The sequence below is a fragment of the Celeribacter halophilus genome (genome assembly GCF_900114135.1).
GTDB lineage: Bacteria > Pseudomonadota > Alphaproteobacteria > Rhodobacterales > Rhodobacteraceae > Celeribacter > Celeribacter halophilus.
This window is the reverse complement of the sequence record NZ_FORY01000019.1, coordinates 1-52,766: the sequence shown is the minus strand read 5'-3', so window position 1 is coordinate 52,766 and position 52,766 is coordinate 1. Positions and strand designations below refer to the sequence as shown.

Annotated in this window: 46 protein-coding genes, 2 tRNA genes and 1 pseudogene; 19 read left to right on the top strand and 30 right to left on the bottom strand. The window is 58.1% G+C overall.

Annotated elements, in window-relative coordinates; genetic code table 11:
• The 6 genes from BM152_RS15740 to BM152_RS15715 form a co-directional block, all read left to right on the top strand.
• Positions 1-300 (top strand): transposase domain-containing protein (locus BM152_RS15740; protein WP_139222521.1); only part of this gene is annotated, 300 nt, incomplete at its 5' end.
• Positions 301-348: 48 nt separating this feature from the next.
• Positions 349-1,779: an aminotransferase class V-fold PLP-dependent enzyme gene (locus tag BM152_RS15735; RefSeq protein ID WP_066605184.1), complete on the top strand. Its 1,431-nt coding sequence runs from the start codon at positions 349-351 to the stop codon at positions 1,777-1,779.
• Positions 1,780-2,050: 271 nt separating this feature from the next.
• Positions 2,051-2,599, top strand: a complete 549-nt coding sequence (locus tag BM152_RS15730; protein ID WP_074914444.1) for a transposase — start codon at positions 2,051-2,053, stop codon at positions 2,597-2,599.
• A gap of 415 nt (positions 2,600-3,014) precedes the next feature.
• A complete protein-coding gene (locus tag BM152_RS15725) occupies positions 3,015-3,824 on the top strand; it encodes a PDDEXK family nuclease (RefSeq protein WP_197418786.1) in 810 nt (269 codons plus the stop codon).
• Positions 3,821-6,169, top strand: a complete 2,349-nt coding sequence (locus BM152_RS15720) for an integrase core domain-containing protein (protein ID WP_066605180.1) — start codon at positions 3,821-3,823, stop codon at positions 6,167-6,169. The genes BM152_RS15725 and BM152_RS15720 overlap by 4 nt, the downstream gene beginning before the upstream one ends.
• Positions 6,166-7,128, top strand: a complete 963-nt coding sequence (locus tag BM152_RS15715; protein WP_066605178.1) for an ATP-binding protein — start codon at positions 6,166-6,168, stop codon at positions 7,126-7,128. The genes BM152_RS15720 and BM152_RS15715 overlap by 4 nt, the downstream gene beginning before the upstream one ends.
• Positions 7,129-7,406: 278 nt before the next feature.
• On the opposite strand, the gene BM152_RS15710 is transcribed toward BM152_RS15715, so the two are convergent.
• Positions 7,407-8,771, bottom strand: coding sequence for an FAD-binding oxidoreductase (locus BM152_RS15710; RefSeq protein ID WP_066605176.1), 1,365 nt, complete (start codon positions 8,769-8,771; stop codon positions 7,407-7,409).
• Between the two features lie 100 nt (positions 8,772-8,871).
• Between BM152_RS15710 and BM152_RS15705 the strand changes: the two genes are divergently transcribed.
• Positions 8,872-10,557, top strand: a complete 1,686-nt coding sequence (locus BM152_RS15705) for a chloride channel protein (protein ID WP_066605174.1) — start codon at positions 8,872-8,874, stop codon at positions 10,555-10,557.
• Positions 10,558-10,662: 105 nt separating this feature from the next.
• Here the strand turns inward: BM152_RS15705 and BM152_RS15700 are convergent, their stop codons facing one another.
• The 3 genes from BM152_RS15700 to cobT all read right to left on the bottom strand — a co-directional run bounded on the left by BM152_RS15700 (position 10,663) and on the right by cobT (position 14,878).
• The gene (locus BM152_RS15700; RefSeq protein WP_066605172.1) at positions 10,663-11,004 is read right to left on the bottom strand and encodes a DUF427 domain-containing protein; all 342 of its coding nucleotides are present in this window, start codon (positions 11,002-11,004) and stop codon (positions 10,663-10,665) included.
• A 168-nt stretch (positions 11,005-11,172) separates the two neighbouring features.
• Entirely contained in the window at positions 11,173-12,954 is a 1,782-nt protein-coding gene (locus tag BM152_RS15695; protein ID WP_066605170.1) for an aminopeptidase P family protein, read from the bottom strand.
• Between the two features lie 49 nt (positions 12,955-13,003).
• Positions 13,004-14,878 carry a cobaltochelatase subunit CobT gene (gene cobT, locus BM152_RS15690; protein WP_066605167.1) on the bottom strand — a complete coding sequence of 625 codons (1,875 nt, stop codon included), beginning with the start codon at positions 14,876-14,878 and terminating at the stop codon, positions 13,004-13,006.
• Positions 14,879-15,090: 212 nt separating this feature from the next.
• Between cobT and BM152_RS15685 the strand changes: the two genes are divergently transcribed.
• Complete coding sequence (locus BM152_RS15685; RefSeq protein ID WP_066605162.1) at positions 15,091-15,678, top strand: NADPH-dependent FMN reductase; 588 nt, start codon at positions 15,091-15,093, stop codon at positions 15,676-15,678.
• Positions 15,679-15,780: 102 nt separating this feature from the next.
• Here BM152_RS15685 and BM152_RS15680 read toward each other — a convergent pair whose 3' ends face one another.
• On the bottom strand, positions 15,781-16,191 hold the full coding sequence (locus BM152_RS15680; RefSeq protein WP_066605160.1) for a hypothetical protein: 411 nt from the start codon (positions 16,189-16,191) through the stop codon (positions 15,781-15,783).
• Positions 16,192-16,498: 307 nt separating this feature from the next.
• A complete protein-coding gene (gene cobS, locus BM152_RS15675; protein ID WP_231730542.1) occupies positions 16,499-17,467 on the bottom strand; it encodes a cobaltochelatase subunit CobS in 969 nt (322 codons plus the stop codon).
• A gap of 235 nt (positions 17,468-17,702) precedes the next feature.
• Here cobS and BM152_RS15670 point away from each other — a divergent pair, with 235 nt between their 5' ends.
• Together BM152_RS15670 and BM152_RS15665 are read left to right on the top strand one after the other, a co-directional pair.
• Positions 17,703-18,263, top strand: coding sequence for a fasciclin domain-containing protein (locus BM152_RS15670; RefSeq protein WP_066605155.1), 561 nt, complete (start codon positions 17,703-17,705; stop codon positions 18,261-18,263).
• A 142-nt stretch (positions 18,264-18,405) separates the two neighbouring features.
• Positions 18,406-19,392, top strand: a complete 987-nt coding sequence (locus BM152_RS15665) for a DUF808 domain-containing protein (RefSeq protein WP_066605152.1) — start codon at positions 18,406-18,408, stop codon at positions 19,390-19,392.
• Positions 19,393-19,567: 175 nt separating this feature from the next.
• On the opposite strand, the gene BM152_RS15660 is transcribed toward BM152_RS15665, so the two are convergent.
• Positions 19,568-20,203 carry a J domain-containing protein gene (locus tag BM152_RS15660; protein ID WP_066605149.1) on the bottom strand — a complete coding sequence of 212 codons (636 nt, stop codon included), beginning with the start codon at positions 20,201-20,203 and terminating at the stop codon, positions 19,568-19,570.
• Positions 20,204-20,272: 69 nt separating this feature from the next.
• Between BM152_RS15660 and BM152_RS15655 the strand changes: the two genes are divergently transcribed.
• The gene (locus BM152_RS15655; protein ID WP_066605191.1) at positions 20,273-20,530 is read left to right on the top strand and encodes a BolA family protein; all 258 of its coding nucleotides are present in this window, start codon (positions 20,273-20,275) and stop codon (positions 20,528-20,530) included.
• A 3-nt stretch (positions 20,531-20,533) separates the two neighbouring features.
• On the opposite strand, the gene BM152_RS15650 is transcribed toward BM152_RS15655, so the two are convergent.
• The 3 genes from BM152_RS15650 to gatB all read right to left on the bottom strand — a co-directional run bounded on the left by BM152_RS15650 (position 20,534) and on the right by gatB (position 23,105).
• Entirely contained in the window at positions 20,534-20,953 is a 420-nt protein-coding gene (locus BM152_RS15650; RefSeq protein WP_066605145.1) for a DUF4177 domain-containing protein, read from the bottom strand.
• A 91-nt stretch (positions 20,954-21,044) separates the two neighbouring features.
• Positions 21,045-21,530, bottom strand: a complete 486-nt coding sequence (locus BM152_RS15645) for a thioesterase family protein (RefSeq protein WP_066605143.1) — start codon at positions 21,528-21,530, stop codon at positions 21,045-21,047.
• Positions 21,531-21,587: 57 nt separating this feature from the next.
• The gene (gene gatB, locus BM152_RS15640) at positions 21,588-23,105 is read right to left on the bottom strand and encodes an Asp-tRNA(Asn)/Glu-tRNA(Gln) amidotransferase subunit GatB (RefSeq protein ID WP_066605140.1); all 1,518 of its coding nucleotides are present in this window, start codon (positions 23,103-23,105) and stop codon (positions 21,588-21,590) included.
• Between the two features lie 132 nt (positions 23,106-23,237).
• On the opposite strand from gatB, the gene BM152_RS15635 reads away from it, so the two are divergent.
• Both BM152_RS15635 and BM152_RS15630 read left to right on the top strand, forming a co-directional pair.
• Positions 23,238-24,023 carry a transglycosylase SLT domain-containing protein gene (locus tag BM152_RS15635; protein ID WP_231730543.1) on the top strand — a complete coding sequence of 262 codons (786 nt, stop codon included), beginning with the start codon at positions 23,238-23,240 and terminating at the stop codon, positions 24,021-24,023.
• 189 nt (positions 24,024-24,212) lie between these two features.
• Positions 24,213-25,343, top strand: a complete 1,131-nt coding sequence (locus BM152_RS15630; protein WP_066605138.1) for an aminotransferase class V-fold PLP-dependent enzyme — start codon at positions 24,213-24,215, stop codon at positions 25,341-25,343.
• Between the two features lie 123 nt (positions 25,344-25,466).
• Here BM152_RS15630 and BM152_RS15625 read toward each other — a convergent pair whose 3' ends face one another.
• The 3 genes from BM152_RS15625 to BM152_RS15615 form a co-directional block, all read right to left on the bottom strand.
• Entirely contained in the window at positions 25,467-26,687 is a 1,221-nt protein-coding gene (locus BM152_RS15625) for an FAD-dependent monooxygenase (RefSeq protein ID WP_066605136.1), read from the bottom strand.
• A gap of 111 nt (positions 26,688-26,798) precedes the next feature.
• Positions 26,799-27,008, bottom strand: a complete 210-nt coding sequence (locus BM152_RS15620) for a hypothetical protein (RefSeq protein ID WP_066605134.1) — start codon at positions 27,006-27,008, stop codon at positions 26,799-26,801.
• Between the two features lie 128 nt (positions 27,009-27,136).
• Positions 27,137-27,787, bottom strand: a complete 651-nt coding sequence (locus tag BM152_RS15615; RefSeq protein WP_066605132.1) for a pyrimidine 5'-nucleotidase — start codon at positions 27,785-27,787, stop codon at positions 27,137-27,139.
• A 177-nt stretch (positions 27,788-27,964) separates the two neighbouring features.
• On the opposite strand from BM152_RS15615, the gene BM152_RS15610 reads away from it, so the two are divergent.
• Complete coding sequence (locus tag BM152_RS15610) at positions 27,965-28,609, top strand: GntR family transcriptional regulator (protein WP_066605129.1); 645 nt, start codon at positions 27,965-27,967, stop codon at positions 28,607-28,609.
• A gap of 31 nt (positions 28,610-28,640) precedes the next feature.
• Here the strand turns inward: BM152_RS15610 and BM152_RS15605 are convergent, their stop codons facing one another.
• Complete coding sequence (locus BM152_RS15605) at positions 28,641-30,818, bottom strand: glycosyltransferase family 2 protein (RefSeq protein ID WP_082715402.1); 2,178 nt, start codon at positions 30,816-30,818, stop codon at positions 28,641-28,643.
• A gap of 199 nt (positions 30,819-31,017) precedes the next feature.
• Entirely contained in the window at positions 31,018-32,181 is a 1,164-nt protein-coding gene (carA, locus tag BM152_RS15600) for a glutamine-hydrolyzing carbamoyl-phosphate synthase small subunit (RefSeq protein ID WP_066605127.1), read from the bottom strand.
• Between the two features lie 213 nt (positions 32,182-32,394).
• Here carA and BM152_RS15595 point away from each other — a divergent pair, with 213 nt between their 5' ends.
• A complete protein-coding gene (locus tag BM152_RS15595; protein WP_066605125.1) occupies positions 32,395-32,856 on the top strand; it encodes a GatB/YqeY domain-containing protein in 462 nt (153 codons plus the stop codon).
• Between the two features lie 73 nt (positions 32,857-32,929).
• On the opposite strand, the gene BM152_RS15590 is transcribed toward BM152_RS15595, so the two are convergent.
• The 5 genes and pseudogenes from BM152_RS15590 to lipB all read right to left on the bottom strand — a co-directional run.
• Entirely contained in the window at positions 32,930-33,478 is a 549-nt protein-coding gene (locus BM152_RS15590; protein WP_066605123.1) for a DUF2244 domain-containing protein, read from the bottom strand.
• 195 nt (positions 33,479-33,673) lie between these two features.
• A complete protein-coding gene (locus BM152_RS15585; RefSeq protein ID WP_066605122.1) occupies positions 33,674-34,126 on the bottom strand; it encodes a hypothetical protein in 453 nt (150 codons plus the stop codon).
• 163 nt (positions 34,127-34,289) lie between these two features.
• Complete coding sequence (locus tag BM152_RS15580) at positions 34,290-35,981, bottom strand: cytochrome c oxidase subunit I (protein WP_066605120.1); 1,692 nt, start codon at positions 35,979-35,981, stop codon at positions 34,290-34,292.
• A 275-nt stretch (positions 35,982-36,256) separates the two neighbouring features.
• The gene (locus BM152_RS15575) at positions 36,257-36,739 is read right to left on the bottom strand and encodes a c-type cytochrome (RefSeq protein ID WP_066605113.1); all 483 of its coding nucleotides are present in this window, start codon (positions 36,737-36,739) and stop codon (positions 36,257-36,259) included.
• Positions 36,740-36,869: 130 nt separating this feature from the next.
• Positions 36,870-37,526, bottom strand: a pseudogene (gene lipB / locus BM152_RS15570) (lipoyl(octanoyl) transferase LipB); the annotation flags it as partial.
• Positions 37,527-37,870: 344 nt separating this feature from the next.
• On the opposite strand from lipB, the gene BM152_RS15565 reads away from it, so the two are divergent.
• Positions 37,871-37,957, top strand: a tRNA-Leu gene (locus BM152_RS15565).
• Between the two features lie 228 nt (positions 37,958-38,185).
• Positions 38,186-38,596: an acyl-CoA thioesterase gene (locus BM152_RS15560; RefSeq protein WP_197418785.1), complete on the top strand. Its 411-nt coding sequence runs from the start codon at positions 38,186-38,188 to the stop codon at positions 38,594-38,596.
• 139 nt (positions 38,597-38,735) lie between these two features.
• On the opposite strand, the gene BM152_RS15555 is transcribed toward BM152_RS15560, so the two are convergent.
• From BM152_RS15555 to BM152_RS15520, 8 genes are all read right to left on the bottom strand, one after another.
• Positions 38,736-41,933 carry a Hint domain-containing protein gene (locus BM152_RS15555; protein ID WP_066605109.1) on the bottom strand — a complete coding sequence of 1,066 codons (3,198 nt, stop codon included), beginning with the start codon at positions 41,931-41,933 and terminating at the stop codon, positions 38,736-38,738.
• Positions 41,934-42,158: 225 nt separating this feature from the next.
• On the bottom strand, positions 42,159-43,097 hold the full coding sequence (locus BM152_RS15550) for an AEC family transporter (protein ID WP_066605107.1): 939 nt from the start codon (positions 43,095-43,097) through the stop codon (positions 42,159-42,161).
• A complete protein-coding gene (locus BM152_RS15545) occupies positions 43,097-43,897 on the bottom strand; it encodes an MBL fold metallo-hydrolase (protein WP_066605105.1) in 801 nt (266 codons plus the stop codon). Before BM152_RS15545 ends, BM152_RS15550 begins: the two co-directional genes overlap by 1 nt.
• A complete protein-coding gene (locus BM152_RS15540) occupies positions 43,894-44,685 on the bottom strand; it encodes a TatD family hydrolase (protein ID WP_066605104.1) in 792 nt (263 codons plus the stop codon). Before BM152_RS15540 ends, BM152_RS15545 begins: the two co-directional genes overlap by 4 nt.
• Positions 44,686-44,724: 39 nt before the next feature.
• Positions 44,725-45,867 (bottom strand): DNA polymerase III subunit delta', encoded by a 1,143-nt coding sequence (locus BM152_RS15535; RefSeq protein ID WP_231730541.1) that lies wholly within the window; start codon positions 45,865-45,867, stop codon positions 44,725-44,727.
• On the bottom strand, positions 45,864-46,475 hold the full coding sequence (gene tmk, locus BM152_RS15530) for a dTMP kinase (RefSeq protein WP_066605101.1): 612 nt from the start codon (positions 46,473-46,475) through the stop codon (positions 45,864-45,866). Before tmk ends, BM152_RS15535 begins: the two co-directional genes overlap by 4 nt.
• Before the next feature lie 23 nt (positions 46,476-46,498).
• Positions 46,499-47,668, bottom strand: coding sequence for a D-alanyl-D-alanine carboxypeptidase family protein (locus BM152_RS15525; RefSeq protein ID WP_066605098.1), 1,170 nt, complete (start codon positions 47,666-47,668; stop codon positions 46,499-46,501).
• Between the two features lie 67 nt (positions 47,669-47,735).
• Positions 47,736-48,590: an SPOR domain-containing protein gene (locus BM152_RS15520; protein ID WP_074914435.1), complete on the bottom strand. Its 855-nt coding sequence runs from the start codon at positions 48,588-48,590 to the stop codon at positions 47,736-47,738.
• Between the two features lie 309 nt (positions 48,591-48,899).
• On the opposite strand from BM152_RS15520, the gene BM152_RS15515 reads away from it, so the two are divergent.
• Together BM152_RS15515 and BM152_RS15510 are read left to right on the top strand one after the other, a co-directional pair.
• Positions 48,900-48,989 (top strand) — tRNA-Ser (locus BM152_RS15515).
• 147 nt (positions 48,990-49,136) lie between these two features.
• The gene (locus BM152_RS15510; protein WP_066605090.1) at positions 49,137-50,471 is read left to right on the top strand and encodes a DUF6538 domain-containing protein; all 1,335 of its coding nucleotides are present in this window, start codon (positions 49,137-49,139) and stop codon (positions 50,469-50,471) included.
• Between the two features lie 144 nt (positions 50,472-50,615).
• Here the strand turns inward: BM152_RS15510 and BM152_RS15505 are convergent, their stop codons facing one another.
• Positions 50,616-50,846, bottom strand: a complete 231-nt coding sequence (locus BM152_RS15505) for a hypothetical protein (RefSeq protein ID WP_066605087.1) — start codon at positions 50,844-50,846, stop codon at positions 50,616-50,618.
• 294 nt (positions 50,847-51,140) lie between these two features.
• Positions 51,141-52,766 (bottom strand): AAA family ATPase (locus BM152_RS15500; RefSeq protein ID WP_074914430.1); only part of this gene is annotated, 1,626 nt, incomplete at its 5' end.

The window sequence follows — 52,766 nt, the reverse complement described above, 5'->3', positions numbered from 1 at the left end:
ATCCATAATCACTGGGACGGGTTGCAGACCTTCCTGACCGATGGGCGCGTCGAGATCGACAATAACCGCGTCGAAAACCTGATCCGACCGATCGCTCTCAGTCGCAAGAATGCGCTCTTCGCGGGTCACGACGAAGGCGGCATCGCCTGGGGCCGTGTCGCTTCTCTGATCGAGACCTGCAAGATTAACGGCATAGAACCCTTTGCCTATCTCAAGGCCACCCTGACAGCGGTCGCCAATGGCCATCCGCAAAACAGCATAGACGATCTGCTGCCGTGGAACTTCAAGCTGTCAAGCTAAGCTGCATGTGATGTCCTGCGAACGCTTACTTATTTCTGGAGACGGATCATGAACACTCAGGCTTGCGCATCTCTTTTGAACGACTTCCGTATGACTGTGCCAAAGGGTACAGATCTTGCGGCAGACCTCATTGGGAAAGACGCTTCATTCGACGGGCCGTATGGCAAAAAAGAGATTGTCTATGCGGACTACGTCGCTTCTGGCCGGGCATTGATGTCTGTGGAGCGCTTTGTTTTGGAGAAAGTGCTTCCATATTACGCCAACAGTCATACGGAGGCCTCTTTTTGCGGAGGGTTTATGACCCGTCTTAGAAATCAGGCTCGTGCGGTTATTGCCGCTCATTGTGGCGCGGATGAGGGGCATGCCGTTATCTTCTCTGGATCGGGAGCCACAGCAGGGTTGAATCGTCTTGTACGATTGATGGGAGCAGATTGGGGCCGAGTTAAAATCATCATTGGGCCTTATGAGCATCACTCCAATATTCTGCCTTGGCGTGAAAGCGGGGCAGAGGTGATTGAGTTGCCCGAGAGTTCCACTGGTGGTCCGGACATGCATGCGTTGGAAACGGCTTTGAAAGATGTCGCATCTTATGATCGCGTGATCTGTTCTTTTTCTGCGGCGTCTAATGTGACTGGCATCATCGCAGATGTGAAAGGGATCACCCGGCGAGTGAAAGCTGCCGGTGCCAAGATTGTTTGGGATTATGCGGGAGGCGGTCCTTATTTGCCAATCTCTATGTCCCTGGCTGAGGGCGCGGAAATTGATGCGATGGTCTTCTCGCCGCATAAATTCATTGGGGGGCCGGGAGCTTCTGGTGTGCTCATTATACGTCGTGACGCGGTTGTTTCCGATCGTCCAACATGGGTTGGTGGCGGCACGGTCCGCTTCGTGTCTTCGCAGACCCACGACTACAGCCTGGACCTTGAGCATCGTGAGGAGGCCGGAACACCGAATGTCATAGGCGACATTCGCGCTGCACTTGCTGTGATCGTCAAAGAACAGATCGGGCAGGATGTTATGACACGCCGTAACAGAGAGCTGTCACAACGTGCGATGACAGTACTGCAGGATGCCCCGATGATTGATTTGCTCGGTTTGAAAGATGCTGATCGTCTTCCGATCCTGTCTTTCCGTGTGCGTCATCCGCAGGGAGGCTTTCTGCATCAACAGCTTGCAACCAAAATCTTAAGTGACCGATATGGAATTCAGGCGCGTGGCGGCTGTGCCTGCGCTGGCCCTTATGTGCTGCGACTTCTGGGCGTCGATAATATTGCCCAGAAGTTGCGCGAAGAAATACTCGATGGGAATGAGATGGAAAAACCTGGTTTCGTGCGGCTAAATTTGTCTGTTTTGATGACCGACGGTGAGGTGGATTTCATTTTGAGAAGCATTCTGAGCCTTTCGGAAGAGGCTGCCCGCTATGTCGGAGACTATCAAGTCGATTCCGCTCGCGCGATCTTCACGGCAAAGGCCGCTTAAGGCGATTAACTCTAATCGCAGATTTTACTTAAAGAAACTCCCCTTATACACATAGTCTAAGGGGAGTCCTGCCGAGGATCGAAGAAGAGTTCCAAAGCGCCGTTGCTTGGCCTCTGGAGCCCTCTGGGCTTCAGGTTAAATAATGAATCAGATGAAACGCTGTGTGCTCGAAATAGCTTTGTGTGACGTCGCAGTCGCCTCCGAGCGCTGTTGGGCTGATGCCGTAGACTTACAACTGGCCATCGCATCATCTGAGTGCCATTAATTTTAAATGGATGACTTCGCGACCGAAATTCACTGGAAATCACTGCTTCTGTCATTGCCGAAAAACGGCGTTGCCAGACATTTCCGCACCGAAGAAGACTGTTTGCGGCGCCTGTGCGAGGTGCAGTTTCCGAATGGTGTTACATGCTCGAAATGTGGTTCCTCTCAGCTATCTGATTTGGCTGATCGACACTTTTACCACTGCAAAGATTGCCGGTTCCAGTTTTCCGCCCGACAAGGAACGGTCTTTGAGCGCAGCAACCTTCCATTGTTTAAATGGTTCATATGCGCCGAAATCGCCATACGGGCTCATTCTGCGAAAAAGCTTCATGTCAGCTTTTCTATTTCTGCGGTTATGATGCGGTTGTCTGTTTCTCGCAAAACTGCGCTGCGCCTGCGAGCTTTGGTCCCGCAAGAGCTATTGTCTTCTGATGGAGGGGTGCTGGGCAGCTGCGTTTCTACGCAAAAGATTGATCCGCCGAGATCATGCGAGCCGGGGACTGAAGAACATCTTTTATGGCTAGATTCTGCACTGGAGCGGCAAGTTCGTCTTTAAAGTAACTGCTGAATAAAGTAGCCCCTTTCTCTTGCGTTTGCTGTATGGTCCTCGAAAAAAACTCATAATTAAAATTTTGTTGACGGGATGAAAGGAGGTTTTGCCGCGACTATTGAGTGAATTTGAACGGCGGTTACGTCGGTGGGAAAAAGATCGGGACAACAGTTCCGTGATGACTATTTCTCTTGATCGAATTCTTCCGTCAGAATGATCTGATAGAGCAGTTGGATAGCAAGTGCGAAAAACAAAGTTATCCAGATTTTCGCGTAAGCTTATGATATTGCTTGAATATATGACTCGACTCTTCATTTTCGATTGAATAGCGAAGGGTCTCATACGGCTCGGGAATGCCGAGTTTAACACGAAAGAAAACTTAAACACCACGCACTGGGGGCAGTGCGCGAACGGAGAAACTATGGCTGCGCCTTTTCAATCATACACCATCGATGTTGCACCGGATCCTGCGATCCCGGCCTATGCATCTATGGCGGGGATGGCAGGTGCGCTTGGGAAGAACCGCTCCGTAGAACTGGGCTACGAGAACCTCGACCGGCTTCTGCCCTACGACGGAATTCGCAATGTCGTCCATCGCTCCAACTCCGCAAAGACTGGAGCGCTTGTCGGGAGAACAGAAGAGGACTCCAATCTGTCTCGCGTTGTTGGCTTTGAGTCTGGCTTGGAGCGTGCGGTGGCCATCAGTGCCTTGATTCATCCCAATACCTTTGGCTTGAAGTGTCAGCCTCGGCACTTTGGGTTCGAGCAAAAAGTTGATGACGTCGGTTCCAACACGCTCGATTTTCTCGTGACTCTGCGAAATGGGCAAAAAACTTATCTCTATGTGAAGAATGACGATAGTCTCGGGAGAACCAAACAGGCTTTGATTTGTGAGCAGATCCGGCTGCAACTCCCAGAGGGCTGTGGGTTCGCTGTCGTATCAGAGGCGAGTTTCTCACCGCAACTGCGCGGCAACAACGAAAGGATCTTCTTGGCGAAGAGGTTCCCGGACCCTGAGGCAGACGCTCGTCTTGTGGAGGTTCTTGAGGATATTATCGACAAGCCAAAATTCACGATTGAGGAACTCGTAATCCGTGGAGTTGGACCGCGCGACAAGGCTGAACAGGGGCGCATGTTTGACGCCGTGCTTCGTGCCATCGCCGACTTCCGCCTCTTTGCCGACAAGAAACGGCTGATTGACTACCCGACAGTTGTGGGGAGACCAGAATGAGTGTGCTTCCGACATTTCATTTTCCACAAGGGACTTTGATCAGTTTTGATAGCCATGCACTTGTGGTGTCTGGATTCTGTCGGGACGGCTTGATCGTCTGGGACAGGGCGCTGGAGCAGCAGACGGCTCAGCACTTCGTCCTTGAACATGCGAAGGTTCGCGAAATCATGGGGCGGCTGGATACGGTCGTTGATGAAACCTTCGGGAGTGACGGGCCTGAAGAGGCGGCGCTTGCCGCACAGGAGCGGGCTTCAATCTCGGCGTGGGAAAGTGCGACCGATGAAGAACGCTACGAAGCCCAGCTGAAAGAGGCGTGGTGTCTCGCTTCACAGAAGGTTCTGCAGGGTGCCCGCAAAACGGAAACCAATATCACCAGAAGATTTGATGCGATCCAGGCCGACGCTTTTCGCCGGCAGCGCCTTTTGAAACGCGGGACGGATCGGAATGGCGCGTTTCAGGCAAAGACCTGGGGCCCGAAACGCGTGAGCCAGTTCTGCACGATGTATTTCGGCCAGCTGCGCCCGTCGCCAGAGGCGCTGTTGAACAAGAAGGCGAGCGGGAACAAGACGACACCCAGAATGTCTGCTGAGGCCAGCTTGTTGCTGGATCGGATCTGCAAAAAGTACTGTTCAACTGCTCAGCCGTCGAAAGCATCAATTGAAAGAACTGTCAAACAGGCGTTCCGGAGGGAATCTGCCGAGCGGATGTCGAATGGCCGACCTCCCCTCACGTGCCCTCACCGTAACACCATCTATCGTCGCCTCGCTCAATTTACGAAGTTTGAATTGGTTGTTGGGCGCGCGGGTATTCAAGAGGCTATGAAGGAATTCTCGCCGACACAGCATGGTGTGCGAGCTCTGAAACCAGGCGAATTGATTGAGCTCGACTTCTGGCATGGTGATGTCTTCACCCTGCGCCAGAAGAGTGACTTTTGGGGCCTTCTTTCTCCGGATCTCCAGGAAAAGCTCGAGCAGAAGGTGAAGAACAAAAAGACAAAGAAAAAGAAAAAGAAGAAAGCACAACGCCTTTGGGTCTGTGCGGCCATTGATGTAGCGACGCGTATGATCCTCGGGATCGGCGTAGCTGAAACCGCGAATGTCCGCACCGTCATTGAGGTGTTGGACATGACGACGCGCGACAAAAGCCAGTATAGCCAACTTGCAGGCTGTAGTATGGCTTGGAGCCAGGCGACCGGCATTGGAACGGTTGTCGTGGATACGGGCAACGAGTTCTTCGACGCGCAGGTGCAAGCGGCAATCGTTGGGCTGGGCGGATCTTACATCTACGGGCGCACGGGGGTGCCGATGGACAAACCCTTTGTCGAAAGGTTTTTCCGGACGCTGCGGATGATGTTTGCTGACGAACTTCCCGGCAAGACAGGGTACTCACCTGACTGCCTGATCGCATATGACAAAGAAGGCATGGCCGCCTTCGATGCTGATGTTTTTCGCCACCTGCTGGTGAGGTTCTGTGTCGACTACTATCCTCTTCAAGAGCATATGGGCCTCATGGGAAAGCGTCCTGTGGATCAATGGAAAGATGCCATGAAATATGGGGCGGTCGGGGCACCGAGCGTGCGTGTGCGACGCAGGGCTACCGGTCTGAAGCTCTCACGGAAATTGACGAAAGAGGGCGTCCGCATTCTTGGTGTTCCGTTCGGGGAGCAAAGCCAGTTTCCGAAGAAACTATGGGAAGCAGGGGTTGATCTCGAAATCCGCCTCGATCCGACGGATATGCGTGAAGTGACGGCACTGCACGAAGGGAAAATCTACCACTTGGAAAACCAGCGTCCAGATCTGGCACATCACACTGTCCGCACGCTTATGGCCGCAATTGAAAAAATGCGGGCAACGAAACCTCAGGATAAGAAGTTTTATGAATATGTTCTGGCAAAGCATGCGAGTTGGATCGACGAAAAAATCCAGTCCGGGATCGAGGCACACGGATTACCTTCTACAGAGCTAAAGGAGGAAACGCTCGAGTGGTTTGAGAATAGTCACTGCGTTCGCCTCCAGATTGAGAAAAATCCCGCAGAATCGATCTCTGCCGATATGGACACTCTGCTGTCCGGTGGGCAGGGCAGGGGTATCTACTCACCCGAAATGATCGAGGCGGAAAAGCGTTCCAGGGCTGATAAAGAAGCCTCGGAACCCCTGGGAGAAGGTGCGGAGCCATGTACCACCACCGCCCCCACCAATGACACATCCGCGCCGCCAGATGTCGGATCTGACCGTGCCGCGCGGCAATCGGTGGGCACGGGGACCAACAAGAAGAGCAAAGGGAAGACGAAGGCGCCGGGCAAGACGTTTTCTGGTGCGCCGAAGGGAAGGGGAAGTTTCAAATGACCAAAGAGAATTCGCTGGATGGGATGTCCTACGTCAAAAGGAAAGCACGTTTGCGGAAGATGTATTTCCACATGTCGCGTGCCGAGGAACTCGATGCTTTGTTTCAGGAGGCCGTCGACGATTACGACTCTGGCGTCTTGTCCGAAGAGCCGTTCGAGGCCAGTTGTCTGACGATCATCGGGCAGAGTAATTCGGGCAAGACCAGGGAGATCCGGCACGCATTGGGGCGTCTGCAAGCTGGGGACCGGCAGTTGGAGTGTGGGCGTGCGATTCAGGCGGTGTCGATCGTTCTTGATGGGGAAACGACTTGGAAATCACTGGGTATCAAGATTCTCGAGCAAGTGGATTATGACATGTCCCCGAGAAAGACCGAGCATGAAATCTGGACACGTGTTCGGCAACAGTTGCGCGATAAGGGAATGTGGATTGTCGCAATTGATGAATGCCAGCACATGTTCGAAACACTGGGTGAAAAAGACACAAGAAAGGTGATCAACTCGATCAAAACCTTGATCAAGAACCCCGATTGGCCTGTGGTTGTCGTGTTGAGCGGAATTCCCGAGCTCCTTGAGAAGGTCAATTTGGATCCGCAATTGAGAAATCTGGCGACTGCTTACAATATGCGTTCTCTTGATCCGAATTGCGACGAGGATCTCCATGAGATTGATACGGCGTTCTATAACTATGCGGCAGTGCGAGGCGTAAATATCGACGGTGTTCGCAATGAGGAAACCTACCGGCGCCTTTGCTATGCGACCGGACATCATTTCGGTCGCGCCTTCAAGTTCATGGTCAGCTTGTTCGCGTCAATCGAGGATGACGAACGTTTCCTGAACCTTGATATATTGGCCGACCACTATGCCCAGAAGACGCAGTGCATTCCTGGCCACAACCCGTTCATTCGCGAAGATTATCACCTTTGTGACGTGTCGGTGTTGTTGGCTGGCTTGGATGGTTGAGTATTCCGTAGCACATAAAAATTTTCCAAAATTCATCGCGCCCCGACTTGTCGAAGTCGGGGCTTTTTATATCTGTGTGTATGTGCGAAACTCCTTAAAGGTATGGAATTTCGAGAGAAATCACGCGTTTTGGAAACGCGTTCAGGTGACTCGGAAATGCGTTGCTGTGAATGGTGTGAAAATTATCCAATGATTTCAATGGGTGGATTTGAGCCAGCGGAAATCGGATGAGGTAATTCACATTTCGGAAAAGGCCTGTGCGGCGCTTCCGGCGTGGCTTACGGCACGAGTTTTCCGGGGTTGAGGATGTTTTTTGGATCCATCGCCGCTTTGATCTGTCCCATTAGATCCCAAGCCGCGCCATGTTCTTCGGGCATGAGGCTTTTCTTGCCCATCCCGATCCCGTGCTCGCCGGTAATGGTCCCGCCAAGCGCCAGCGCACGTTCGGCCATCCGGTGTGCGAGGCGTTTGCCCTCTTTGATTTCGGCTTCGTCATTGGGATCGACCAGCAAGATCGCGTGGAAATTGCCGTCGCCCACATGGCCCAGAATCGGCCCGTGAAGCGGTGAGGCCGCGATGTCTGCGCGGGTTTGTTCGACGGCTTCGGCAAGTTTCGAGATCGGCACGCAAATGTCGGTGACAACGGCTTTTGTCCCTTTGCGGAGCGCCAGACAGGCCCAATAGGCGTGGTGGCGCATGGTCCAGAGCGCGGTGCGATCTTCGGATTTGGCGGCCCATTCGAAATCCGAACCGCCGAAATCATGCACGATCTCGCCGAACATCTCGACCTGTTCCGCGACCGTGGCCTCCGAGCCGTGGAATTCCACGAACAGATGCGGTTTGAGCGGGAAGTTCGCGCCGGAATAGAGGTTCACGGCATGAACGCTTTCGGCATCGAGAAACTCGATCCGCGCCATCGGAAGCCCCACCTGAATCGTGGCAATCACGGCCTCGACTGCCGGACCGATCTCTTCAAAGGAACAGACAGCGGCGGAGATGGCTTCGGGCTGTCCGTGAAGGCGCACGGTCATTTCCGTGATCAGGCCCAAGGTGCCTTCGGAGCCGACAAAGAGCGAGGTGAGGTCATATCCTGCGGCGGATTTGCGCGCGCGGCTTCCGGTGCGGATGATCTTGCCATCCGCGAGTACCACCTCAAGCCCTGTGACGTTTTCTTTCATTGTGCCGTATTTGACCGCAGTCGTCCCCGATGCCCGCGTCATCGCCATGCCGCCAAGGCTGGCATTGGCGCCCGGATCGACGGGGAACATCAGCCCCGTGTTACGCAGCTCGACATTGAGGGCCTCGCGCGTGATGCCGGGTTGCACAACGGCGTCCATATCGGCGTCATTGACGCGCAGCACCTGATTCATACGGCTGAAATCAACTAACAGCCCGCCAGATGTCGCGAGGGTTTGTCCCTCAAGCGAGGTGCCCGCGCCGAAAGCAGTGACGGGAATCCCGTGTGCATGACATATTTTCATGATTTCCGAAACTTCTGCCGTGGTTTCGGGATAGGCGACCGCCTCGGGCGGGGTTGGGGGGAACCATGTCTCGGACAGACCGTGTTGATCGAGTTCGGACTTGGATCGTGTGAGCCGACCCTCTAAAACGGAAGAAAGCTCGGTATAGGCTGTGTCAATCATGGGACTCACTCGTCTGTTCAGGTCCGATGACCATAATGGACGTGGGCAGGCAGGAAAAGCCAGCAGGGCAAGTACGCTGAAACACGAAGGGATCGCGCAGATGGCCGAGGAGAAGACGTCATATCCGGCAAAGGCCATGGCCGAGATACGTGAAGGTCTCTCCGATGCGCTTGATCTGGTCCGCAGGCGTGGGCCGAGCCAGATCCAGTTCTGGTTTATTGCGCTTTTGATCGGCATTGCCTCCGGCTTTGCCGCATTGGGGTTCCGCAAGGGGATCGACCTTCTTCAAGGCATGTTCTACGGCACGCCCGACCTGCGCCATTTGCACACATTTGCCAGCGATTTGCCGTGGTATTGGGTTTTGTTCCTGCCGGTCTTTGGCGGGCTTGTGGTGGGCATCGTGTTGAACTGGTTCACGCCGGACGGGCGGGTGCGTTCGGTCGCGGATGTGATCGAGGGGGCCGCGCTCAATCAGGGGCGGGTGGAGAAACGTGCAGGTCTGGCCTCGGCCTTTGCCTCTTTGATCACGCTCTCGACGGGTGGCTCTTCGGGGCGCGAGGGGCCGGTGGTCCACCTTGCCGGTGTGATCTCCACATGGGTGTCCAACCGGCTTCACGCTGACGGAATCACGGGGCGCGACCTGTTGGGATGTGCAGTGGCAGCGGCGGTGTCCGCCTCGTTCAATGCACCGATTGCGGGGGCCTTGTTCGCGTTGGAAGTGGTGCTGCGCCATTTCGCGGTTCATGCTTTTGCCCCCATCGTCATTGCGTCTGCTGCAGGGACGGTGATCAACCGGCTGGAATTCGGAGGTGTAACCGAGTTCACGCTGGCTGCCGAAGGGGCGTTGAGCTTTTATGTCGAATTGCCCGCCTTCCTGATCCTCGGTCTGCTCAGTGGCCTCGTCGCCGTGTTGATGATGCGTTCGATTTTCATGGCGGATGATTTCGGCTCGTGGGTGCAGGAGAAACTGCACTTGCCGCCCGTGCTCAGACCGGCATTTGCGGGGCTTTTGCTCGGCCTCATGGCCATTCAGTTTCCGCATATCATCGGGGTTGGCTATGAAACCACATCGGCGGCGCTGACCGGGCATCTGCTCTTGTGGCAGGCGGTGGTCTATACGGTGATCAAGGTGATTGCCGTTTCCATCACCATGGCGGGCCGGATGGGCGGCGGGGTATTCTCGCCCGCGCTGATGGTGGGGGCTTTGACAGGGCTGTCTTTCGGCCTCGTGGCCACGGCGATTTTCCCGACCGTCTCCGGCACGGCCACGCTCTACGCTCTGGCCGGAATGGGGGCTGTGGCCGCCGCGGTTCTGGGCGCGCCGATTTCGACCACCTTGATTGTGTTCGAACTCACCGGAGACTGGCAAACGGGGCTTGCGGTGATGGTTGCTGTGTCCTTGTCCACCGCGCTTGCCTCGCGCCTTGTGGATCGCTCGTTCTTCCTGACACTGCTGGAACGGCGGGGCGTGCATCTGGCCGCAGGGCCGCAGGCCTATCTCTTGGCCACGGTGCGGGTGCATCAATGCTACCGCGCACCGGACGCGCCACGGGCAGCACCAGAGGCCGCCTGTCGCGAGTTGATTTCTCAGGGGATTTACCTGTCCCCCAATGCCACGCTTGAACGCGCCATGCCTCTGTTCGAGAAGAACAACCTGATCTTCATTCCGGTCGTGACGCTGCGCGAGGAAACAGGACCGGAACTGCACGGGGCGTTGTTTCACGTCGATGCGCTTCGGGTGTTTTCGCGTAAACTGGCGGAAACGGCGGCAGAGGAACATTCCTGACATGACAAACGCGGGCCAGAGACCCGCGTTTATGTGTGTTTTCAAAGCGTTTGGAGCCAATCCTGCGCTACGATTTCCACGAAGGCTTGAGGCTGTCAGACCAGATCAGAGCTGTTCGACGGCGGCTTTCTGGGCATAAAAGGCGATGTGATCCTTGATCGCTGCGGCCACATCATTGGGGGCCTCATAGGTCCAGGCCGCATTCTTGATCACCACGGATTTCGTATGAATATCGTAATGTTTGGCCGTGCCTTTGAACGGGCAGGCCGCGACCGTGTCGGTTTCTTCCAGAAAGGCCATGGCAAGGTCTTCGCGCGGAAAATAGATCACCGGCGGGTAATCCCCTTCGGTCAGTTCCAGCGCTCTGGCGCTTTCGCCAAGCACAGCGCCACCGGCGCGCACAACCCATTTTCCCGCAGCGGGGCGAATTGAAATATGGTCTCCCATGTCTTTGTCCTTCTTGTGTCATTGTCGAGCACCCGAAGACGTTTTGCGAAAAATAAAATGGTTTTCGAAAAGCGTCCCGAGCGGGCGCCGATGGTGTGAGCCTTTCAAAACGTGCGGAGCACGTTGATCTCGAAAGGGTTCTATCAGGGTTTTTGTATCCGGTATATGTCAGACGGGTGTCACGGCTTGTCGCAGCCAGACGTGGGCCTGTTCGGACACGCGGTCCTTGAGCTTTTCCCAGACTGTTTCGTGATAGTCGTTGATCCAGTCGCGTTCCCACGGGGCCAGTTCGTCTGCAAGGATCAGATTGCGGTCGATGGGCACCCATGTCAGCGTTTCGAAGTTGAGCATGTCGCGCCCGTCCGCCCCTTCGATGTCCGGCGCTTTTTGCGTGGCGATCAGGTTTTCGATCCGGATGCCGAAGGCGCCTTCGCGGTAATACCCCGGCTCGTTGGACAGGATCATTCCTTCTTGCAGAGGCAGCAGGGATGTCCGTGAAATCCGTTGCGGTCCTTCGTGGACCGAGAGGTAGGAGCCGACGCCGTGGCCTGTGCCGTGGTCATAGTCGCGCCCCATCCGCCACAGCGGTGCGCGCGCCAGCGCGTCGAGGTGAGCGCCAGCCACGCCACGCGGGAAAGCTGCGGTGGAAATGGCGATCATGCCCTGCAAAACGGCAGTAAAGGCCGCGCGTTCCTCAAAGCCGGGATCACCCAGAGCAATGGTGCGGGTGATGTCTGTTGTGCCGTCCTGATATTGCGCACCGCTGTCGATGAGCAACAGCTCTCCCTCACGTAGCGCGCGGTTGGTGTCTTCGGTCACGCGGTAATGCACGATGGCTCCGTTCGGGCCGGAGCCGCAAATCGTGTCGAAGGAAATCTCCTTGAGCTGATTGGTGGCGGCGCGGAAGGATTCGAGGGCTTTCACCACTTCGATCTCGGTCAGGTTCTCGGGCGGCTGTTCGGAGAGCCACGAGAGAAATTCGACCATCGCCGCCCCGTCACGCAGATGCGCCTCGCGGGTGCCTGCGATCTCTTCGGGTGTCTTGCAGGCTTTGGGAAGGATGCAAGGATCGTCGCCTTCGACAATCTCGGCATTTTTCAGCATGGTTTTGACGGCGAAAGGTGCGGTGTTCGTGTCCACAAGCACGCGACAGGTCAGCTCTTCAAGAGCCATGCCGAAGGCGGCGCGGGGCAGGATGGAGATGCGCGGGTCAGGGCCGAGATCGGCGTATTTCGCTGCATCATCAAAAAGCATCAGCCGCCCCGTGATGGTGAGGATGCCAAAGGCCTGCACCACCGGATTATGCGCAATGTCGGAGCCTCGGATGTTCAACAGCCACGACAGGCTGTCGGGCAGGGTGAGCACCACGGCTTCGGCCCCTTGTGCGGCCACGGCCTCGCCAATCTCGGCGAATTTCTCTTCGGAGGTCTTGCCGGTCAGTTCCACAGGCTGCTTGCTCACCGGCGCACTGGGGCGTGCTGGTCGGTCGGTCCAGATACGGTCCACCAGATTGCTGGTGGCGATCATTTCCTTGCCCGTGCCGAGCAGGGTCTTGCGCAGACTTTCCACCTCGCGAATGCTGTGCAGCCAAGGGTCGAAACCGATCTTCGCGGCATCGGTTTTCAAAAGCCATGTGCCCAGCGAGGTGGCGGGCCAGTCGATATAGTCGAACAGTTTCGGGTCACATTGCGCCCGCACCTGCACTGTGTAGCGCCCGTCGGTGAAAATAGCTGCTTGGGAGGCGAGCATCACGGCAAACCCGGCCGATCCGGTGAACCCCGTCAACCATGCCAGACGTTCGTCACAGGGGGCCACATATTCGCCCTGATGGGCATCCGCACGAGGCACAAGAAATGCGTCCAGCCCCGTATCCAGCATTTCCTTGCGCAGCGCAGTCACGCGCGGGGCGGCCTGTTCGGGGCGGGTGGTCACATCAAAGCTTTGGAACATTTTGCAATGGTCCTTCCATGGTCATAATCGCGGATCATTCGACAGGCGCTCAGGAAGCGCGGCGCATTCCCATCACGCGGGCACGCGCCCGCGGGTCGCTGTCGAAAAGCGAGGCAAGTTGTTCCGTCATTGCTCCCGCCAGCTGTTCGGCATCGGTGATGGTCACGGCGCGGTCATAGTAGCGCGTCACATCATGGCCGATCCCGATGGCCAGCAGTTCCACCTGTTTGCGCTTCTCGATCATGGCGATCACGTCACGCAGGTGTTTTTCGAGGTAATTGGCGGGGTTGACGGACAGGGTGCTGTCATCCACTGGCGCGCCGTCCGAGATCACCATCAGGATTTTGCGCGCTTCGTGGCGTCCCACCATCCGGCGATGCGCCCATTCGAGCGCCTCCCCGTCGATATTCTCTTTGAGCAGCCCCTCTTTCATCATCAGGCCCAGATTGGCCCGTGTCCGGCGCATGGGGGCATCGGCGGATTTGTAGATGATATGACGCAGATCGTTCAGGCGTCCCGGCTGTTGCGGGCGACCCTGTCCGAGCCATTCCTCGCGTGACAACCCGCCTTTCCATGCCCGTGTGGTGAAGCCCAGAACCTCGACCTTGACGTTGCACCGCTCCAGCGTGCGGGCCAGAACATCGGCGCAGATCGCGGCGATCGAGATCGGGCGTCCGCGCATGGAGCCGGAGTTGTCCAGAAGAAGCGTCACAACCGTGTCGCGGAATTCCGTGTCTTTTTCGACCTTGAACGACAAAGGCGTTGTCGGGTTGGCCACCACACGCGCCAGACGTCCGGCGTCGAGAATGCCCTCTTCACGGTCAAATTCCCAAGACCGGTTCTGCTGCGCCTGAAGGCGGCGCTGCAATTTGTTGGCCAGCCGCGAAACGGCGCCCTTGAGCGGTTCAAGCTGCTGGTCAAGATAGGCGCGCAGGCGTTCAAGCTCAGCGGGTTCGGCCAGTTCCTCGGCCATGATTTCTTCGTCATGGGCGGTGGAAAAGACCTGATAATTCGGGTCGGCATCGGACACGGGCGCGGGCTGGGGCGGTTCAACTTCGGCTTCGTCTTGCGGCAGTTCGACCTCTTCGGAGAATTCCTCGTCAGCCAGATCATCCGAAGACACCGTTGCCTCCTGCATGTCCTGCTGTTGCTCCTGCGTGTCTTCCGCGCTGGCCTCGCTGTCGTCTTCCTGTTCCTGATCCTCGCCCTGATTTTCCGGCTCTTCGTCCTGTTCCTCGGTCTCGGCGGATTGATCCTCTTCGGGATCGGTCGCATCCGGGTCGTCGCCAAGCTGATCCCCGTAACCCAGTTCCTCGATCACGCGACGGGCGAGGCGGGCAAAGCCCTGTTGGTCTTCCAGCAGGACGTCGAGATCCTCGAACGTGTCCTGTGTTTGCCCGTCGATAAAATCGCGCCAGAGATCGAGCACATTTTCCGCCGCCTGTGGCAATTCGCGTCCGGTCGCCTTTTCGCGCAGATAATAGCCCATCGCTTGCGCCAGAGGGGCATCTTCGCGTTTGGTGATGCCGTCATATCCGCGCCGCGTGGCCTCACTGCCGATCTTGGCGTCGATATTCTTGCCGGTGCCGGGCATGTAGCGCGCGCCTGCCGCTTCGCAGCGGGCAGCTTCCAGCGCGTCGTAGATTTCAAAAGCCATCTGGCCCGGAGGCGCATAGCGTTGGAAGGTGCTCTGGTCGTGGAACTTGTGGCGCAAGGCCAGCGCATCCGCCGTGCCGCGCGCGATCAGCACTTCTTCTTTCGACATCCGACGCGAGACTTGCGGCAGGCGCACCGTATCGCCGGAAATGCCCGCCGGATCCATAGAATAGGTGACAGTCAACTCGCCATCGTCAGCGAGGACTTTCGTCGCTTCCGCGAGTGCTTTTTTGAATGGATCGGCCGGGTTGTCGCTGGGTTTGTTCATACCCTCGTTAAATCATGCGCGTGACAGTCGGGCAAGCGAAAGAGAAGCGCAGAAATGAGACAATGCCTGAGCGCGAGGTCGCACAGGTTTTGCGCTTCGGTGAACATAAGTCGCCCTTGAGTGTATGGTGTGTGCGGAACTAGGTTGCGGGCAACGGCACAGACTGCGTTTCAGACACTTGTCTGTGCGAAAATTGAAAAAGGAAATATGGAATGTCCAATCCGAAAATTGCCATTGTCATCGGCTCCACCCGTGACGCCCGTTTCGCCGACAAACCTGCTCAATGGCTTCTGGCCAAGGCGAAAGAGCTTTGTACCGAGCTTGATTTCGATCTGGTCGATTTGAAAGACTTTGATCTGCCCATGTTCAACGAGATGGCGTCGAACCTCTATATGCCGTCTGCCGACCTCGCTGCGATCAAATGGCAGGAGAAAATGGCCGAATATGACGGTTATATCTTCGTGACGCCGGAATATAACTCGTCGATCCCGGCCTCGTTGAAAAACGCTCTGGATCAGGCCGGTAAGGAGTGGGTGCGTAAACCCGCTGCTGTCTTGGGGTATGGCTCCGTCGGGGCGGCTCGCGCGGTCGAGCATTTGCGTGCCGTGGCAGTGAATCTGCAAATGGTGCCGGTGCGCTCCGCCGTCTATATCTCCGGCTCCGATTTCTTCAAAGTCTCGCCGCTTGGGGCCAATGCGGCAATGTCCGAGATTGAAGCCGGCATCCTGCCGTCGCTTGAGGCCATGCTCAGCGATCTGACGTGGTGGACCAAGGCAACGAAAACTGCCCGCGAGGCATAAGCCCGCAACGGATCACCTATTCAAAATAAACCCACGCACATTTCAGGTTAAGGGCCCGCCAGTTTGGTGGGCTTTTTCTGCGGGGCTGTGTTCATCGTTTTCCTATCCGCCGAGCAACATCCCGCGACACTGGCGCATCTTTTCCTCGGCCAGTGCTTTGGCGCGTGTGGCTTCCTCTTCGTCAAAAGAGAAACGTGATACCGAGAGCAATGTGCTTTGCGCCACATGGCCCGCGATCCGCAGGTCTTCATAGGCGGGGTTGGCCTCTGGAGGTATCAGCGTATCCAGCAAAGCTTGCATGGCCTGTTTGAGCGCGAAAATCTCCCGATCATCGTGATGTTGCGCCTCGGCGGACAGGCGTCCGGCGCAGTAGGCGAACTGACGGGCGAGCGGGTTGTCGGCGGGAAGTGGCGCTGCGCGAAGCGGCAAAGGGGCGAACAGAGCAAGGCAAAAGACCGCAGCGGTGGAGGGGGCGGTGTCCTGTCGTCTCTCTTTGCGCGTCTGTCCTGTCATGGCCTTTGTCCGTCGCTGATCTCTGTCGCTGAACCAAAGCCGTTCGCGTGCGTGTGAGGAGGGATCAAGGGGGAAGGCTTCCCTCGTGCGAGCGGCTTGTTACAGTCAGGCTAGGCCGATTTTCGGATTCTGGCAATAATTTTGTATATACTGTGGATATACTTTGGCTATACCTCCTCGCGCGAGGAACGAAGCCGATGACCTGTGCCGCTGATATTCAGGGCAGGGGGCTTGTCGGTAACACAGGCGCGCAAGAAAAAAAGGCGGACCCGAAGGCCCGCCTTTGAAATCTCGGTCTTGAACAGTCTCAGCTTGCGACGGAGGCCGCCGACTCGGGCAGTTCTTCGTCAAAGCAGCGCTGGTAGAACTCGGCGACGGTTTGCCGTTCCAGCTCGTCACATTTGTTCAGGAAGGTCAGGCGGAACGCATAGCCGATGTCGCGGAAGATCTCGGCGTTTTGCGCCCATGTGATCACGGTCCGAGGGCTCATCACGGTGGAGAGATCGCCGTTCATGAAGGCGGTGCGGGTGAGGTCGGCGACGGTGACCATCTGGCTGATCTGTTTGCGGCCTTTTTCGGTGTTGTAATGCGGCGCTTTGGACAGAACGATGTTCGATTCCGCATCATGGCTCAGATAGTTGAGCGTGGCCACGAGAGACCAGCGGTCCATCTGCGCCTGGTTGATCTGTTGCGTGCCGTGGTAAAGACCGGTGGTGTCGCCCAGACCAACCGTGTTGGCGGTGGCGAAGAGACGGAAATAGGGGTTCGGTGTGATGACTTCGTTCTGGTCCATCAGCGTCAGCTTGCCGTCATGCTCCAGCACGCGCTGAATCACGAACATCACATCGGCGCGACCCGCATCATATTCGTCGAACACGATCGCGCAGGGGTTGCGCAGTGCCCACGGCAGGATGCCTTCCTGAAACTCGGTGACCTGTTTGCCGTCTTTGAGCTTGATCGCGTCTTTGCCGATCAGGTCGATCCGCGAAATGTGGCTGTCGAGGTTCACACGCACGGAGGGCCAGTTCAGGCGCGCGGCCACCTGTTCGATGTGGGTGGATTTGCCTGTGCCGTGATAGCCCTGGATCATCACACGGCGATTGTGGCTGAAGCCTGCAAGGATCGCCATGGTGGTGTCGGGATCGAATTTATAGGTGGGGTCGAGTTCAGGGACACGGTCGGTGGTTTCGGCAAAGCCTTTCACCGTCATGTCTGTGTCGATGCCGAACACGTCGCGCACGGAAATGGTTTCGGTCGGTTTTGCGTTCGCATCCATGATATTGCCCGCTCTATTCATCGCATTTCATTACTCACCTGACTTCGTGCCCTATCGCGCCGAGAGGTGCAAGAGGCAGAGCGCCGAGAAGACGTGCATTCTCTGTGTGCGGGCTGTGCACAGACTCACGCCAGCGTGAAGAGGCGTGAGGACAAAAAGGTGATCCGCACCGTGATCCGGCCCGTAGACCTCATAACCTCGACACTGGGTTGAGGACCGAAAGGGAGATACACTTATGAAACGCACAATTTTTGCCGCAGCCACCGCCACGATCCTTGCAACCACAGCTTTTGCCGATGATTCCATGATGAAAAACCCGATGGTGGGCGGCGCTGAAATGTTCGCTGACAAAAATATCGTCGAGAACGCCGTGAACTCCGCCGACCACACCACGCTCGTGGCCGCTGTGCAAGCCGCCGGTCTTGTCGAGACCCTGTCGGGCGAAGGTCCTTTCACCGTGTTTGCTCCGACCAACGACGCCTTCGCCGCTCTGCCGGAAGGAACGGTCGAAACGCTTCTGAAACCTGAAAACAAAGATCAGCTGACCAAAATTCTGACCTGCCATGTGGTCGCCGCCGATGTGATGTCCGAAGCTCTTGTCGGTATGATCGAAGATGATGGCGGTATGCATGACGTGCCGACCGTGGGCGGGTGCACGCTCAAGGCGATGGTCAAGGACAGCATGGTGATGATCGAGGACGAGCAGGGTAATGCCGCCACGGTCACCATTGCGGATGTGGACCAGTCGAATGGCGTGATCCATGTGATCGACAAGGTTCTGCTTCCGGCGATGTAAGCCTTTCGGGCCTTCGCGTCTGTTAACGAGTGTTTTGGTGGGGTGTGCACAGTGCATACCCCGCTTTTTTGTCGTCTTCACTTGGCCTCGGTAGGGGTTCGTGAGTAGATAGGGCCAGTGAAATTTAAGTGGGGACAACAGGATGAGTGGCCTTCTGGCGCTTTTGGACGACGTGGCAGGGATTGCGAAAGTGGCGGCGGCCAATGTGGATGATATTGCAGGGCAGGCGGCCAAGGCCTCGGCCAAGGCCGCGGGCGCGGTGATTGACGATGCGGCCGTGACACCGAAATATGTCCACGGTTTCGCGCCTGCGCGGGAATTGCCGATTGTGGGCAAGATCGCGCTTGGCTCTATTCGCAACAAACTGGTGATCCTGTTGCCGCTCGCGCTGCTTCTGGCCAGCTTTGCGCCGTGGCTCATCACGCCTTTGCTGATGCTGGGCGGATCCTACCTTTGTTTTGAAGGGGCCGAAAAGGTCTATCACCTGTTTAAACCTCACGCGCTACATGCGGACGGGCATATGCCGGAAGAAGGCGACCCGACCCATCTCGAAGAACAGAAGATCGCAGGGGCGGTGAAAACGGATTTCATTCTCTCGGCGGAGATCATGACCATCATTCTGGCCGCACTCGACGCCGATCAGTCGATCTGGTTTCAGGCGGGGGCCTTGGGGCTTGCCGGGATTATCATCACGGTCGTGGTCTATGGCAGCGTCGCCCTGATCGTCAAAGCCGATGACTTCGGCCTGTGGCTGGCGCGTGTTGGACAGCTTTCCGTGACTCGTGCTTTGGGGCGGGGGATTGTGAAATTCATGCCGGCTCTGATGAAACTTCTGATGATTGTCGGCACGGCGGCCATGATCTGGGTCGGGGGCTCTATTGTGATCCACGGGCTGCATGAGTTGGGGATGCATCATCCTTATGAAGAAATTCACCACATGGCCGAGCTTGCGACCGAGGCTGTGGCGCATTCTGTTGCAGATGCTGCCAGTTTCGCGGGCTGGTTCGTCACCGCCTTTTTCGACGGTATCTTCGGCCTGATCTATGGGCTGATCCTGATCCCCGTTGTGGCAAAGATCATCAACCCGCTGATCCGCGCTGTTCGGGGCAAACCTTCGGACGCCCACTGAACGGTAGGGTGCGCGCTTGAGTATTTGCGCCATCAGAAAGCCGGATGCAAAGACGTGTGGCGGATGGCAGGGGCTGAAGGGCGAAGGATTTTTAGGACATGGTTTTCAACAAGCGAAAAGCCCCGCTGTTTGGCGGGGCTTTTTCTGTGTGACTGTTTAGGGGAAGGCAAGGCGCTTATTTGAACCAGCGGCTTTCCTTGAGCTGGTCCCATGCCCAGACAACCTGTTGCAACTGTTCCTCTTGCGAGCGGTCGCCGCCGTTCACATCCGGGTGCAACACCTTGATGAGCGCGCGATATTGCTTCTTGATCTCGGCCTTGGTCCAGTGGTCCTTGGCTTCCAGAATCTCGATAGCCTGACGCTCGACAGGGGGCAGTTTGCGGGTGGGAGCCCCCGGATCGCCTTTGCCCGGATTGCGCGTGGCGTTCTCTCCCAGAACTTCATGGGCATCGTCGATGCCAAGGCGTTCCCAAGCGCGTTGTTCGACCGACTTCTTGCCGAAAGGCTTGGTCGGGCGGTCGCCGGTCTGCGACGACTTGTAGGCCGCGTCCATTTCTTCTTCCGTAGCGGTGGCGAAGAAATTCCATTGCAGGTTATATTCGCGCACGTGGTCCTTGCAGAACCATTTATACTCGTCCAGATGGTCTGGCGACCGCGGTGCGCGGTATTGTCCCGGCTCGTTACAGCCCTCCCATTCGCACACGCGTTTGGAGGTTTCGAACGCGCCAGACATGCCTCTACGGCCGCCGCGTTTGTTCTTTTTTGCGGAAGATACCGAAATATCAAAACCGAAGGGGTCTTTCTTATCCATCTGCCTCAACCTTTTCGACTCGGACGCAGGACTTTAGATGAGAATGGCCAAATGGAAAAGGGTTGGATGATGACAATTGCCGATGAAATGCGCGAACGCTTGGAAAATGCCTTTGCGCCCACTGAGTTGATCGTGGTGGATGACAGTGCCGCACACGCCGGACATGCGGGCAATCCGGGTGGGGGTGGGGAGACCCACTTCAATGTCAGGATTCGCAGCGCCGCGTTTGAGGGACAGTCGCGCATCGCCCGTCACCGGATGGTGCACAAGGCGCTGGGGGATCTGGTGCCACGTATTCACGCGCTGGCGCTGGATCTGGACGTGTGACGCTCAGGATTCGCGGTCTTCGGCAATCTCGTCGGCCACGTCAGGGTCCAGCTTGCGCGCGTCAGCCCCTGCGCCTTTTGCGGCTTTGGCCGGAAAGGGCACAGAAGGCGGCGGAGTGTCCCGATCTGCGGCAAGGGATTTGCGGGCGGGGGCTGTGGTCTCTTCGGTCCGCAGGCTGGCTCGCGCCTCATCCATTTCGCGGCGAAAGACGAGAACGGTGTGATAGTTCACGGTTTTCGAGGTGATCCCCGCACGTTCTTCCATAGGCAAAAGGTCGGCGCGCAGATATTCCCATCCCTCTGCCCCTTTGGCATTCAGCAGGCTTTGCATGGCTTGCGCGATCCGGCCTTCGGAGGTTTTGATCCCTTTGGCTTTCTCACCTTTGCGCGGTGCGGGAATGGTCAGATATTCGTAACGGGGCATCGTGATCTCCTTGCGCTCTGGGGGATGGTGTAGCGCAGTGTCCGGTCGCGTCAATAGCATGCGCCGGAAGTGCGCGGGCATCGGCGGAGGATCACGCAGCTTTGTTCTTGAGCGAGATGGAACGACCTGCTTGCGCGGGAGAGGGCAGGTGACTGTGTGAGTCTTTAAGTGCAGAGAGTTTTACGGATATCTCTGGCGGAAAGGGCACGACGCACGGGCCTGACATGTCGATATGCAAAAGGAGTTCTTCTGCCGTGGCCGCGATCCAACCGTTTTCGTGGTGGATTTCGTGGAACAGCACCATACGTTTGGCGTCGAAATCGAGTAGCCGGGTGTGGACCCGCACGCGGTCGCCCAGTTTCAACTCGCGTTTGTAGCAGATGTGCACTTCCGCCGTGTAGGTCGTGTGGCGGGCGGTCTTGGCGTAGGTTTCGCCCAGACCGATATGCGGATAAATCTCGTCTCCGCCCTGATCCATGATAACGGCATAATAGGCCATGTTGATATGGCCATTGTAATCTACCCAGTCCGGGCGAACCTCTATGAGCGAGGAGATATGTGGCGCGGGAAGCGGCATGGACAAGCTCACATGAAAAAGCCGCCCCGTGGGGCGGCTTGATGGATCAATTTCGGCTCAAAGCCCGAGTTTTTCTTTCACCAGCGCGTCAACCGCTTTCGGGTTGGCCTTGCCTTGGGTGGCTTTCATCACCTGTCCCACGAACCAGCCCGCGAGTTTCGGGTTGGCTTTGGCCTTCTCGACCTGCGCGGGGTTGGCAGCGATGATTTCATCGACGGCGGCCTCGATTGCACCCGTATCCGTCACCTGTTTCATGCCGCGCTCTTCGACAATCTGCGCCGGATCGCCACCTTCGGTGTAGACGATCTCGAACAGGTCTTTCGCGATCTTGCCGGAAATCGTATCCGCCTTGATCAGCTTGACGATCTCGCCCAGTTGTTCGGGCGTCACGGGGCAATCTTCGATGTCCTTGTCGTCTTTCTTCAGGCGACCGAACAATTCGTTGATCACCCAGTTGGCAGAGAGTTTGCCATCTTCACCGGTGGCGACCACTTTTTCAAAATAGTCGGCATTCACAGTGTCAGCGGTCAGCACGCCCGCGTCATATTCGGACAGGCCAAAGTCTTTGACGAAACGTGCCTTTTTCTCGTCAGGCAGTTCGGGCAGGCTCTTTTTGATCTCGTCCACCCACTCCTGTTCGATCTCCAGCGGCAGGAGGTCGGGGCAGGGGAAGTAGCGGTAGTCATGTGCTTCTTCTTTCGAGCGCATGGAACGGGTTTCGTTCTTGGCCGCGTCATACAGTCGGGTTTCTTGATCCACCTCGCCGCCATCTTCGAGAATGGCGATCTGGCGACGGGCCTCGTAGTCGATGGCCATCTGGATGAACCGCGTGGAGTTCATGTTCTTGATCTCGCAGCGCGTGCCGAGATGGGAGAAGTCCTGCGTTTCCTGATATTTCTCGTATTGGCCGGGACGGCAGACCGACACGTTCACGTCCGCGCGCAGGTTGCCGTTTTGCATGTTGCCGTCGCAGGTGCCCAGATAGCGCAGGATCTGGCGCAGTTTGAGGACATAGGCGGCGGCTTCTTCAGGCCCGCGGATGTCGGGGCGTGAGACGATCTCCATCAGCGCAACACCGGTGCGGTTGAGATCGACGAAGGACATATTGGGGTCCATGTCGTGAATCGATTTGCCGGCGTCCTGCTCAAGGTGGATGCGTTCGATCCGCACGAGACGCGCCACACCGGGTTCCATGTCCACAAGCACTTCACCTTCGCCTACGATCGGGTGGTAAAGCTGTGAAATCTGGTAGCCTTGCGGCAGGTCCGGGTAGAAATAGTTCTTGCGGTCAAAGGCGGAGAACAGGTTGATGTCGGCTTTCAGGCCCAACCCCGTGCGCACGGCTTGCTCGATGCAATATTCGTTGATGACCGGCAACATGCCCGGCATGGCCGCATCAACGAAAGACACGTTTGAGTTCGGTTCGCTGCCGAATTGTGTGGAGGCGCCGGAGAAAAGCTTTGCCTCGGAGGCAACCTGCGCGTGAATCTCCATCCCGATGACGAGTTCCCAATCCTCTTTCGCACCTGCAATGGTTTTTACCTTCGGTGCGGCATATTCGAGATGGTCGAGCATAGGCATGTCCCTGATCTGGTCGAACTTTCCCGCGTTCTAGGCGCTCTGTGGCCGATGGGCAAGAGGGCGGGCTTTGCAAAGAGGGGGATGAACGGGCATATATAGGGAAATTATGAAGGGCTGTGTGCTGTGATGGGGTGTTCGAACGGGATCGTTGGTCTGGCTGCGGCTTTGGCATTGAGTGCAGGGCTGGGCACAGGCACAAAGGCCGCCGCCTCGGAAACCGCCTCCACCATGTCGGCTCCGGTCGCGCCCTTGACCGTCAGTGTGATTCCCAAGCCGCGCCCCTATGAAATCCGTATTCCGAAATTGCGCTGGAAGTCCCAGAACAAGGGGCCGGCATGGACCCGTGCGGCGATGAAAGCTGTGGCGGGTCACGGCCAGACCCTGATCAAAACCGTTCCTCAGGACATATCTTCGTGGTGTCCGGGCTATGCCACGCAGGACGAAAGCGGACGCGCGGCGTTCTGGGCAGGGCTGTTGTCCACCTTGTCCTATCACGAAAGTACGTGGCGGGAGTCGGCGGTTGGTGGCGGCGGGCGCTGGTTCGGGTTGGTGCAGATCGCCCCTGCAACCGCACGGCACTACAACTGTCGGGCATGCACGGGCGAGGCGCTCAAGGACGGGGCGATGAACCTGTCCTGTGCAGTGCGGATTATGAACAAAACCGTGGCGCGGGATCAGGTGGTCAGCCAGGGTATGCGCGGCGTCGCGGCTGACTGGGGACCGTTTCACTCCGCCCGCAAACGCGAAGACATGCGGCGCTGGCTTGCGGCCCAGCCCTTTTGCCGCCCCATGCTGAAAAGCTCTCCTTTGCCTTTGCCGCGCCCCGTGTCGGACAGCGGCGATCTGGCCTTTGATGTCGAGGCGGCACTTGAGCCGCAAAGCGTCACGTCAGAAAGCGTCACGACAGAGTGACCGGCTGAGTGAGGTGGGCAGAATTTTCTCGCAGATCCCGCGCTGAAATTACGATTTTCGGGAGGCCATGTCGCTCCGATATAACGCCTTGTTTTTTCGAACGTCCGGTGCTCTTTTGAGCCCGACACAGCCACGCGTGCCCAGAAAATATGCACTCGGGATTTCGCGAAACGCTTTAAGGAGGACCCCATGACCGCATTGCGCACTGATATCGATCCTGACGGATTGCTCGAGTTTTCGGTGGTCTTCACCGACCGTTCCCTCAACCATATGTCGAAAACCTTTCAAAAGGTGATGACGGACATTCACGACACGCTTTGCGAGGTCTACGCGGCGGATACAGCCGTGGTGGTGCCCGGTGGCGGCACCTATGCGATGGAGGCCGTCGCGCGTCAGATCGCAGAGGGCGAGGATGTGATGGTGATCCGCAACGGCTTCTTTTCTTTCCGCTGGTCCCAGATTTTCGAGGCAGGTGATATTCCGGCCTCTCAGACCGTTCTGAAAGCCCGCCGTGTGGGCAATGAGCCGGATGCCGGGTTCTTGCCTGCGCCTTTGGAAGAGGCCATCGCCAAAATTCACGAAACAAAACCCGCCGCCGTTTTTGCCCCGCATGTGGAAACAGCCTCGGGGATGATCCTGCCCGACGCCTATATCGGCGAACTGGCCGAAGCTGTCCACGCCCATGGCGGGCTGATGGTGCTGGATTGTATCGCCTCGGGCTGTGCTTGGGTGGATATGAAAGAGACCGGCGTTGATGTCCTGATTTCGGCCCCGCAAAAAGGCTGGTCCGCGCAACCGTCGGCGGGGCTCGTTATGCTTTCCGAGCGAGCGCTTGAGGTGGTGAAAGCCCGCCAAAGCTCGTCCTTTGCCATTGATCTGGGAAAATGGCTGACGATCATGGAGGCCTACACGGGCGGGGGGCACGCCTATCACGCCACCATGCCGACAGATGCCCTGCGTGCCTTTCGGGATGCGATGCTTGAGACGAAAGCATACGGTTTTGCCAAGCTTTCGGACGCGCAGTGGGAGTTGGGACGCCGAGTGCGGGCGTTGCTGGCAGAGCGCGGCTTCAAATCGGTTGCAGCAGAGGGTGTGGCGGCCCCCGGTGTGGTGGTGTGCTACACGGATGACCCTGCGATCAAAACCGGCGCGGCCTTTGCTGCCCACGGCGTTCAGATCGCGGCGGGTGTGCCTTTGCAATGCGACGAGGGCGAGGGCTTCTCGACCTTCCGGCTCGGGCTGTTCGGGCTTGATAAGCTCTATGACGTGGATGCAACCGTAGGTCGGCTTGAGGCCGCTCTCGACGCGGTTCTGGGTTAAGCGTCCCTGTTTCCTTTGCTGCACATAAATACTCATAGGCGCGGGCCACTTGGCAAAACGTGTCTTTTGAGTATTTGGGGCAGCAAAGGAGACGGTATTCCTTTGATATGAAACCGTTCGGCGTCAGATCGGCCCCAGCCCCGCTTTCATCACCTTGCGCCGCACGGGGCGCAGGTCGTGGACGGCCTTGAGGCCCAAGAGGCGCACCGTGCGCAGGATTTCATCTTCGGAGCGCACAACCCGGTTGAACAGATCCACCACTTTGGCGCGCGCGGCGATGTCGCGGTGACGGGTTTTGGCAAAGGCGTCGAGCATTTCCTGCCCGCCAAGGTCGCCGCGATGGTTTTCCGAGAGCGTCAGCAGTTCCGCGAGATCATTGAGCGAGGTGTTCAGCCCCTGCGCCCCTATTGGTGGCAAGACATGCGCGGCCTCGGCAATCACCGCTACCCGCTCGCCGGAGAGGCGGTCTGCCAGTTGTGTAATGATCGGAAAAATACCCCGACCAGAGGCCAGTTTTAGTGAGCCATACAAGCCGGCGGAACGGTCGGTCATGGTGGCGTTGAAGGCGTCGACTTCCATGTTCAACAATTCGGTCGCATAGGGGCCTTTGTTCATCCAGACGATGGCAGAGGCCGGTTTGCCGTCGATGTCGGGCAGTGGCACCATGGTGAAGGGGCCGCCTTCGCGGTAAATCTCGGTAGAGACATTGTGATGCGGCAATTCATGGGTGGCGGTGAAGGCGAGTGACTTTTGTCCGTAGCGCGTGGTTTTGACGCCAATTCCCGCTGCTTCGCGCACCGGTGAATTGCGCCCATCGGCAGCGACCACGAGCTTTGCGCGGACCGTTGCGCCATCGGAGAGGGTGACACGTGCCTCGTTGGTGCGGGTCAGCATGGTTTTGAAGCCGACACCGTAGCGCAGTTCGACATTGGCAATATCCGGCACCGCACGCGCCAGTTCGCGGCGGATGACCCAGTTGAGAAAGTTCCAGCCAAAGGGTTCGTCGGCGCTTTCGCGGCCTTCGAACTGGCGTTCTGTGCGAATCTCGGGACCGGTCTCGCCGGATATGGTGTCCACGATGCGCAGGGCTTCCAAGGGGGTGGCATGAGGGGCAAGATCTTCCCAGATGCCGATCTTCTCGAACAGGTCACGCGCGGGGCGCAAAAAGGCGGTGGAGCGCAGGTCCGAGCTGGCCTCGTGGCCCGTTACAACGGGCGGGGTGGGGTCAACCATCAGGGTTTTGAAACCTGAGGCTCCGAAAGCCGCCGCTGCGATCAGTCCGGCGATTCCGCCGCCGGAGACCAGCACATCGACGCTGTCATGTGGGAGAGAGGTATCGGCCATGGGGGTCTCCTTTGCACCTCGGGTCGTGTCTGCTCGGCTCGTGACCAAGAGATAGGTGCAAAAGAGAGGATTGTCCAAGGACAGTCTGTCTCATGTCGGAGACAGGGGGCCTTATTGCCCCATCGTGAGAAGGATCAGCACGACATAGATCACGGGAACCGTGGCCACGGCTGTTACGCCCAGAACCCACGGGCCAATGGCAAACATGCCGTAGATCACCGCCGCGATGACGACGACAACAGCGAGAAGAAACAGAACGACGCCACGGGTGGAGGCGATAAGCTCATCGTGCGGGGTATGGTCTGCGGCAGCTTCGGCCATGTGCGATCTCCGGATTTTGCGTGGTTGTTCCGGTCCTGATAGGAGGCGCGAGGCAACCGGTCACGGCGGCAGTTTGACGCAGGTGCGCGTTACGGGGCATGGCCGTTGCGGAAGAGGCGTGGTTCCGCTCAGGTGAGTGCGCGCAGGAAACCGGCCAGATCATGGGTGTGATGCTGGATATGTGGTGCGGGCGGGTCCAGTGGGGCCGGTGCGACATGGACGGTTTTCATGCCCAGACGATGCGGCACTTCGAGGTTGCGCGGGTCGTCTTCGAACATGGCGGCCACTTCGGGAGCAATCCCGTCACGGCCCAGCACGGTGTCAAAGGCCTGCGGCTGCGGCTTCGGATGGAATTCGGCATGTTCAATTCCGTAGACCGCGTTGAAAATTCCGGTGAGCCCGCGCCCCTCCAGCACCCGTTCGGCATAGGGGGCGGAACCGTTGGTATAGACGATCTTGCGCCCCGGAAGCGCGGTAATCGCGGCCTTCAGTTCGGCATCGCGCGTCAGTCCGGAAAAGTCGATGTCATGGACATAGCTCAGATAGGGCAGCGGGTCGGTGCCGTGTTTGGCCATCATGCCCGATAGCGTGGTGCCGTAGTCACGCCAGTATTCATCGCGTAGTCTGTTGGCTTCTTCGGCTGTGACCTTGAGTTCGCGCGCGACCCAGTCGGTCATCTTGACTTCAATCTGCGCAAACAGAGCCGCCTCAGGCGGGTAAAGCGTATTGTCGAGGTCGAAAACCCAGGTTTTCACATGTGAGAATTGATCGGCTACCATGTCCCCCGTGTTAGGCCTGCGCGACGCAATGTGCAAGCTGACTGAATGTTTGCACTCATGTTAGCGCTTGATCGCAGGGGGATGCCCTGTCTATGGTTCGGGCCTGCGCCCGCGCACCCCTGTCGGTGCGTGACAGCCAGTCCGGAAACTGCCAGAGCGAGACATGAGGCCCGCGAGATGAATGACACGCGTATAAGTCAGAAAGATGCCTATCAGATGATCCTCGAGGCCATCGATACGGGTATTTACCGCCCCGGCGACCGGCTGGTCGAAAGCGAACTGGCTGAACGGTTCGGGGTGTCCCGCACGCCCATTCGCGAGGCGTTGCAGCGGCTGGAGACGCAGTCGATGCTCACAAGGGACGGGCGTTCGTTGATCGTGGCCTCGCTTGATCACAATCAAATGGCGGATCTTTATGTGGTGCGGACCGAGCTTGAAGGGCTGGCGGCGCGACTGGCTGCGCGCCATGCGACGCCCGAAGAAGTGCGCGTGATGCGCGACATGGTGGAAGCCGACCGCGCCCTCATCGGGCAGCCGGAGGAAATGTCTCGGGCCAACCGCCGGTTTCACAAGCAGATCCACCTTGCTTCACACAACAAATATCTCGTGCAGCAGCTTGATCTGGTGCACCGCTCTATGGCGCTATTGGCGAGCACCTCTCTGGCGGCGGAGGGGCGCGGGGAAGAGGCGATCAAGGAGCATGATCTCATCGTGTCCGCCATTGAGGCCGGCGACGGAGAGGCGGCGCATAAGGCGTTGTCGGATCACATTTCGAAAGCCTTTGTCACCCGTCTGAAAATCGACGCCGAAAAGGTGCGGTAAGCCGTAAGCTATGCTGCGCCACGTCGGACCGTCAGGGATGTGCCGACAGGTCCAGCCCGAAGGTCAGGCGTCTGCCCTGATTGGGGAGTGGGGCGCTGGCCTCTGCATCCGGAGTGTCAAAGACAAAAGGCTGCGCAGCTTCGGCCACTTCCCGCAAGCGTGGTCTGGCGCTCTTGGGGTAGAGGACGAGCGGGGCCGTGGCGCTTTGGGGCAGCGCGGGATGGTTTGCCGCTGCTTTGATCTCGACCTGTCCGGTTTGTGGAGTGCTTTGCGGGGCGGTCGCGTCCTGATCGTCATGAAAGCCCAGATCGTCGATTCCGTGCGCGGTCTTATCCCAGTAATAGGGCTTCGACACCATTTCCCAGAGACCTTTGAGCGCGGCCAGCGTGGCAAGCGGATAGTAAAAATGTAGTGTCGGCACCCAAGGCCAGAGCCATTTGTGTTTGGGCGTCGAGGTCGCAACCATGCCCGCCGCAACGGTGATAGCTTCCGACAGAAGAAAAATCGCACCGAGGACGATCACCAGATCATGCGGCAACACGGCGCGCATCGGGTGTGGCAGCCCCAAGGGGAAAAGCCAGAAGGACCAGAGAAAGGGTGCCAGAACGAATTGCGACAGCGCTCCCAGAAACAGGGCCTGCGCACCAAAGAAACGCCACGGCCCCAGATCGCGTAGAAGTTTGCGGGGGTGCTGCATATGCATTGCATAGGTCATCGCATAGCCCTTGAGCCAGCGTGAGCGCTGTTTGATCCACGGCCAGAGGCGGCAGTTCGCCTCCTCCTCGGTCACCGTGTGCAAAAGCTCTGTGCGGTAGCCGTGACGGGCCAGACGAATGCCGAGGTCGGCGTCTTCGGTCACGTTATGGGCATCCCATCCGCCGAGTTCCTCTATCGCATCGCGGCGGAAAAACAGGGTGGTGCCGCCCAAAGGCACGGTCAGCCCCATTCGCTCATATCCGGGCAGGATCACCCGGAACCATGTTGCATATTCGACTGTGAAGCAGCGCGACAGCCAGTTGGTGCGCGCATTGTAGAAGTCGAGAACCCCCTGAACACAGGCCACCTCCGGTCCCGCCTGCGCGAAATGCGCGGCGACCTTGTGAAGCTGTTCGGGCTCGGGCGCATCTTCGGCGTCATAAATGCCCACGATAGAGCCGCGGCAGAAATCGAGCGCGAAATTCAGAGCGCGGGGCTTGGTTTTGACCCCGCCACGCGGCACGATGATCTGTCGCATCCAGCGCGGGAGTTCCGTGCCGGCGATGGCCTCTTGTGTGACGGTGTCATCCTCTTCGACGACCAGACAGACGTCGAGAAGTTCACGAGGGTAGTTCAGGCGCGATATGCGTTTGATGAGACGTGTGGCGATCTCGCGCTCTTTGAACAGGGGCAACATGATCGATATGGTCGGAAGGGACGTGCGCTTCCGCCGACTGGCAAAGGTGGTCTGGCGGTGACGTGCGACTTTGGCCTGTGCGACGGCGGCGCTGATCTTGAGGGCGACGGAGATGACGAGAGTGATGACCGCCCAAGAGGTGAGCAGGATGCCCGCCGACAGGGGGGAGATCAGGGCGAGGATTACGCCGAGCACCGCGAGACCGGAGATCATGCGTGTCAGTTTGCGAATGTCCATCTCGCGGCAGCTTTCATGCGCGGCGACGCGGGTCTCTGCCTGTGTGGCCAGTTTGCGTTGGCGTGAGCGCAACAGGGCGTCATGCAGAGCGGTTTCCGATGTCACCGCCAGCCGCACGGGGCCGAACAGTGACGTTAAGCGCGGGCGCAGATCGTCGAACTGTTCGGGACGGCAGGAGGCGATGAGAACGCTGCCTCCGGCCTGTCGCCACGGCAAAATCCCGCGCCGCAAACATTCATCGGCTCCGATCCGGTCAATGAGGCGCACATCGGGCGGAAAACGGTCGAACTGTGCGATCTCGGCGTTGAACTGGCGGGACAGGGCGGTAAAAAGCGCGTTTTCGCTCACCATATTATGAGCCAGCAGAATGTCACCGATACGTGCATCTTCACGTTGGCGCATGGATGCAGCGCGCAGTAGATCGTCCGGATCAAGGGCTCCCATCTCGACCAGTATCTGGCCCACGGGTTTGCGTTTCGACCTTGCGGCAGGGCGCGGGAACACGCGCTGGGCCCTTGTCAGCACAAGCGGTTCGACAGGGGCATCGAGGTTCTGCAACGTCGGTATCTGTTGGGGCATGTCAAAAGACATTCGTCACCTTGTTCTCGTCCGTGGGCCATGTTTCGGGGCGGGTGCGCCGATGGCTGGAGATTGGAACAGGCTTGGTTAACAGGGCGTTAAGTCTGACGGTGAAAGTGCCGAATGATCGCAAAAGACAGCAAAAAGGCGGGAAATCTCCCGCCTTCTCGTGTTGTCAAATCTTTGAGTGCTGCGCGGTTCAGGCGTTTTCGCGTTCTGCCATTGCAGCTGCGAAGCGTTCGAACAGGTAGTAGCTGTCCATCGGACCCGGAGAGGCTTCGGGGTGGTATTGCACCGAGAAAACCGGCTTGCCTTCGACCGCGATGCCACAGTTGGACCCGTCGAAGAGGGAGACATGAGTCTCCTTGACACCTGCGGGCAGGCTTTGCGTATCCACCGTGAACCCGTGGTTCATGGAGGTAATCTCAACCTTGCCTGTGCCGAGGTCTTTGACCGGATGGTTTGCACCGTGGTGGCCGTGGTTCATCTTGATCGTTTTGGCCCCGAGTGCCAGCGCGAGCATCTGGTGGCCGAGACAAATTCCGAAGACGGGCAGGTCTTTGGCCAGCACCTCTTTGATCATCGGAACGGCATATTCACCCGTGGCTGCCGGATCGCCCGGACCATTGGACAGGAATACGCCATCGGGATTGTGGGCCAGAACCTCTTCAGAGGTGGCGGTGGCGGGAAGCACGGTCACATCACAGCCCGCGCTTGCCAGACAACGCAGGATGTTGCGCTTTGCGCCGAAGTCCACAGCAACGACCTTGAAGCCTTTGCCTTCGCGCTTGGGGAAACCGTCAGGCCATGCCCACCGCATTTCGTCCCAATGATAGCTTTGCGCACAGGTGACGTCTTTCGCCAGATCAAGCCCGACAAGGCCGGAGAAGTCTCGCGCCTGTTTGACCAGAGCTTCGATGTCGAAGTTGCCCTCTGGGTCATGGGAAATTGCAACATGGGGCGCGCCTTGCTGACGAATTGCGCGGGTGAGGCGGCGGGTGTCGACGCCTCCCATGCCGATACGGCCACGCTTGGCCAGCCATGGGCCAAGTTCTTCCTGCGCACGCCAGTTCGATGGATCGGTCGGGTCCCATTTGACCACCATGCCTGCGGCGACCGGATCGGCGGTTTCGTCATCCTCGGTATTCACACCGACATTGCCGATATGCGGGAAGGTGAAGGTGACGAGTTGGCCGGCATAGGAGGGATCGGTCATGATCTCCTGATAACCGGTCATTGCGGTGTTGAAGCACAGCTCTGCTGTGGTCGTTCCGGTGGCACCAAAGCCTCTTCCGTAGAAGATGGTGCCATCGGCCAAAGCCAGACAAGCGGTTGGATTTCCGGACTGTAGACCAGATGCCATGGCACGACTCTCCTGATAGGGGCAAAATTGGCCGGAACCTAAGGAATGGGACGCGCAGCGTCAAGGTTTCGTGTGTGTTTTTCCTGTAAAATGTAAAGTCCAATGTTTTCAATGGATTGCGCGAAATGTTAGCGTCTGCGATGAGTGGTTGAGCTTGGGGGAGGCTTTCGCTATGTTGGCCTCTTGCAATGTGACCTAGGGGATGAGGCCCATATGGATATGCGAAGCCGGTTAAATGCCGCACTGAAAACGGCAATGAAGGAAAAGGACAGCGAACGCTTGACCACGCTGCGCCTGATCAACGCTGCCATAAAGGATCGTGAGATTGCGTCTCGTGGCGAGGGAGAAGAGGTTGTCGTCTCTGACGATGACGTTCTCGGAATCCTCGGCAAGATGGTCAAACAGCGTCAGGAAAGCGCGAAAGCCTTTGAAGAAGGTGCGCGTCTGGAACTGGCGGAAAAGGAACGCGCCGAGATCGCCGTGATCGAGGAATTCCTGCCGCGCCAGTTGAACGAAGAAGAAGTTGCGAAAGCGGTCGAAGAGGCAATCTCCGAGACTGGCGCGGAAAGTATCCGCGATATGGGCAAGGTGATGGGCGTCTTGAAAGCCAAATACACCGGCCAGATGGATTTCGGTGCTGCCGGCCCCTTGGTGAAAGCCAAGCTGGGCGTCTGAAGCTCCGCCGATAGAGACGATGAAAGGCGGCCTTCGGGTCGCCTTTTTCGCATCCAAGCTGGCGACAAGAGCTTTAGCCTTTCAACTGCCCGAGCACAAAGGCCAGATCATCGCGCAGCTTTTCGCGCTCCTCGGGGCTGAGAAACGCGCCAAGTTCGACTTCTCGCGCAGGCTCCGGCCCGCCGCCTTTCAGTGTCAGATATTGTTCGACCTTGCCGTGACCGGGATGCAGCGTGATGCGGACCCAATAGGGATTGGCTTCCCATGTCTTTGGTGCGCCCTTTGTGGGCCAGTGGGTGAGGCAAATGCGGTCAGGCCAGATTTTCATTTCTTCGCGCAGCCTGTCGCGATCAGAGCGTCGTAGCGCGGTCCAGAGTGCGGCCAGCGCGGTCATCATGAAGATCAGCAAGATCCAGAAAGCGATGGTGCCGATAAAGGGCACGACAGGGATCAGACCGCCGAAAAACATGATCCAGATGGTCGCGGAAAACCCTTTGCCCTTGAGGCTGCGGTGCGGCCAGAGGTCAAGCCGCATCACGGGCGCAGCCGTGTCGGGCGCATCGGCGTCTGGCATTGCGCGCGGCAGGGGCGTGGTATGTGCTGGCGTCCAGCGGTAGGGCATGGCTGTGCGTTTCTGTGTTTGAAGCCTGTCGCAAGCCACTTGGGCCCAAAAAATGCCCGAGAAAGACCCGCTACGTTTTGACATTGCGAGGTATTGCCGGACATCTGTCGCGCAGGGCGCTCGCGAAAGGCTTTTGCTCAGTCTACGCAGAGGGTAGGTCGGCGCAAAGGGAAATTCGTATGTCTGGGCATTGCTCTAGACAGTCAGACACATATCGGCCTCGTTGTGATCCACAATCATCCCGCGTGGCTCAAGTCCTCCGATCCGTTTGCCGTCAAAGGCGTAATAGGCTTTGATCTGCTGGTTGCGGGTGGCATAGGAGCCGTTGCTGCCATGTTCCAGAATGGCCAGAAAGCCCTTCGAGGGATGCGCGGGAAAGAGAGACGCGGCTTGCGCTGCTTCCTGACAGGTCCATTTGTAACGGGTGATCCGGTTGATCTCTGTCACCAAAGCGTCGATTTGGCGGTGGAAATCCTGTGTATCCGCGTCGAACAAAGGCTCCGGCGAAGTGATTAACATGGCCACGCGGGTTTGACGGTCATGCGGGTCGTAGATTTTCGAGAACTGCGGTGGATGCCAGTGGTCCGACAATCTCGTGGCCCGCGGAGGTTCCCCTGTGTCTCGTAATTTGAAGAAAAACGCCATCATTTTCCTGCTCCTGCTCGTCTTGTGAGGTCAAGGTAAACCGGAATTCGGCGCAAAGCATGACGGCATAAGGGCAGGGGGTGCCCAATGTCTTAAAGGGTTAACGCGGGCGCATGAAAAAGGCCCCGCATCTCTGCGAGGCCTTTGATGGTTTAACTCGGGTCACTTAGTGCGAATGCTGGTGATCCCAGTCTTCCTGCTTCGGAAGCGTCTCAAACGTATGTTCCGGCGGCGGGGAGGGGAGTGTCCACTCCAGCGTATCGGCATATTCGTTCCAGTAGTTGTTCTCGGTCACGCGACGACCCGCGAGAAGCGTGTAGAACACGATGCCGATGAACAGAACGAAGGACGCAAAGGACAGAAGCGCACCGTAGGAGGAGACTTTGTTCCAGTAGGCAAAGGCTTCCGGATAGTCGATGTAACGGCGCGGCATGCCTTGGCGGCCAAGGAAGTGCTGCGGGAAGAAGGTCAGGTTGACCCCGATGAAGAACATCCAGAAATGCAGCTTGCCTGCCCATTCGGGGTATTGGCGCCCCGACATCTTGCCGATGTAGAAATAGATACCGGCAAAGATGGTGAAGGCTGCCCCCATGGACATGGTGTAATGGAAGTGGGCCACAACGTAGTAGGTGTCGTGATAGGCGCGATCCACACCGGCTTGCGACAGGACGATGCCGGTCACGCCGCCGATGGTGAAGAGGATCAGAAAGCCGAAAGCAAAGAGCATCGGCGTTTTGAACTCGATAGAGCCGCCCCACATGGTCGCGATCCAGCTGAAGATTTTCACACCGGTCGGAACGGCGATGACCATTGTGGCCATCATGAAGTAGCTTTGCTGTGTCAGCGACAGGCCCACGGTATACATGTGGTGTGCCCAGACGACAAAGCCCAGAACCCCGATTGCAATCAGCGCCCAGACCATCGGCAGGTAGCCGAAAACGGCCTTGCGCGAGAAGGTCGCGATGATGTGGGAGACAAGGCCAAAGCCCGGCAGGATCACGATGTAGACTTCGGGGTGGCCGAAGAACCAAAGGATGTGCTGGTAGAGGATCGGATCCCCGCCGCCGCCCGGCTGGAAGAAGGACGTGCCGAAGTTGCGGTCGGTCAGCAGCATGGTGATCGCACCCGCCAGAACCGGCAGGGACAGAAGGATCAGCCAGGATGTGACAAAGATCGACCATGCGAAGAGCGGCACTTTGAACATGGTCATGCCCGGAGCACGCATGTTGAGCATTGTCGTGATCATGTTGATCGCGCCGAGGATGGAGGATGCGCCGGAGACGTGAACGGCGAAAATCGCCAGATCCATCGAATAGCCGCCCTCAGAGGTCGACAGCGGCGGGTAAAGCACCCAGCCCACGCCGGACCCCATCTGGTTGTTGCCGCCCGGAGCAAGCAGGGACGCGACCCCAAGAGCAACGCCACAGACATAGAGCCAGTAGGACAGGTTGTTCAGACGCGGAAACGCCATGTCCGGTGCGCCGATCTGGAGCGGCATGAAATAGTTGCCGAAACCGCCGAACAGGGCGGGAATTACGACGAAGAACATCATCAGCACACCGTGATAGGTGATCATGACGTTCCAGAGGTGGCCGTTCGGGTCACAGTTTTCGGCACCAAATCCCGAAATCAGACGGGCCGCAGATTCGCCAGCCTCGTTGAGACACATGAACTGCACACCGGGTTCCATAAGCTCAAGGCGCATGTAGACGGTGAAACAGACCGAGATGAAGCCCACGACTGCCGCCGTGAACAGGTATAAGATCCCGATATCTTTATGGTTTGTAGAGAGGAACCAACGGGTAAAGAAACCCCTGTTGTCCTCATGTTCGTGCCCATGAATGGCTGCGTCTGCCATGCTGTCCTCCCGACTAGTGCGTGGTCATGCGTGCTGTCTAAGCGTGTTTTCCGCCGCTCCCTTATCCGGGAGTCATATTACGGAATATCCATTTGTCTTAGAGCTTCACGAAGTCGAGAGCAATATTTTGGCGCATTTTGTCGCAATAAAAATGCGTAATGTGGGCTTGAAGTTTCCGGTTTCCGTGTTCCGCGGCATCGAGGGCGGTGATTTGCGTTATCAAAAAACGCCCCACCTTTCGGTGAGGCGTCTGATTTTGTGCCGGTTTCCGGCGCTTATTCTGTGGCTGTGCCTTCGGCAGGGGCCTCATCGGTTGCCTCGTCTGCCGCTGCTTCCGGTGCCACGGAGGCAAGGAAGGCCACGATGTTCGAGGCGTCCTTGATCTTGAAGGTCATCTTGGAGCGACCGGAGCCGCCATGGGTGTCGATGAACTTGGTCGGGTCCATTGCATATTCGACGAGGAGCTCAGGCTCCCAAACCATGCCGGTTTCGCCAACGGCCAGAATACCGTCACCATATTTGAACCCTTCGACCGAAGCGACCGGACGACCGACAACACCATAGAGGTTCGGCCCGGTTTTGCCGCCTTTCACGATGGCATTGCCCGCATCATCCACAATCATGTGGCAGGCTTTGCACCTGTTGAATTCTTTTTCGCCCTTCTTCGGGTCGCCGTGGCCATGGCCGTGGCCGTCAGCAAAGGCCGCAGCGGAGGTTGCCAACAGGGCGGCGGCTGTGAAGGCAAGAAATTTGGTCATAGGGTTCTCTCTCCCGAGTGTGTCATGTGTCCAGTGCCCAGAATACTGAGTTTGCCCCGTGTTACCAGTCCATGCTTGTCGCACCTTGACTTTGCTCAAGTGGAGGCAAAAATTTAGAAATGATATAAGTCTAGGCGGTGCCAAAAACCTCGTCAAAGCTGCGTTTTAGCGCCATGTCCACATCATCCATCGTAACGGGCAGGCCCAGATCCACCAGAGACGTCACCCCGTGTTCACGAATGCCGCAGGGCACGATTCCCTCGAAATGCGACAGATCGGGGTCGACGTTGATCGACAGCCCGTGAAACGACACCCATTTGCGAATGCGTAACCCGATGGCGGCGATCTTGTCTTCTGGCTTTTGTCCCAGAGCCGTCAGAGGCTTGTCCTCGCGTACGACCCAGACTCCGACACGCCCCTCGCGGATTTCTCCTTTGACATTGAATTCTTCCAAAGCGGCAATGACCCATGCTTCCATATCCTGTACGAATTTGCGCACATCCTTGCCGCGCTTGCTCAGATCAAGCATGGCATAGGCCACCCGCTGTCCCGGACCATGATAGGTATACTGCCCGCCCCGCTTGCTCTCGTAGACCGGAAACCGGTCGGGATCGACGAGATCCTCGCGCTTGGCGGAGGTGCCCGCGGTGTAAAGGGGCGGGTGTTCCACAAGCCAGATCAACTCGTTGGCCTCACCCTTGGCAATGGCCTCCGCACGGGATTCCATCTCGGCCACGGCCGTGTCGTAATCGGTTAGCCCGTCAGTGATTCTCCATTCCACCATGCTGCGCCCTCCGGTGCGTTGTCGCCAGTTTCTCCTCTCTGCTCTATCCCTTGCACTTCCGCGCGAAAAGGGGGCGCAACAGGTTTATTGCTGCCGGAGTTGCGCAACTCTGAGGATGTGATGTGCCGGACGGGGGCGTGACGCGGAATATGCGGCTTGCACACTCTGCGTCAGGGAAGGCGGCATGCCTGTCCCGTTCCGAGTGGTTTCCGGTTCTGGTGTGCCCTGGTTTTTGCCTTTTGACAGGGCTGAAAACCTTTTGTGAAAAAAAATGCAATTCGTGCGCAATTTCCTCTTTCCTTCCCCGAACCGCTTCGCTACATAGCCCCTCACCAAGCCTAGACAGTGCGGTCGTGGCGGAATTGGTAGACGCGCAGCGTTGAGGTCGCTGTGGGGTAACTCCCGTGGAAGTTCGAGTCTTCTCGACCGCACCATTTAGACCGATTAAGCCCCTGTGTCCGCAGGGGTTTATTTTTTGGAAGTTCCTCAACCCACCAGCCAAGCCAGAAGATAAATGCCTGTCGACAGGGCGTGGATGTGAGCATCTTGCCGCGCCATGCACTCAGGTGAAACCGGCTTTGCATGTGTTTTCAAGGGCTTGAGGTGGCTCTCTTTGCGTGTCATTCGAAGGGCACACAAGAACGAGAAACGGAACCCGAAAGATGTCAGACGCACATACGCCTGAAGGCATGGAACTCACTTTGCGCACTTTGGCGATGCCCGCCGATACCAATGCGTCGGGAGATATTTTTGGCGGTTGGGTGATGTCCCAAATGGACCTTGCCGCCGCAATCCGCGCCAATGAACGCTGCAACGGGCGCACTGTGACCATTGCGGCCAACGAGATTGTCTTCAAAAAGCCGGTGAAAGTGGGCGATACCTTGTGCGTTTATACGGCTGTGGATCAGGTCGGGCGCAGCTCTATGGTTATCCGGATCGAGGTCTGGGCACGTCGGGCGTTCTCTGCACAGCGCGAGCATGTGACCGAGGCACGCTTTACCATGGTTGCCGTGGATGAAGCGGGCAAGCCGCGTCCGGTCGATGAAGCGCCTGAAACGGGAGCTGCGGAGTAATCCGCGAGGCACCCCTATCCTGTGCCGCAGGAACGGGCAGGGGGCACAGTTTACCACATTTAACCAGCACATCTAAAACGCCGCAGGGATATCCCGTGCGGCGTTTTCGTTTTTAATCGCGTGATGCGGGGCTTGGGGCTCAGGCCACCAGAAGCTGCACCTCATGTGCTTTGAGGCACTGCCGCGCTGTGCTGCCGTGTTGGTCCGGCATGGAACGCAGTTCGGGGAAGAGGGCGAAAAGCTCCTCGCGCGCCGCGTCTGCCACACCCGTCAGCGAATAGTCGGAAACATGGAAGCTCTCCGAGGCAGCACCTTCGGCAAAGATCACTTCATGCCGGTCGAACATCAGGTGGTAATAGGTCACAAACCCGCCCTGTGCCTCGCGGATCGTGGAGCCATTGACCAGATGTTTGGCCGCGGCAAAGACCTCTGATGTGTTGAACAGCATTTCCGAGCGCCAACCGTTCAACAACATACGGTGCTGCGGCGAGACGATGAGGTCGCGTTCGTTGCCCAAAGCGCCCTTGGTGATCTCGATGGGGGCGAAACGGCCCGTCGCCGGAACGGTGCGCGCGCCAACCCAGCGCAGCGGTTGCAACCCGTTGTCCATGGTCAGAACCAGATCGCCGGGTTTGAGGTCTTCGACAGCCCGTGCGCCATAAGGGGTGGCGATCCGTGTGCCTTTGCCGAAACAGATCACGGTTTCGATGCCGGAGAACGAGATGGTGGTGCCATCCGTGAGCGTGACAGTGCCGCTTTCGGGGTCATCCTCGCTATAGGTGATGGGTTTGCTCGACCAATCGAGGTCCACATCAGAAAGGTCGAGCACATCATTGTCCTCGCCGTCATCGTCCTCGGAGCCGGTGATGGTGATGGCATTGCCGTCGAGCAGGGAGGGATCAATGATGATCGTATCGCTGCCTTCGCCGCCTGTGACCGTATCGCCGCCGCCTGCATAGATGGTGTCGTCACCTTCTCCGCCGAGCAGCGTGTCATTCCCTGCGCCACCGTAGAGCGTATCGTTGTCGATCCCGCCATCCAGCGTATCATCGCCATCGCCGCCGTAGAGCGTATCGGCATCGTCCTGACCGTAGATCGTATCGTTGCCGGCTCCGCCATAAATCACATCGGAGTTGTTCGTCGGATCACTGTCGGCAGAGGTCGTCTCTCCGTTGTCATCTAGCTCGTAATAGCTGAAGGCCGCGTAATCGTCACTGTCGGGGGACACGTCGCCGTAGATGATGTCGTTGTCATCTCCGCCATCAATCGTGTCGTTACCTTCACCGCCCTGAATCGTGTCATTGCCTGCGCCGCCGTAGACTTCGTCATCGTCAAAGCCTGCGTCGATGGTGTCATCGCCGTCTCCGCCTTCGATATAGTCATTGTCGTCGCCGGTGAGAATCGTGTCATTGCCCGCGCCGCCATAGACCGTGTCCATGTCGTTGCTCGGGTCGCTGTCCGCGCTGTAGTCGAGGGCGGAACTGTCGGGATGGTCAAAGCCCGTGTCCGGTTGGCCCGTGCCGGTCGAGGTGCGAGTGTTGATATAGTCGTCTCCGGCGCCGCCATAGACCGTGTCGGAGCCTTCGTAACCATAGATCGTGTCGTTCCCCTCACCGCCGTAGACGATGTCGTCACCGGAGCCCGCGCTGATGTCGTCGGCGCCTGCGCCACCGTCGATCATGTCGTCACCTGTGCCGCCGTCGATCATGTCGTCACCATCGCCGCCGTAGATTTCATCGTCGCCAGCGTCGCCGTAAAGCTCGTCATCGCCGCCTGCGCCGTCGATATAGTCGTTGCCGTCACGGCCCCAGAACTGGTTCGTAAAGGCGTCGTCGCCCGTGCCCTGACCGTCAAAGCCGATCAGCGTATCATCATAATCGGAGCCGATGATCCCGTCGATGCCCGAACCGCTGTCGCCTTCGGCATCTCCGCCGGTGTAGCTGCCAGTGTCCAGATTGACTGACACCGCTTCATCAGAGTCGGAGTAGTCAATCGTATCCTGTCCGGAGCTGCCGGACATGCTGTCCGCGCCATCGCCGCCGATGAAGGTGTCGTCGCCCTCTTCGCCATAGAGCGTATCATCGCCCGCGCCGCCGTCGATGGTATCAGCGCCCGTGCCGCCATAGACAATGTCGTCACCAAGGCCGGATGCAATCGTGTCGTTACCGTTGCCCGCTTCAACCGTGTCATCGTAATCGCTGTATACCGCATCGAATTGGATGTCGGAGACATAGATTGCCTGCTGCTGTGTGCCATCATTGCCATAGTCGATGGTGACTTTGGACACTGGACCGGGAATCGTGACGAGCACCGCGCCATTCGCGTCATCAGCTTCAACGTACCGCGCATCTGAATCTCCGGTTATCTCGTTTCCGGAAACGTTTACATTGCCTTCTGGGGTAATGGTGAGCGAGACGTCGTTTCCATCCGCGTCGGTCGCTGTGATGGTGATTGTGTCGGTGAAGGAATAATAGTCGATGTCGGAAATGCGGAAGGTGACGTTCTTCACCTCATCCGAGATTGTGCTATCTGTCGAGGAAAAATCAATGCTGATCGAGGATGTGTCCCCACTGTCTCCGGAGCCGTAAAGCTTCAGAGAGCTGTCGTCAGAGAAGTCATTGTTTTCGGTATAAATGGTCTCGTCAGAGATGGTTGCGGTGTTGTTGGTGTTGTTCTCTGTGTAGCTGACGTCAACTTGCACGCCATTGATCACAGTGCTCGCGCCTTCTTCGAGCGAGCTACCGTCTGCGCCCAGCCCTTCCCAGCTTAGTGTGCTTTCGACGGTGTATTCCTTATGGTCCACCATATCGCCATCGTCGTCACCCGTGTAGTTGCTGTCGATTGTGTCATCACTTTCGGAGCCGGACACGATCCCGTCAGCGAGAGACGAACTGTCGACGTAGTCATCATAGGTGAAGGCTTCAGAAGCATTATTGCCCGTTCTTCCGGGTTTGTCATTATAGTCTGTCACTTCGTATTCGTGACCATCAATCAGGGGCTGTTCGGACAGGGTGTAGGTTCCAGCCGCCGAGCCGCTGTCGACAACGAATTGTACGATCTCAAAGCTTTCTCCGGTATCCAGATCGGTGACGGTCCAGACGGCATTTGCATCGACGCTTGATCCGTAAGACGTGCCCTCGCCGATCGTGACATCTGCTGTGGCGGTCTCTGTTTTGCTGCTGCTCTTGAAATCGTCGTCTTTAAGTGTTCCGTCCGAGTCAGTGACAGAGGCCGTGCCGCTAGGACCGCCTCCCGAATAAGTGACCGTGGTGCTGCTGGACGTTCCGAAGAGGTCTTTAGGGTCAAAATCATACAGTTCGAGATCATAAACGGACATTGTGAGTGGCTCTCGCTTTTATTCGATACACTGCGAGCAACAGGCGCAGCATGTCGTTTGGTTATTCTTTGTTAACCATGTGCCGTTGAATTGAGGCGGCAATGGGGCAAAATCGGGCTAATCATGTGGAATGCTTCCCCTACGTCACTGACGCGGGGCGTGGCGCGTCAAGGCGCTGAAAATACATGGATTATGGGGTCCGGCCTGCCGGATGATCCGGCTTTGTCAGGGCAGGATTGCGAGCCAGCACCAGATCGAGAGGATCGAAAGCCCAGTGCCCAGCAGAACGGAAGAGGCCGCCACGCGTTTGGCCACGCCATACATATTGGCAAAGAGATAGGCATTTACCCCCGGCGCCATTGCGGCGGTCAGTGTGGCCGAGCGCAGCGAGCCTATGTCCAACCCGAACCCGAAATGCGCCAACCCGTAGGCAATCGCGGGATGCAGGACCAGAGAGGCAAAGACCGCCCATGCGATGATCCGCATGTCTCCTTCCGGTTTGTAACGCAGCAACACACCGCCCAGCCCGAACAGGGCCGCAGGAATGGCGGCACGGGACATGAGCGAGACGGCGTCCCAGACGGGGACGGGCAGGGTGATCTGGGTGAGGTTCACGATCCAGCCTGCCGAGATGCCAAGGATCAGAGGATTGCGCAGCACCGAGCGCGCAATCTGCCGCATCAGGCCAAAGCCCGACAGGCCTAGCCCGCGTGTGCGCGCAATTTCCATTGCAGCAATGCCGATGCCGTAGAGCAGGGGAGAATGGATCGAGATGATCGCAAAATTTCCGGCCAGAGCGGCTTCGCCATAGGCGCGTTCGGTGATCGGAATGCCCAGCAGAAGCGAGTTGGAAAACAGGCCAATAAAGCCGATGGCCACCGCATCCGTCAGGTCACGGCCAAACAGGTAACGCGCCCCCAGAAAACAGAACAACCCGCCGGACAGGGCGCCTGCGTAAAAGGAGATCAGGATCGGAGGGTGGAAATTCTGCGCCAGATCCATCTTGGAAATGCCGGAAAAGAGCAGCAGGGGCACGGCGAAATTCTGTGCGAATTTCATGACGTTATCGACCAGTTCGTCGCTGACCCAGCCTTGTCTGCGGGCAAGGTAGCCGTAGCCGATGACCAGGAACACCGGCAAAATGACTTCGATCAGTGCCTGCATCAGAGGTTTCCTGTGATCTCGAGCACCATGCCGTCATAGGCGGGGCTGACATGATCCGGAGTCTCTGCGTCCACCGTCTCGTAGTCCATGTCGATATGCATATTGGTGAGCACCGCATGGGCGGGTGCTGCGCGCTCGATCCACTCCAGCGCCAGGTCCAGATGCGCGTGGCTCGGGTGTGGCTTGTAGCGCAGGGCGTCGATCACAAAGGTGTCGAGCCTTTCCATCAACGCCCATGTTTCTTCGTAGATTTCCAGCACATCAGGGATATAGGCGAGATTTCCAACGCGAAATCCTTTCGCTTCGATCTGTCCGTGATTGACCTGCAAAGGGGTCAGGGTCACAGGGCCGCCGGGACCGTGAATGGTGATCGGTCCGCGAATGGCGTGGAGGTCGAGAATGGGCGGGTAGTTCGAGCCTTTGGGTTGCACAAACGCATAGCCGAAACGCGAGATCAGATCGTTTTCCGTCTCGCTATCGGCATAGACGTTGACGCGCTCGCGCATGTTGAACACGATCTGGCGCAGGTCGTCGAGCCCGTGCATGTGGTCGGCGTGCGAATGGGTGAAGGCCACCCCGTCAAGCCGCGACACGCCTGCATTGAGCAATTGCTGGCGCATGTCCGGTCCGGTGTCGATCAGCACGGTCGTGGTGCCTTCGGGACCGTCGCGTTCGATCAGCGCCGAACAGCGCAGACGTTGGTTTTTCGGGTTTTCGGGATCGCAGGCGCCCCAGATGCCGCCAATTCTAGGCACCCCGCCGGAAGAGCCGCAGCCCAATATGGTAAATCGCGCAGTCACAGCATGGCCTTTGTGAAAAGCCGTTCGAAATTGGCCTCTGTAAGCGCTGCAAATTCGGCATAGTCCATGCCAAAGGTTTCGGCGGCTTTCAGAGCGGTCTTTGCGCTATAGGCGGGTTCGTTGCGCTTGCCGCGATGGGGCGGGGGCGCGAGGTAGGGGCTGTCGGTCTCGACCAGAATGCGGTCTTTGGGCACCTCGCGGAAAATCTCGCGCAGCTCTTCGGATTTCGGGAAGGCCGTGATGCCCGACATGGACAGGTAGAACCCGAGATCAAGCGCGGCCAGTGCCAACTCTTTCGACGAGGAAAAGCAATGCATGACACAGGGATAGGCGCCGTTTTTGTATTCCTCGGTGAGGATATTGGCCATGTCGTCGTCGGCGGCGCGGGCATGGATGATCAGCGGTAACTGCGTTTCGCGCGCGGCGGCAATATGTATGCGCAGGCTCTCTTTCTGGATCTCTGCGCTCTCGGCTGTGTAATGGTAATCCAGCCCCGTTTCGCCAATGGCCACGAATTTCGGATGCTCGGCCAGAGCGACCAGTTCATCCACCGAGGCCAGCGGCTCTTCGGCGGCGGACATGGGATGGGTGCCGGCAGCCCAGAACACCGGATCGAAGCGTTCGGAAATTGCCTTGACCTGATCGACCTGCCGCAGCTTTGTGCAGATCGTCACCATCCGGTGCACCCCCGCCTCAACCGCGCGCGCGACCACCTCCGGCAGTTCTTCGGCAAAATCCGGAAAATCGAGGTGGCAATGGCTGTCGGTGATGTGGGGAGGGAGGCTCATGGCAATACTGATCTGCTCTGGTTTGGGCGCTCCCGCACCTTAGCGCGTGATGCGGGTGGCAGTGTCGTTGATCTTGAATACCATATCAAGGATCAGCGCGGCAGGGTCAAGGTTGACGGCCCGCGCATGCTGGGCGCGTGCGGAAATCTCTTGTTGCAAAATGGCCCAGTCCCGCGCTGCAAAACTGTCGGGGGCCAGACGGGTCAAAAGCGCGGCCTCACCGGGGGCGGCTTCGACAATCGGCGGACGACCGGCTCCGGCGCGGGCCAGCCGGATCAGAAAGCGGTCGATCAGGCCCACGGTCAGATCAAAGCGATCGGCATTGGCCGCGCCGACACAGGCCTCGGCCAGTTTCAATGCGCGTCCACGATCCAGTTGCGGCAGGGTGGAGAACAGCCCCACCAGATCACGATAGGCATTCAGCCCGTCCAAATTTGTCAACCTGAGCGCCTCCCCTACTGATCCGGCGGAAAGCTCCGCCAATGCGTCCGACTGATCTGCGGCATCAAACCCCGCCGCGTCAAGGGCGCGAGCCAGATCATCGGGGGCAAGCGCGCCGAGGCGCAGCTCGCGGCACCGGCTGCGGATCGTCGGCAAAAGTCGCGAGGGCTGGTGCGATATGAGCAGCAAAATGGCGTTCTTCGGTGGTTCTTCGAGCGTTTTCAAAAGCGCGTTGGCCGCAGACACATTCATCTCGTCGGCGCTGTCCACGATCACCACGCGCCGCCCGCCATCTGTGGCGGACATATGGAAGAAACTGTTGAGCTTGCGCACTTCTTCAACGGAAATCACCGTGCCGTGGCGGGACTTCTTGGCGTCCCATTCGCGGCGGATGAGGCAGAGGCGCGGCTCGGCCAGTTGTGCGGAGCGGCGATAGACCGGATGGTCGTGGCCCAGTTCCAGCGTGTCGGGGGCAGGGGGCGTATCTGCGAACATCCCGCCGTCGTCCTCGACCGGCTGGGCCAGCAAGAACCGTGCGATGCGCCATGCAAGCGTGGCTTTGCCGACGCCACGCGGCCCCGTGATGAGCCACGCGTGATGCATCCGGTGCGAGTTGAACGCTTTGAGAAAATCCTGCTCGGCATGGGATTGGCCGAACAGCGTTGCCGTCTGGCGCGGGTGCGGCGCCCCCGGTGCGCAATCGGCCTCCGGTGCCATATCCATTTCGCCGAGACTGCTCATGATGCGAGCCGCGCTGTGACCAGAGCCAGCACATCTTTGGCGACGATCTCGATGTCGCGCCCGGCGTCGATGATGGTGAACCGGTCATGGCTTTGCGCCAGTTTCAGAAAGGCCGCGCGGCATTTCTCCTGAAACCCCTGTCCGAAATCCTCGAACCGCTCTTCGGAGGTTTGCCGCCCTTTGGCGCGTTTCAGGCCAATCTCGGGGTCCATGTCGAACAGAAGCGTCAGATCGGGCTCAATGCCGATCATCTCTTCGTGGAGGCGGTTCACCTTGTCTTGCAAGTCGCCACGGGTGACGCCTTGAAACACGCGGGTGGAATCCGCAAACCGGTCACAGATCACGATTTTCCCGTCGGCCAATGCCGGCCGGATGGTCTTTTCAAGGTGATCGCGGCGCGCAGCGGTGAAGAGCAGGATTTCGGTTTCTGCCGACCAGCGGTCGGGATCGCCCTCCAGCACGAGGGAGCGGATTTCCTCCGCACCGGCTGAGCCGCCGGGTTCGCGGGTATGCACAACGTCATGACCCGCCTCGCGCAGCGCTGCGACCAGAAGCCGTGCCTGAGTGGATTTGCCGGACCCGTCAATGCCCTCGAAACTGATGAACATGGCGCTCCCGTGTTCGTAGTTGCCTATTCGGACACGGCCAGACCCGTTTGTCCTTCCAGTTTGTCCTTAAGCACCATGAAGGCCGTGCGCAACCGTGGAGCGAGACCTCCGCGGTCGATAGAACGGTCCGCGACCAGCGGAATACGTGCTTCGGGCAGGTCTTCGCGCGGGATCACAAGCTCGGCGAGCGTGTCACCTTGCATGATCGGTGCTTCAAAAGGGCCGGTGTAAACCACCTCTCCCGTCAGCTTCTCCAGTTGGCTTCCCGGCAGCAGAACGGAGATGTCTTCGGCGGCGACAAGTCCGACTTCGGTCTGATCGCCCATCCACACTTCGGCACGGGCGAACTCATGGCCTTTTTCGGCCACGGATTTTTCCGCGAATTGGCGGAAGGCCCAGTTGACGATGCGTTCGCTTTCTTGCGCGCGCTCGGCTTCGCTTTGCAGACCGGAGATCACAAAGACGATGCGCCGCGTGCCTTGGGTCGCCGATCCGACGAGGCCATAGCCGGCCTCCTGTGTGTGGCCGGTTTTCAGCCCGTCCGCTCCGATGCCGAGTTTCAAAAGCGGGTTGCGGTTGAAGCGGTTCTGTGGCGCGCGGTTGTCATAGGGGAATTCATGCTGGCCGAAATAGCCGTAATATTCCGGAAACTCTTTTATAAAGCGGATCGCCAGTTTGCCCAGATCTTCCACGGACATGCGCTGGCCGGGGTTGGGCCAGCCCGAAGCATTGGCGAAGGTGGAGTTTTCCAGCCCCAGCACCTTTGCACGGTCATTCATGAGGCGCGCGAAATTGTCCTCGGTGCCGGCAAGCCCCTCGGCGACAACGACGCAGGCGTCATTGCCGGAGAGCACGATGATGCCCTGAATGAGTTCTTCGACCGTGGGACGGTCGGTCTCGTTGAGGAACATCGTCGAGCCGCCCATGTTCTTGGCGCGGGTGGAAACAGAGAACTGTGTGTCCAGCGTGACGCGCCCGTCGCGCAGCGCCTCGAATAGCATGTTCAGCGTCATCAGTTTGGACATGGAGGCCGGTGGCAGGGGCGTCTGGGCTTCCTTTTCCATCAGCACGGTGTCGGTGGTCAGGTCATAGACCCATGCCGCGCGGGCGCGGGTTTCAAATGCACTGGCCGGCAGGGCAAGTGACAGGACAAGACATCCGGCGATGAGACTTTGGGCGATGAGGCGCAACATGGAAACAGGGGCATCCTTTCGGTCGAATCTTGAGGGGAGTGGGTGAGGGTGGTCCCTCACCCCTGTCTTAATGCGTCACAGCATAGGCGTCCGTGAAGCCCGCCTTTTTCACTTTTTCGAGAAGTGAGCTGCGTTCCGCAGAGGAGGCCGCCGGACCGACGACCACGCGCCAGAAGGCCTTGCTGTTCGAGTTGCCCGGTTTGATCATGGCCACGATGCCTTGCGAGCCGAGCATGTCGATCGTGCGTTTGGCATTGGCTTCCACCGAGAAAATCCCGATTTGCAGGAAAGGTTTCGACAGGCTGGAAGCCGGTTTCGCGGCGGGTTTCGGCGCTGTTGCCGTGGGCGCGGCTGCGGGGGCCTTCGGAGCGTCGAGCGCATCCAGCGTGGCTGCCGCATCGGCGATAGGATCGTCAAGTGGAGTGGCCTCGATCGCATCCGCTTCCGCGAGGGTTTCCACCGTCTCCGGCTCTTGCGGCACTTCTTCGCGGCGCAGTGCCGTGATGTTGAGTTCGGTCGGAGAGCCGGCCAGCATGCCAAGCGCCTCTGCGGCGTCGGAGGACACCTGAATACCCGGCCCCGGCGCGGTGACTTCGCGTTTGAACAAAGCCCCGATGACAAATTTGCCGTTTTTGGTGTTGCGGATGATGACGCGTTCGGGATCGGTCACATCGGAATGCGCAACCCAAACCCCGCCCAACGAAGGACGTCCGTCCCATAACCCACTGTCGGTCACCTGAAATACATCCGGCGCCTCGACATCACGCTCCACCAGCTTGGTCGAGGTGGAGGCCGTCACGCCGCTGCCGCTTTCGGTGGATTTGAAACTGTCAAAAAAGGATTGCCCGTCCTCACACGCGCTCAGCGTGAGGGTGGCGGTCAGGAGGAGCGCAATCCGCGTCCCTTTCCCTGTCTGTCGCATGGTTTTTGCCCCTATATTGCCTCGGCCCCGGTTCAGGCGCGGGTTTTATCTTGCTCGCTCTTTTTCCATCCACATTGCACAGGGGCCATGATGCCAGCTTTTTATTTACAAACAGTCAACAGCCGGATGCTTTCACAACCCGTCGCCCAATGCAGCTTGGCGGCAGTCTAACGGCTCGACCGCAAGCTGGAAAGCCCCGCGTTCTTCAGGTGGCGAAAAATGGCAAGGGATCGCAAAAATGATGCAAAATACGGGTTTCAGAATCAAGACGGGGAGGCTAATCGTGACCGAACCGCTTAGACGCGCTCAGGAGGAGTGGCAGAGTGGTCGAATGCACCGGTCTTGAAAACCGGCGTGCGTGAAAGCGTACCGTGGGTTCGAATCCCACCTCCTCCGCCATTACACATCGCGTGTAAAATTTTATTTGTTATTAATTTCAGACATTTAGGGTGAAATACTCATTTGAAGCCGAATTGCATCCCTTGATTTGCTACCCATCTTGCACCACATTTTGCATCACGCGATGCAATTGTGAGGGATATCGGCATGTCAAAACCTGTCCTGCGTGGCACGACGTGGTATCTCAAGCGACGGGTTCCCAAACGCTATGCCTCCGTCGAGCCACGGTCCGTGGTCTGGGCAAGCCTTAAGACCGACTCCTATAGTGTTGCGCTGCAAAAATCAGCAGGTGTATGGTTGTCCTACATTGAAGGATGGGAAGCTCTGTTGGCGGGCAGGGACGGAGATGCCGCTGAAAAGTTTCGGGCTGCGCAACAGATGGCTACCGTTCGGGGATTTCAATTTCTGTCCATTGATCAGGTGGAGCGGGCTCCTCTGGAGGATGTCTTGCGGCGTGTCGAGGCAACGCGTGGTGCTGATGGCGCCCCTGATGAGGTGGTGGCTGCGGCGCTGCTTGGGGCGGTTGAGGACCCAAAGCTTCGTTTGTCGGATCTCGTTGATCATGTTGAACAGCTTTCAGCTTATGACAACCGTTTCAAAAACCGCGAGCAAATGCGTTTATGGCGATCACCGCGTTTGCGGGCGGTCAACAATCTGATCTCTGCTCTTGGCCAGGACATGGCTGTGATTGATGTCGGGAGCGCCGAGGCTCGAAAGCACAAATCGTGGTGGCAGGCGCGACGGGCCAAAGAAGGTCAATCGGCTGAGACTGCAAATAAAGATTTCGCCTATATGGCGGGTATGCTTGCACGTTTTTACGAAGACCTTGAGGATGATGACCCGCCGCGCCCCTATGCGAGAATTTCCATTCATGATCGCCATGCAAAACCATCGCAAAAACGCGAGGTGCCTGTGGATTGGATTGTTGAAAAGTGGTTTGCACCAGACGCGCTCAGCGGATTGAACGATGAAGCGCGCGATATTCTATTGATCTCTATCGAGACAGGGTGTCGCCAAAACGAGATTTACAATCTGCCGGCGTCTGCCATCCGCCTTGAAGACCCTATTCCCCACTTGCGCATTGCACATGAGGAATCTGAGAACCCGGAAGAGCGCCGCGAGGTCAAGAACCTGCCATCGCATAGGGAGATTCCGCTGGTCGGAGTTGCTTTGGCTGCAGCCAAAAGACATCCGGAAGGTTTCCCAAGGTATCGAAACAAGAGCAGCTATAGCGCGTCGGTCAACAAATATCTGCGAAACAATGGGTTGTTGCCCGAAGGGGTCACCATCGGTGGGACGCGTCATAGTTGGGAAGGGCGTATGAAGCGCGCGGGTTATGAAATGGATGATCGCGGCGAACTGATGGGGCATTCGCTCAAGGCGCGCCGTGGGCGCGAGGTCTACGGGGATGGGATGACGTTGTCTGATCGCCTTCATGTTGCTCGGGAAATCATGCTACCGGTCCCGGAGCACCTCAAATAAGCGGCTATCCCAGGCAGGCACATCTCGTGATGCTAAAGCACCTATGGTGATCTGAGCCGATGGCTTTCGTGAAACTTGGCGACACTTGCTGATGTTTCGGGCCGTCCGTTGTCAGTGTGTTTCTCGCGTTTATCGCGACAGGTCTTAATGAGGCGGGTTTGGGAGGTAGCGGCGCGCACGCTCGATTGACTTGCGTTTTTCTTGCTCGATTTCCAATTCTTTTTCCAGACGCAGAAAAATTGGCAAATAGGCTGGGTTTTTCTCGAGAAGTATGGCGATGGTTTGGAGGCAAGAGTATATGCGCAATTCGCTTGCCGAAAATGTTTGCTCAGGAACCTCGCCCATACCGTCGGAGACAGCAATAGGGGGCGCCATTGGCGCCTCCTTGTCGTTTGCATGTCTCTTCCGGTCCCGTGCCATCGGCCGAGTTCTCCCGCCCGTTCCGGCGCTGTGCCGAACGGTTGTTTAAAATGATGTCATTGAGGCCGGCGGTCGTTCCGGCGGTTGTGTCATCAGTGTAAAACATCGGGCGCCTCACAGGGTGGCGAGAATGGTCAAAGTGGGGGTCAAAACGCGAGATAATTGTGGATAAACAGGAGTTTGCGGAAAAACTAATTCGCAAACTTTGCGTTTGGACGCGGGAGAAGATGGTTGCGGAAGCTGCCAGATCTATAAAATCCGGATTTTTGCGGCCTCCTCACCGGAGACCTCGCGCTTTGCGACAAGCTCTTCGGCCAGTGCGTTGAGATCAGCCTGCCTCGCTTTGAGGAATTCCATCGCGCGCGCTTCGGCTTTTTGCAGATGCTTGTGGACGCGCAAGCGGCGGGCTTGGTCGGTGAGCAGTTGGGGCACGGAGGCGTCGGTGTGGGTGAGACCCTCGCCCCCGAGGCCCAGGCGGGTCTCCAGATCCAGCGCAAGCCGTGTGGCCAGGGCCAGATCCGAGTTTTGCGGACCGCCCGCACCGTTGGAGGCATCGCCCAGAACCAGGCGCTCGGCCGCACGGCCCGCCAAAAGCGTGGCGAGTTCGTCTTCAATGTCGACTTTGGTCAGAGCTGCCGGAAGGGCCGCGCGCTGCGTCTCGCCGCCCGTTGGTGTGAGGGTGATCTTGCGCACACTGCCTGGCGCAAGATGTTGGGCCATCAGCGTATGTCCTGCTTCGTGCAGCGCAATGCGGCGCAAAATCTTCGGGTCGACCGCATCAATGCGCAGATGCTTGCGCAGAAGTGCTGCATCCAGAGACAGGCCGAGATGACGCGCGTCGGATTTGGCGGCGCGGATCGCGGCATCCAGCTCGGCAGGTGTCTTGCCCGTGGCCTCGGTGGAGAGTGCGTCGAGTTCGTCAGGCGCGAGCCTTTCGCCAAGCCCCCGGCTCAGCAGGACGTGAATGGTTGCCCGGTCCGGCAGGGGCATCTCGCATTTGAGATCAAAGCGCCCGTCACGCAAAATGGCGGGATCAAGTGTCTCCGGGAAGTTGCAGGCGCCAATGAGCAACGCGCCTTCGCTGCGCATCAACCGGTCGATCTGCTCCAGAAAGCCGTTGATGACCTGTGTGCGGTAGTTGCGATTGTGGGCGCTGCCGTCCAGACGCGATCCGCAAGCATCAATCTCGTCGATGAATACCACGCAAGGCGCGGACTTGATTGCTTTATCAAAGCTCTCGACCATGGCGCCCAGCATGGTGTTCAGGGGGCCAGCGGCTTGCCACTCTGCAAAGCTGGCCTGAAGGAAGTGAACATCTGCGGCCGCGCCCATCGATCGCGCAAGCCATGTTTTGCCAGTCCCAGGTGCGCCATAGAGCAGAAGCGAACGCGAGCAGTCCGCCCAGTCCAGCTCGCCTGCCTGCCATGCGCAGAGGTCGGCCACCATCCGGCGGGCCGTCTCATGAGCAGGGCTGTTGCCTGAGATCCGGGCTGCGATTTGATCTGTGATCGCGCCAGCGCTTTCGCCTGACCTTTGAGACTGCCCACCTGTGGCCGATGAAGAGGCGTCTTTGGCCGTTTGGGCCATCTGCGCAATCTGTGCGGCCACGTCCCTTGCGGTTGATGCGCGCAGGGCCAGCAGCAGCTGCACCATGTCCAGTTGTGACAGCGCGCCCTCATCCGGCAGGGCTGCACGGGTGGCGGCCTCGTCAATGCGACCGGTGGCGCTGTGAGAGGCTTGCAGCACCGCGATGAGAATATCGGCTGTCAGCGGTGCAAACTCCAGTTGCCGCACCGGGGCCTCACGAAACTCCGGCAAGAGCTCGTGAGCGTCATCACAGAACAGGATCAGCGGTGACGCGCCGGTGAGAGCCTG

Bases quoted from the DNA above. Each gene is read 5' to 3' on its own strand.
- BM152_RS15735 (WP_066605184.1), top strand. From the start codon at position 349: ATGAACACTCAGGCTTGCGCATCTCTTTTGAACGACTTCCGTATGACT.
- BM152_RS15730 (WP_074914444.1), top strand. From the start codon at position 2,051: ATGGATGACTTCGCGACCGAAATTCACTGGAAATCACTGCTTCTGTCA.
- BM152_RS15725 (WP_197418786.1), top strand. From the start codon at position 3,015: ATGGCTGCGCCTTTTCAATCATACACCATCGATGTTGCACCGGATCCT.
- BM152_RS15720 (WP_066605180.1), top strand. From the start codon at position 3,821: ATGAGTGTGCTTCCGACATTTCATTTTCCACAAGGGACTTTGATCAGT.
- BM152_RS15715 (WP_066605178.1), top strand. From the start codon at position 6,166: ATGACCAAAGAGAATTCGCTGGATGGGATGTCCTACGTCAAAAGGAAA.
- BM152_RS15710 (WP_066605176.1), bottom strand. From the start codon at position 8,771: ATGATTGACACAGCCTATACCGAGCTTTCTTCCGTTTTAGAGGGTCGG.
- BM152_RS15705 (WP_066605174.1), top strand. From the start codon at position 8,872: ATGGCCGAGGAGAAGACGTCATATCCGGCAAAGGCCATGGCCGAGATA.
- BM152_RS15700 (WP_066605172.1), bottom strand. From the start codon at position 11,004: ATGGGAGACCATATTTCAATTCGCCCCGCTGCGGGAAAATGGGTTGTG.
- BM152_RS15695 (WP_066605170.1), bottom strand. From the start codon at position 12,954: ATGTTCCAAAGCTTTGATGTGACCACCCGCCCCGAACAGGCCGCCCCG.
- cobT (WP_066605167.1), bottom strand. From the start codon at position 14,878: ATGAACAAACCCAGCGACAACCCGGCCGATCCATTCAAAAAAGCACTC.
- BM152_RS15685 (WP_066605162.1), top strand. From the start codon at position 15,091: ATGTCCAATCCGAAAATTGCCATTGTCATCGGCTCCACCCGTGACGCC.
- BM152_RS15680 (WP_066605160.1), bottom strand. From the start codon at position 16,191: ATGACAGGACAGACGCGCAAAGAGAGACGACAGGACACCGCCCCCTCC.
- cobS (WP_231730542.1), bottom strand. From the start codon at position 17,467: ATGGATGCGAACGCAAAACCGACCGAAACCATTTCCGTGCGCGACGTG.
- BM152_RS15670 (WP_066605155.1), top strand. From the start codon at position 17,703: ATGAAACGCACAATTTTTGCCGCAGCCACCGCCACGATCCTTGCAACC.
- BM152_RS15665 (WP_066605152.1), top strand. From the start codon at position 18,406: ATGAGTGGCCTTCTGGCGCTTTTGGACGACGTGGCAGGGATTGCGAAA.
- BM152_RS15660 (WP_066605149.1), bottom strand. From the start codon at position 20,203: ATGGATAAGAAAGACCCCTTCGGTTTTGATATTTCGGTATCTTCCGCA.
- BM152_RS15655 (WP_066605191.1), top strand. From the start codon at position 20,273: ATGACAATTGCCGATGAAATGCGCGAACGCTTGGAAAATGCCTTTGCG.
- BM152_RS15650 (WP_066605145.1), bottom strand. From the start codon at position 20,953: ATGCCCCGTTACGAATATCTGACCATTCCCGCACCGCGCAAAGGTGAG.
- BM152_RS15645 (WP_066605143.1), bottom strand. From the start codon at position 21,530: ATGCCGCTTCCCGCGCCACATATCTCCTCGCTCATAGAGGTTCGCCCG.
- gatB (WP_066605140.1), bottom strand. From the start codon at position 23,105: ATGCTCGACCATCTCGAATATGCCGCACCGAAGGTAAAAACCATTGCA.
- BM152_RS15635 (WP_231730543.1), top strand. From the start codon at position 23,238: ATGGGGTGTTCGAACGGGATCGTTGGTCTGGCTGCGGCTTTGGCATTG.
- BM152_RS15630 (WP_066605138.1), top strand. From the start codon at position 24,213: ATGACCGCATTGCGCACTGATATCGATCCTGACGGATTGCTCGAGTTT.
- BM152_RS15625 (WP_066605136.1), bottom strand. From the start codon at position 26,687: ATGGCCGATACCTCTCTCCCACATGACAGCGTCGATGTGCTGGTCTCC.
- BM152_RS15620 (WP_066605134.1), bottom strand. From the start codon at position 27,008: ATGGCCGAAGCTGCCGCAGACCATACCCCGCACGATGAGCTTATCGCC.
- BM152_RS15615 (WP_066605132.1), bottom strand. From the start codon at position 27,787: ATGGTAGCCGATCAATTCTCACATGTGAAAACCTGGGTTTTCGACCTC.
- BM152_RS15610 (WP_066605129.1), top strand. From the start codon at position 27,965: ATGAATGACACGCGTATAAGTCAGAAAGATGCCTATCAGATGATCCTC.
- BM152_RS15605 (WP_082715402.1), bottom strand. From the start codon at position 30,818: ATGCCCCAACAGATACCGACGTTGCAGAACCTCGATGCCCCTGTCGAA.
- carA (WP_066605127.1), bottom strand. From the start codon at position 32,181: ATGGCATCTGGTCTACAGTCCGGAAATCCAACCGCTTGTCTGGCTTTG.
- BM152_RS15595 (WP_066605125.1), top strand. From the start codon at position 32,395: ATGGATATGCGAAGCCGGTTAAATGCCGCACTGAAAACGGCAATGAAG.
- BM152_RS15590 (WP_066605123.1), bottom strand. From the start codon at position 33,478: ATGCCCTACCGCTGGACGCCAGCACATACCACGCCCCTGCCGCGCGCA.
- BM152_RS15585 (WP_066605122.1), bottom strand. From the start codon at position 34,126: ATGATGGCGTTTTTCTTCAAATTACGAGACACAGGGGAACCTCCGCGG.
- BM152_RS15580 (WP_066605120.1), bottom strand. From the start codon at position 35,981: ATGGCAGACGCAGCCATTCATGGGCACGAACATGAGGACAACAGGGGT.
- BM152_RS15575 (WP_066605113.1), bottom strand. From the start codon at position 36,739: ATGACCAAATTTCTTGCCTTCACAGCCGCCGCCCTGTTGGCAACCTCC.
- BM152_RS15560 (WP_197418785.1), top strand. From the start codon at position 38,186: ATGTCAGACGCACATACGCCTGAAGGCATGGAACTCACTTTGCGCACT.
- BM152_RS15555 (WP_066605109.1), bottom strand. From the start codon at position 41,933: ATGTCCGTTTATGATCTCGAACTGTATGATTTTGACCCTAAAGACCTC.
- BM152_RS15550 (WP_066605107.1), bottom strand. From the start codon at position 43,097: ATGCAGGCACTGATCGAAGTCATTTTGCCGGTGTTCCTGGTCATCGGC.
- BM152_RS15540 (WP_066605104.1), bottom strand. From the start codon at position 44,685: ATGAGCCTCCCTCCCCACATCACCGACAGCCATTGCCACCTCGATTTT.
- BM152_RS15535 (WP_231730541.1), bottom strand. From the start codon at position 45,867: ATGAGCAGTCTCGGCGAAATGGATATGGCACCGGAGGCCGATTGCGCA.
- tmk (WP_066605101.1), bottom strand. From the start codon at position 46,475: ATGTTCATCAGTTTCGAGGGCATTGACGGGTCCGGCAAATCCACTCAG.
- BM152_RS15525 (WP_066605098.1), bottom strand. From the start codon at position 47,668: ATGTTGCGCCTCATCGCCCAAAGTCTCATCGCCGGATGTCTTGTCCTG.
- BM152_RS15520 (WP_074914435.1), bottom strand. From the start codon at position 48,590: ATGCGACAGACAGGGAAAGGGACGCGGATTGCGCTCCTCCTGACCGCC.
- BM152_RS15510 (WP_066605090.1), top strand. From the start codon at position 49,137: ATGTCAAAACCTGTCCTGCGTGGCACGACGTGGTATCTCAAGCGACGG.
- BM152_RS15505 (WP_066605087.1), bottom strand. From the start codon at position 50,846: ATGGCGCCCCCTATTGCTGTCTCCGACGGTATGGGCGAGGTTCCTGAG.